This window comes from Methylobacterium sp. J-078 (genome assembly GCF_022829285.1).
GTDB lineage: Bacteria > Pseudomonadota > Alphaproteobacteria > Rhizobiales > Beijerinckiaceae > Methylobacterium.
This window is the reverse complement of the sequence record NZ_JAKSYI010000137.1, coordinates 1-44103: the sequence shown is the minus strand read 5'-3', so window position 1 is coordinate 44103 and position 44103 is coordinate 1. Positions and strand designations below refer to the sequence as shown.

The 44103-nt window shown below is 69.4% G+C and carries 43 protein-coding genes and 1 tRNA gene; 15 read left to right on the top strand and 29 right to left on the bottom strand.

Going from position 1 to position 44103, the window contains the following annotated elements; all coding sequences use genetic code 11:
• Positions 1-379: 379 nt before the first annotated feature.
• From MKK58_RS24315 to MKK58_RS24275, 9 genes are all read right to left on the bottom strand, one after another.
• Entirely contained in the window at positions 380-1264 is an 885-nt protein-coding gene (locus MKK58_RS24315; protein ID WP_243915540.1) for an HpcH/HpaI aldolase/citrate lyase family protein, read from the bottom strand.
• Positions 1265-1419: 155 nt separating this feature from the next.
• Positions 1420-1758 (bottom strand): hypothetical protein, encoded by a 339-nt coding sequence (locus tag MKK58_RS24310; protein ID WP_243915539.1) that lies wholly within the window; start codon positions 1756-1758, stop codon positions 1420-1422.
• 63 nt (positions 1759-1821) lie between these two features.
• The gene (locus tag MKK58_RS24305; protein ID WP_243915538.1) at positions 1822-2193 is read right to left on the bottom strand and encodes a tRNA-binding protein; all 372 of its coding nucleotides are present in this window, start codon (positions 2191-2193) and stop codon (positions 1822-1824) included.
• Positions 2194-2196: 3 nt separating this feature from the next.
• Positions 2197-3021 carry an FTR1 family protein gene (locus MKK58_RS24300; protein ID WP_243915537.1) on the bottom strand — a complete coding sequence of 275 codons (825 nt, stop codon included), beginning with the start codon at positions 3019-3021 and terminating at the stop codon, positions 2197-2199.
• 53 nt (positions 3022-3074) lie between these two features.
• The gene (locus MKK58_RS24295) at positions 3075-4481 is read right to left on the bottom strand and encodes a 4Fe-4S binding protein (RefSeq protein WP_243915536.1); all 1407 of its coding nucleotides are present in this window, start codon (positions 4479-4481) and stop codon (positions 3075-3077) included.
• Positions 4482-4515: 34 nt separating this feature from the next.
• Positions 4516-4860: a cupredoxin domain-containing protein gene (locus MKK58_RS24290; protein WP_243915535.1), complete on the bottom strand. Its 345-nt coding sequence runs from the start codon at positions 4858-4860 to the stop codon at positions 4516-4518.
• 4 nt (positions 4861-4864) lie between these two features.
• Positions 4865-5428: an iron transporter gene (locus MKK58_RS24285; protein ID WP_238277016.1), complete on the bottom strand. Its 564-nt coding sequence runs from the start codon at positions 5426-5428 to the stop codon at positions 4865-4867.
• 197 nt (positions 5429-5625) lie between these two features.
• Positions 5626-6999: an MATE family efflux transporter gene (locus MKK58_RS24280; protein WP_243915534.1), complete on the bottom strand. Its 1374-nt coding sequence runs from the start codon at positions 6997-6999 to the stop codon at positions 5626-5628.
• 31 nt (positions 7000-7030) lie between these two features.
• A complete protein-coding gene (locus MKK58_RS24275) occupies positions 7031-7504 on the bottom strand; it encodes a gamma-butyrobetaine hydroxylase-like domain-containing protein (RefSeq protein WP_243915533.1) in 474 nt (157 codons plus the stop codon).
• A gap of 177 nt (positions 7505-7681) precedes the next feature.
• Here MKK58_RS24275 and moaA point away from each other — a divergent pair, with 177 nt between their 5' ends.
• Together moaA and MKK58_RS24265 are read left to right on the top strand one after the other, a co-directional pair.
• Positions 7682-8719 (top strand): GTP 3',8-cyclase MoaA, encoded by a 1038-nt coding sequence (moaA, locus tag MKK58_RS24270; protein WP_243915532.1) that lies wholly within the window; start codon positions 7682-7684, stop codon positions 8717-8719.
• Between the two features lie 73 nt (positions 8720-8792).
• A complete protein-coding gene (locus MKK58_RS24265; protein WP_409565313.1) occupies positions 8793-9662 on the top strand; it encodes an NAD(P)-dependent oxidoreductase in 870 nt (289 codons plus the stop codon).
• Here the strand turns inward: MKK58_RS24265 and miaA are convergent.
• The gene (gene miaA, locus MKK58_RS24260) at positions 9640-10602 is read right to left on the bottom strand and encodes a tRNA (adenosine(37)-N6)-dimethylallyltransferase MiaA (protein WP_243915530.1); all 963 of its coding nucleotides are present in this window, start codon (positions 10600-10602) and stop codon (positions 9640-9642) included. The genes MKK58_RS24265 and miaA overlap by 23 nt on opposite strands.
• A gap of 19 nt (positions 10603-10621) precedes the next feature.
• Here miaA and serB point away from each other — a divergent pair, with 19 nt between their 5' ends.
• Positions 10622-11518, top strand: a complete 897-nt coding sequence (serB, locus tag MKK58_RS24255) for a phosphoserine phosphatase SerB (RefSeq protein WP_243915529.1) — start codon at positions 10622-10624, stop codon at positions 11516-11518.
• A gap of 311 nt (positions 11519-11829) precedes the next feature.
• Here serB and MKK58_RS24250 read toward each other — a convergent pair whose 3' ends face one another.
• From MKK58_RS24250 to MKK58_RS24225, 6 genes are all read right to left on the bottom strand, one after another.
• A complete protein-coding gene (locus MKK58_RS24250) occupies positions 11830-13368 on the bottom strand; it encodes a DegQ family serine endoprotease (protein ID WP_243915528.1) in 1539 nt (512 codons plus the stop codon).
• Positions 13369-13493: 125 nt separating this feature from the next.
• Complete coding sequence (gene hflC, locus MKK58_RS24245; RefSeq protein ID WP_243915527.1) at positions 13494-14462, bottom strand: protease modulator HflC; 969 nt, start codon at positions 14460-14462, stop codon at positions 13494-13496.
• On the bottom strand, positions 14459-15625 hold the full coding sequence (gene hflK, locus MKK58_RS24240; RefSeq protein ID WP_243915526.1) for an FtsH protease activity modulator HflK: 1167 nt from the start codon (positions 15623-15625) through the stop codon (positions 14459-14461). Before hflK ends, hflC begins: the two co-directional genes overlap by 4 nt.
• A 255-nt stretch (positions 15626-15880) precedes the next feature.
• Positions 15881-16378, bottom strand: coding sequence for a dihydrofolate reductase (locus MKK58_RS24235; protein WP_243915525.1), 498 nt, complete (start codon positions 16376-16378; stop codon positions 15881-15883).
• Positions 16378-17172 (bottom strand): thymidylate synthase, encoded by a 795-nt coding sequence (locus tag MKK58_RS24230; RefSeq protein ID WP_243915524.1) that lies wholly within the window; start codon positions 17170-17172, stop codon positions 16378-16380. The genes MKK58_RS24235 and MKK58_RS24230 overlap by 1 nt, the downstream gene beginning before the upstream one ends.
• Positions 17173-17262: 90 nt before the next feature.
• Positions 17263-18054, bottom strand: coding sequence for a CPBP family intramembrane glutamic endopeptidase (locus MKK58_RS24225; protein WP_243915523.1), 792 nt, complete (start codon positions 18052-18054; stop codon positions 17263-17265).
• Positions 18055-18516: 462 nt separating this feature from the next.
• On the opposite strand from MKK58_RS24225, the gene MKK58_RS24220 reads away from it, so the two are divergent.
• Positions 18517-19191 carry an SspB family protein gene (locus MKK58_RS24220; protein ID WP_243915522.1) on the top strand — a complete coding sequence of 225 codons (675 nt, stop codon included), beginning with the start codon at positions 18517-18519 and terminating at the stop codon, positions 19189-19191.
• Between the two features lie 40 nt (positions 19192-19231).
• On the opposite strand, the gene MKK58_RS24215 is transcribed toward MKK58_RS24220, so the two are convergent.
• A complete protein-coding gene (locus MKK58_RS24215; RefSeq protein ID WP_243915521.1) occupies positions 19232-20647 on the bottom strand; it encodes a cytochrome P450 in 1416 nt (471 codons plus the stop codon).
• A gap of 141 nt (positions 20648-20788) precedes the next feature.
• Between MKK58_RS24215 and fumC the strand changes: the two genes are divergently transcribed.
• The 3 genes from fumC to MKK58_RS24200 all read left to right on the top strand — a co-directional run bounded on the left by fumC (position 20789) and on the right by MKK58_RS24200 (position 22912).
• Positions 20789-22201 (top strand): class II fumarate hydratase, encoded by a 1413-nt coding sequence (fumC, locus tag MKK58_RS24210; RefSeq protein ID WP_243915520.1) that lies wholly within the window; start codon positions 20789-20791, stop codon positions 22199-22201.
• Positions 22202-22215: 14 nt separating this feature from the next.
• On the top strand, positions 22216-22407 hold the full coding sequence (locus MKK58_RS24205; protein WP_243915519.1) for a DUF4169 family protein: 192 nt from the start codon (positions 22216-22218) through the stop codon (positions 22405-22407).
• 286 nt (positions 22408-22693) lie between these two features.
• A complete protein-coding gene (locus tag MKK58_RS24200; protein ID WP_243915518.1) occupies positions 22694-22912 on the top strand; it encodes a ribbon-helix-helix domain-containing protein in 219 nt (72 codons plus the stop codon).
• Here MKK58_RS24200 and MKK58_RS24195 read toward each other — a convergent pair.
• Positions 22862-23701, bottom strand: a complete 840-nt coding sequence (locus MKK58_RS24195; protein ID WP_243915517.1) for a helix-turn-helix domain-containing protein — start codon at positions 23699-23701, stop codon at positions 22862-22864. The two genes, MKK58_RS24200 and MKK58_RS24195, sit on opposite strands and share 51 nt — an antisense overlap.
• 88 nt (positions 23702-23789) lie before the next feature.
• Here MKK58_RS24195 and MKK58_RS24190 point away from each other — a divergent pair, with 88 nt between their 5' ends.
• Positions 23790-24761, top strand: coding sequence for an MBL fold metallo-hydrolase (locus MKK58_RS24190; protein WP_409565312.1), 972 nt, complete (start codon positions 23790-23792; stop codon positions 24759-24761).
• An 8-nt stretch (positions 24762-24769) separates the two neighbouring features.
• Here MKK58_RS24190 and MKK58_RS24185 read toward each other — a convergent pair whose 3' ends face one another.
• The 4 genes from MKK58_RS24185 to MKK58_RS24170 all read right to left on the bottom strand — a co-directional run bounded on the left by MKK58_RS24185 (position 24770) and on the right by MKK58_RS24170 (position 30201).
• A complete protein-coding gene (locus MKK58_RS24185; protein ID WP_243915516.1) occupies positions 24770-26152 on the bottom strand; it encodes a heterodisulfide reductase-related iron-sulfur binding cluster in 1383 nt (460 codons plus the stop codon).
• Positions 26153-26334: 182 nt separating this feature from the next.
• Positions 26335-27522: a glycolate oxidase subunit GlcE gene (glcE, locus tag MKK58_RS24180; protein ID WP_243915515.1), complete on the bottom strand. Its 1188-nt coding sequence runs from the start codon at positions 27520-27522 to the stop codon at positions 26335-26337.
• Positions 27523-27624: 102 nt separating this feature from the next.
• Entirely contained in the window at positions 27625-29088 is a 1464-nt protein-coding gene (locus MKK58_RS24175) for a polysaccharide biosynthesis C-terminal domain-containing protein (protein WP_243915514.1), read from the bottom strand.
• A gap of 90 nt (positions 29089-29178) precedes the next feature.
• Entirely contained in the window at positions 29179-30201 is a 1023-nt protein-coding gene (locus MKK58_RS24170; RefSeq protein WP_243915513.1) for a magnesium transporter CorA family protein, read from the bottom strand.
• A gap of 213 nt (positions 30202-30414) precedes the next feature.
• Between MKK58_RS24170 and groES the strand changes: the two genes are divergently transcribed.
• On the top strand, positions 30415-30702 hold the full coding sequence (groES, locus tag MKK58_RS24165) for a co-chaperone GroES (protein ID WP_018042554.1): 288 nt from the start codon (positions 30415-30417) through the stop codon (positions 30700-30702).
• Positions 30703-30800: 98 nt separating this feature from the next.
• Positions 30801-32456 carry a chaperonin GroEL gene (groL, locus tag MKK58_RS24160; protein WP_238276965.1) on the top strand — a complete coding sequence of 552 codons (1656 nt, stop codon included), beginning with the start codon at positions 30801-30803 and terminating at the stop codon, positions 32454-32456.
• A 67-nt stretch (positions 32457-32523) separates the two neighbouring features.
• On the opposite strand, the gene MKK58_RS24155 is transcribed toward groL, so the two are convergent.
• The 3 genes from MKK58_RS24155 to MKK58_RS24145 form a co-directional block, all read right to left on the bottom strand.
• Positions 32524-33711, bottom strand: a complete 1188-nt coding sequence (locus MKK58_RS24155; RefSeq protein WP_243915512.1) for a DUF1501 domain-containing protein — start codon at positions 33709-33711, stop codon at positions 32524-32526.
• 11 nt (positions 33712-33722) lie between these two features.
• Complete coding sequence (locus MKK58_RS24150; protein WP_243915511.1) at positions 33723-35249, bottom strand: DUF1800 domain-containing protein; 1527 nt, start codon at positions 35247-35249, stop codon at positions 33723-33725.
• A 133-nt stretch (positions 35250-35382) separates the two neighbouring features.
• Positions 35383-36015: a 2OG-Fe(II) oxygenase gene (locus MKK58_RS24145; protein ID WP_238276960.1), complete on the bottom strand. Its 633-nt coding sequence runs from the start codon at positions 36013-36015 to the stop codon at positions 35383-35385.
• A 189-nt stretch (positions 36016-36204) separates the two neighbouring features.
• On the opposite strand from MKK58_RS24145, the gene MKK58_RS24140 reads away from it, so the two are divergent.
• Together MKK58_RS24140 and MKK58_RS24135 are read left to right on the top strand one after the other, a co-directional pair.
• Positions 36205-36501, top strand: a complete 297-nt coding sequence (locus tag MKK58_RS24140; RefSeq protein ID WP_409565311.1) for a hypothetical protein — start codon at positions 36205-36207, stop codon at positions 36499-36501.
• Positions 36502-36625: 124 nt separating this feature from the next.
• Positions 36626-38740, top strand: a complete 2115-nt coding sequence (locus MKK58_RS24135) for an ABC transporter ATP-binding protein/permease (protein ID WP_243915510.1) — start codon at positions 36626-36628, stop codon at positions 38738-38740.
• 34 nt (positions 38741-38774) lie between these two features.
• On the opposite strand, the gene MKK58_RS24130 is transcribed toward MKK58_RS24135, so the two are convergent.
• The 3 genes from MKK58_RS24130 to MKK58_RS24120 are packed head-to-tail and all read right to left on the bottom strand — an operon-like array spanning position 38775 to position 40391.
• Positions 38775-39491, bottom strand: a complete 717-nt coding sequence (locus MKK58_RS24130; protein ID WP_243915509.1) for an LrgB family protein — start codon at positions 39489-39491, stop codon at positions 38775-38777.
• On the bottom strand, positions 39488-39904 hold the full coding sequence (locus tag MKK58_RS24125) for a CidA/LrgA family protein (RefSeq protein WP_243915508.1): 417 nt from the start codon (positions 39902-39904) through the stop codon (positions 39488-39490). The genes MKK58_RS24130 and MKK58_RS24125 overlap by 4 nt, the downstream gene beginning before the upstream one ends.
• A gap of 13 nt (positions 39905-39917) precedes the next feature.
• The gene (locus MKK58_RS24120) at positions 39918-40391 is read right to left on the bottom strand and encodes a TerB family tellurite resistance protein (protein ID WP_243915507.1); all 474 of its coding nucleotides are present in this window, start codon (positions 40389-40391) and stop codon (positions 39918-39920) included.
• A gap of 226 nt (positions 40392-40617) precedes the next feature.
• Here MKK58_RS24120 and MKK58_RS24115 point away from each other — a divergent pair.
• From MKK58_RS24115 to MKK58_RS24105, 3 genes are all read left to right on the top strand, one after another.
• Positions 40618-40693, top strand: a tRNA-Thr gene (locus MKK58_RS24115).
• Between the two features lie 708 nt (positions 40694-41401).
• A complete protein-coding gene (locus MKK58_RS24110; RefSeq protein ID WP_243915506.1) occupies positions 41402-42196 on the top strand; it encodes an ABC transporter ATP-binding protein in 795 nt (264 codons plus the stop codon).
• A gap of 28 nt (positions 42197-42224) precedes the next feature.
• Positions 42225-43088 (top strand): ABC transporter permease, encoded by an 864-nt coding sequence (locus MKK58_RS24105; RefSeq protein ID WP_243915541.1) that lies wholly within the window; start codon positions 42225-42227, stop codon positions 43086-43088.
• Between the two features lie 12 nt (positions 43089-43100).
• Here the strand turns inward: MKK58_RS24105 and MKK58_RS24100 are convergent, their stop codons facing one another.
• Positions 43101-43877, bottom strand: coding sequence for a GntR family transcriptional regulator (locus MKK58_RS24100; protein WP_243915505.1), 777 nt, complete (start codon positions 43875-43877; stop codon positions 43101-43103).
• Positions 43878-44103: the final 226 nt, after the last annotated feature.

Sequence of the window (44103 nt, the reverse complement as noted above, 5' to 3'; positions counted from 1 at the left end):
GCAAGCGGCCTCGGCCACCTGCATCCCCTCGACAACGACCGTTACGGGGCGCGGCCCTGGACGAGCGCCCGACAGGTGCTCAGCAGCGAAGGCTGATGCGAGGTGTCATACGGTTTTCAGTTGATTGCTTCGGTCAGTCTGTGCGCGACGCGTTCCCTCTCCTGAAAGGAGAGGGTTGGGGTGAGGTGTGTGACCTTTCCGGAGAGGTCACACACCTCACCCTGTCCCTCTCCCGAAGGAGAGGGGACCCGCGGCAGAGCCCGAACGATTCAGCCGGAAACCGTATCATTCCGGGGCGCAGCAAAGTCGGATTGCCCGAGCTTCCCGGAGCAGGAGCAGGGCCGCCTCGGGTATCTGCGTGCGATCGACGGCTTTGGCGTCAATACCCCTTGGCGGCGATCGCCTCGCGCCAGTTCACCGCCCGGCGGGCCATGCCGATGTGCTGGCGCTCGTACATCCGGCCCTCGATCTTGATCGCGCCGCGCTTGGCGTTCTCCTCCCGGTCGAAGGCCTCGATGACGAGGCGCGCGCGACGGACTTCCTCGTCGGAGGGGGCAAAACAGGTGTTGGCCGGCTCGAGCTGGTTGGGGTGGATCAGCGTCTTTCCGTCGAAGCCGAGGTCGCGGGCCTGCTGGCACTCGGCCCGGCACCCGGCCACGTCCTCGATGTCGTTCCAGACGCCGTCGAGGATGGTGAGGCCCTCGGCGCGGGCGGCCGCGAGGGTGAACATCATCCAGGGCAGCATCGGCACGCGGCCGGGGACGAGCTGCGCCCAGGTGTCCTTGGCCAGATCGTTGGTGCCCAGCACGAAGCAGGTCAGGCGGGTGCGCCGGTCGCGCCGCGCCTTGGCGATCTCCTGGATGTTCAGGATCGCGGCCGGGGTCTCGATCATCGCCCAGACGGCGATGCTCTCGGGGGCGTCGAGGGCTTCGAGGTGGTTGGCGATGCTCTCCAGCACGGCCGGCGAGGACACCTTCGGCATCAGGATCGCGTCGGGCCGCGCCTCGATCGCAGCCTTCAGGTCGGCCTCGCCCCAGGGCGTCTGGGGGGCGTTGACGCGGATGATGATCTCGCGCTCGCCGTAGCCGCCGCCCTTCACGGCGGCGCAGACCTGCTCGCGGGCGATCTCCTTGGCGTCGGGCGCCACCGCATCCTCAAGGTCGAGGATCAGGGAATCCGCCGCCAGGGTCTTGGCCTTGTCGAGCGCCCTCTGGTTCGAACCGGGCATATAGAGCACGCTGCGGCGCAGGCGGAGGTCGGACATCGGATCTTCCCGTGATTTGCGCTGAAGCTTAGTGCAACATGCCGGGAGAGGCACCCCGACGCCGCCGGATTGGCGTGGCATTCCAGCGATTTTGTTGCACCGCACTGTCGCGGGCGGCACGATGACCGCACGAGACCTTCGCGGACCGCTCCGCCTCAGTGGCGCAGCGGTGCGGTGACGCTGAAGGTCACGGTGTAGTCCGGGTCCTCGATCACAGCATCCGTCTCGGTGAGCTGGTAATGGCCGGGCGAGGCGGGCTCGATCGCCTCGAGGACGGGGGCCACGATATAGGGCTCGCCGGTATCGCTGCGCAGGATCGTGATGCCGATCTCGGCGTCGACGGCGGCCACGGGGCCGAACACCTGCTCGCGCCGTACCAGGGTGCCGTCGTGCTGCAGGTAGGTGATGCCGACGAGGAGCGTGGCGCCGATCAGCTGGTCGGCGAAGTCCTGGTCCCAGGCGAGGCCGGGCTCTTCGTTCTCGGGCGCAGTCATGGGATCTCGGACGGCATTACGGCCGCAGACATGGCGAAGTTTCGCTGCGCCCGCAACCGTACCTCAGAACAGGCGGCTGCCGTCCGGCACCGCCTGGTCGGGGCGGAACAGCACCACGGCGCCGTTCGCGTCGGCGAAGCCGAGGGTCAGCACCTCGGACAGGAACTTGCCGATCTGGCGCGGCGGGAAATTCACGACGGCGGCCACCTGCCTGCCGGGCAGGTCTTCGGCCCGGTAGTGTTCGGTGATCTGCGCGCTGGAGCGCTTGGTGCCGATGGACGGCCCGAAATCGATGACGAGCTTCAGGGCGGGCTTGCGCGCCTCCGGGAAAGGCTCCGCCGACACGACCGTGCCGATCCGGATGTCCACGGCCAGGAAGGCGTCGAAGTCGATGGCCGGAGCGGCCGGCGCGTCGGGGACGTGGCTGACGTGCATGGCTCAGGCCGTGCGGAGCTGGCGGCGCTTGGCCGAGGACGAGACCTGCATCAGCGCGACCATGACCAGGATGGTGCCGAGATAGACCAGCACCTGCATGCCGCTCGGCCGGTCGGTGTAGCCGACGAGGGCGTGGAGGACGCGGCCGACGAGGCTGTCCTCGCGCAGGATCGCGGAGGTGTTCCAGAGCGGCCGGTCGAGCACGGTGATCAGGCCCGCATTGGTCAGGAACTGCGCGGCCTGGGCGGCGAGCCCCGCCGCCAGCAGGACGATGAGCCCGCTCGTCACCGAGAAGACGTAGCGGGTCGGGATCGCCGCGAGGCCGAAATAGCTCACCGAGGAGGTGGCCGCGCCAACGGCGACGCCCGCGAGCGCGCCGAACTGGATGTCCGGCCCGGAGGTGCCGGAGGCGACGAGTCCGTAGAGGAACAGCACGAGTTCGGCGCCCTCGCGCAGGATCGCGGCGCCCACGACGAGGGCGAGGCCGGCGGCCGTGCTCTGGCCGGTGCGCACCGCCTCGCCGGCGGCCCGCAATTCGCCCGCGAGCTCGCGCCCGTGCTTGGCCATCCAGGTGTTGTGCCAGATCAGCATCAGCACGGCGACGATCAGCACGCCGGCGTTGAGGATCTCCTGGCCCGCCCCCTCGAAGGCGTCGGAGATCCTCTCCGCGAACAGTGCCACCAGGGCGGCGCCCGCGAGGCCGCCGAGGACGCCGAGGCCGATCCAGCGGCCGCGCCCGGCGATGCCGCGGGTGGCGGCGAGCACGATGCCGATGATGAGGCCCGCCTCGATGACCTCGCGGAAGGCGATGACGAAGGCTCCGATCATGCGGAGGATTCCTTTTTCACGTTCGCGGGCGCGGCCGGGGTTCGCGGCGCGCCCTACCAGATCCAGAACAGCAGCACCCAGCCGGAGACCGAGAGGGCGCAGGCGGCGGCGATGCCCAGCGTCGCGCCGGCGCGGCGCAGGCCCCCGGCCGAGAGCCCGGCCACCGACCAGGCGAGCCAGACGCTCCACAGGCTTGTGCCGAGGAGCAGCGCGGCCCGCATCTCCGAGACGTAGGGGATGAGGATGCCGTCGCCGCGCAGGAAGGTGACGGTCAACGCCGAGAGGCCGAGGAAGACGCCACAGCCCGCCACCGGGATCAGTGTCTGGGTGAGGTGGTGGAAGCGCGCCCGCGACCAGCCGAGGGACAGGGTCGCCAGGGCCACGAGCCCCGAGAGCGAGAGACCGAGGACGATCGCGGCGGTCGCGATGTAGCCCAGCAGCAGCCCGCCATCGAGGAGACTGAGCACGTCGTTGTGCTCGGGGTAGTTCGTCAGGATGTACCAGGGCAGCGTGGTCTCGAGGGGCCAGGTCGTGCCGCGCTCGATCAACCAAGTCGCCAGCGCCTGCTTCACGTCGATGAACCAGGGGCTCGACGACCACTGGAAGGCGCCGACGGCCAGACCCATCATGCCGAACAGGATCAGCATGGTCTGGTCGAGGCTGGGCTCGCCGCCGGCGACGTGGACGATCTCGTGGGTGGGCGAGCGCCGGGCGAGGCGCACGGCGCCGCGATAGCCCGAGCAGCGCCCGCACATGTGGCAGGCGCCCGCGCCGTTCATCGTCTTGACCGGAACCAGCGGGGCGCAGTTGAAGCTGTCTCCGCGAGGTTTGGGCGAAGCCGCCCAGGCGGCGTGATCGACCTGGAAGCTCACCGGCGCGAGCTTGGCGAGCACCGCGAAGACGCCGTTGACGGGGCAGAGGTAGCGGCACCAGACCCGCTTGTTGCGGCCGTAGAGCAGCCCAACCAGGATCGCCGCCACGGTGGAGCCGCCGAGCACCGCGAGCACCGGCTTCGGGTAGCCGTAGACGCTGACCATCTGGCCGTAGACCGTGGTGCCGGCGAAGGCCACGAAGGGCCAGCCGCCCCAGGTGATCCAGCGCGGCACGGCGCGGCCGAGGCTCCAGCGGCTGGCGAACTCGGTGAGCGCGCCCTCGGGGCAGAGGATGCCGCACCAGGCCCGGCCCACCACCACCATGCTGACCAGCACGAAGGGCCACCAGATCCCCCAGAAGGCGAACTGGGCGAAGACGGTCAGGTTGTTCCACAGGTGCGCGCTGCGGTCGGGCAGCGGCAGGAAGGCCGGGACCGCGACCAGCACGAGGTAGACGGCGACCACGCCCCACTGGATGGAGCGGATCGTGCCGCCATGGCGCTGCATCCACTGCCCCAGACCCGCGAGCTTCGCGTCGATCCAGGCATCGCGGGCATCACGCGGTGTGACGGACGTCGAGACTGCCATTCCGGTTGGGTTCGCCAGAGTTATCGAGGCCGCTTCACTTCGCCACCAGGGTGGCCTTGGAATTGGGGTGGAAGTCGTCGAACACGTCGTAGGTGCCCGGATCGACGGTGCGGAAGACGATGGAGGAGGTCGCCCCCGCGGCAAGCGCCTTCTCGCGCTTCAGCTCCACGCTCTCGAACTCCACCGGGCTGGTGCCCGTATTGGTGATCTCGAGCTTGAAGCGGGTGTTGGCCGGCACTTCAATGACGTTCGGGGTGATGGTCCCGTCCTTCATCTCGACCTTGATGACCGGCAGTTCCTGGGCGCGGGCGGGCGCCCCGATGGCGGCGAGGCCGGCTGCCAGGGCGGCGGCGGGCAGGAGGCGGCGGAGAACGGCCATGGGCTCAGTAGGCCCCCTTCTTGCCGATGCCCGCGAAAGTGAAGTCCTGGATCACGTCGAAGGGCTTGAACCACTCGGCGACGCCGGTCTCCTTGTCGACGTGGCGGCCGAAATGCCCGTGCGCCCCGGGGGGCGCGACCGTGATCTTCAGGCGGTAGCGCCCGGGGCCGGAGAGCTTGACGTTGTCGCCGTAATGCGGCCCGTCATTGGCGACCATCGGCATCAGCCCGCCGCTGACCTTCGGCCCGGTGGCGGCTTCGCCCTCGAGCTTGGTGATCTCGAAGCTCACCGAGAGAGCCGGCACCCAGTCGCCCTCGGCGAAGCCGTTGCGGTTCTCCTTGGTGGCCCGGATGTCGGCCTCCAGGTGGATGTCGGACGCGGCTGCCGCGCGCATCATGTCCGGCGGGTCCATCTCGATCGGCTGCAGGTAGACCGCGGCGATCTCCAGCCCGTTCTGGATGGTCGGCGGCCCGATCGGCGTCTCCTTGGCCTGGGCCGCGCTCCCGAGGGAGACGGCGCCGGTCAGCAGGAGGGCCAGGGCGAGGGAGGAGCGGAGATTCTTGCGCATCGTGGCTAGCGCGTAGACCAGACGATTACACAAGCAAAGAGGCTTTTTCGTCACGTTTCTGAATAAGAACAATTCCAAACTGGGGATCTACCTGCGCTGACAAGTAGATCCGCGCTATTGTCCGGGGCTTTGCCTTGGCGGCTGCGGGAAAACGCCCGGCCGCGTGGTGCCGATACGCTTCGAGGTCTGGTTACCGCTTAAGCCGGCGTGTACGCGCCGGTCCGCTTATCCAGAGGGATTTCGCCCGCCGGGGTGAAGGTTCGGCGCGTCAGCCCGGGATAGGCCAGGGCCTGACTGATCCCGCGGCCGGCCAGCAAAATCAGGAACGAGAGCCACAGGCCCCCGTTGCCGAGGCCCGCCGCGTGGGCGGCCAGGAGGGCGACGCCGTAGAGCGCGGTCGCGACGAGCATCAGGTTGCGCATCGCCCGCGTCCAGGTCGCACCGATGTAGATGCCGTCGAAGGCGAACGGCACGGCCGCCATCAGCGGCGCGAGCGCCGCCGGCAGCAGGTAGAGCCGGGCCATGGCGCGCACCTCCGGGCTCGTCGTCACCGCGTCGATGAAGGCGTTGCCGGCGAGGAGGAACCCGCCCGCGATGGCACCGCCGAAGGCGAGGCACCAGAGCAGGCTCAAGCGCGCCGCGCGCCGGAAGCGGGCCTCGTCCCGGGCGCCCACCGCCTGCCCGCACAGGGTCTCGGCGGCGGTGGCGAAGCCGTCGAGGAAGAACCCGCCGATCATGAAGAGATTCCACAGGACGGCGTTGGCCGCCAGCACCACATCGCCGGAGCGGGCGCCGAGCGCCGAGAACAGGGTGATGCAGCCGACCAGCAGCAGGGTCCGGATCATGACGTCGGCGTTCACGCTGAGCATCCGGGCGAGCGCCAGGGGATCGCGCACCACCCGGAAGGGCACCGCGAAGGGCCGCGAGCCGAGCCGCGCCAGGAGCGCGAGCCCGAGCACCGCGCCGGCCGCCTCGGCGATCAGGGTCGCGAGCCCGGCGCCGGCGACGCTCATGTCCGCCCAGAGGACGAACATCAGGGTGAGGACGATGTTGGTGAGGTTGATGGCGACCTGCAGGATCAGCCCGAGGTCGGTCCGCCCGCGCCCCAGCACGGAGCCGAGGATGGCGTAGTTCGCCAGGGTAAAGGGCGCGGCGAAGATGCGGATGTGGAAGTAAGCCGCCAGCGCGGCGATCACGGCGGGGCTCGCGCCGCTGAGCGTGAAGGCGGCCCGGCCGATCGGGCCCTGCAGCACCACGATCACCAGCCCCACGAGGAGCGCCGCCGCCAGGGCGCGGGCCAGCGTCCGGTCGACTTCCGCCGCGTCGCGCGCACCCACCGCCTGCGCGGTGAGCCCGGCGGTGGCCATGCGCAGCGACCCGAACGACCAGAAGATCGCGTCGAAGATCACGGCGCCCAGGGCCATCGCCCCGAGGAGCGCGGCATCGCCGAGCCGGCCGATCACGGTGGCGCCGACGAAGCCGAGGAGCGGCGTGGTCACGTTGGCGAGCGTCATCGGCAGGGCGAGCGCAAGGACGCGCCGGCTCGTAGCCGGGCTGGTCGAAGGCATCATGCGGCGGCCTTTCGGGCGGCGGTCGATTCGGTCAGTGGCAGCCGCAGCCGCTGCCACAGCTGCCGCCGCCCTCGCTCGGCGCAGGAGCCGGCTTCGCGGCCCGGCGTACGGGATCGCGGCTCAGGCCCCGCTCCTCCAATTCGGACAGGTAGGTTGCCCAGCGGTTCCGGTACTCGCGCCCGAGGTCGTAGAGGTAGCCCCAGCCGTATAGGCCGGTATCGTGCATGTCGTCGAAGGTCAGCTTCACCGCGTAGTTGCCGATGGGCTCGACCTTGAGAATCGCGACATCGCGCTTCGCCCCGATCACCTTGCGCTCGGAGGGCGAGTGGCCCTGCACCTCGGCGGAGGGGCTCGACACCCGGAGATATTCCGCCGGCAGGGCGAAGCGGCCGCCATCCTCGAAGGCGACGTTGAGCGTGCGCTTGTCGCCCGAGAGACGGATCTCGGTCGGCCAGCGCTCGGGGGCGGCCGGAGCGGCGTGCGGATCGACAGCCTGTTGCGTCATGGTGACTTCCTTCCGGCCGCGTCGGCCGTGTGGATCGCATGAGACCTGCCTTGCATGGCCCATGCGACCGACGCAAACTTGCCCGCGACCGCCCAAGACCTCATATGACGTGTCATGTTAGGTTCGTCACGCGACCGCGCCAACGTTTCCGCACCCCAACAGAGCACAGAAATCCGCATGTGGGGTCCCCGCGCCACCGACGATGCCGCTCCGGTGGCTCCCGCGCCGCTGATCGACCCATTCCAGCGGGCGATCACGTACCTACGCATCTCCGTGACCGATCGCTGCGACCTGCGTTGCGTCTACTGCATGTCCGACGACATGCAGTTCCTGCCCAAGCGCGACCTGCTGTCCTTGGAAGAGTTCGACCGGCTCTGCGCCGTCTTCATCCAGCGCGGCGTGAAGAAGCTGCGCATCACCGGCGGCGAGCCGCTGGTGCGCCGCGACATCATGCACCTTTTCCGGCGCCTGTCCCGGCACCTCGACACGGGGGCGCTGGAAGAGCTGACGATGACGACCAACGGCACGCAGCTCGGCCGCTTCGCGCCCGAGCTCGCCGAACTCGGCGTGCGCCGCGTCAACGTCTCCCTCGACACCCTCGACCCGGACAAGTTCCGCGCCGTGACCCGCCGGGGCGACCTTAAGGTGGTGCTCGACGGCATCGAGACTGCGCGCAGGGCCGGAATCAAGGTCAAGATCAACGCCGTGGCGCTCAAGGGCGTCAACGAGGACGAGATCGCCGACATGATCGCCTGGGCCCACGGCGACGGCATGGACATGACGCTGATCGAGGTCATGCCGCTCGGCGAGATCGAGGGCGACCGCACCGACCAGTTCCTGCCCCTCTCGGTCGCCCGCGCCCGGCTCGAGCAGCGCTACACCATGACCCCCCTGCCCGACCGCACGGGTGGCCCGGCGCGCTACGTGCGCATCGCCGAGACCGGCGGGCGCCTCGGCTTCATCACGCCGCTGACGCATAATTTCTGCGAGAGCTGCAACCGGGTCCGTCTCACCTGCACCGGCAAGCTCTACATGTGTCTCGGCCAGGAGGACGCCGCGGATCTCCGCGCCGCCCTGCGCGCCTCTCCCGACGACGCCCTCGTGACCCAGGCGGTGATCGACGCCATCGCGCGCAAGCCCAAGGGCCACGACTTCGTCATCGAGCGCGCCCGCCCCGCCGCCGTGCCGCGCCACATGAGCGTCACCGGCGGATAAAACTCCGCGAACGTTTGACCCTCGCCAGTATCGCTCCTAGACCCCGCTCGTATTCAAGATACGAGCGGAGATGATGATGGCGAAGGTCGCGTTTCTGGGCCTCGGCGTAATGGGCGGCCCGATGGCCCGCCACCTCGCCGCCAAGGGCCACGAGGTCACGGTCTACAACCGCACCGCCGCCAAGGCGGAGGCCTGGGTCGCCGCGCATGGCGGCGCCTCCGCCGCGACCCCGCGCGAGGCCGCGAAGGGTCAGGCCATCGTCTTCGCTTGCGTCGGCAACGACGAGGATCTCCGCAGCGTCACCCTGGGCGCGGACGGCGCCTTCGCGGGCATGGAGCCCGGCGCGATCTTCGTCGACCACACCACCGCCTCGGCCGAGGTTGCCCGCGAACTCGCCGACGCCGCCCGGGCCGCCGGCCTCGGCTTCATCGACGCCCCCGTCTCGGGTGGACAGGCCGGCGCCGAGAACGCAGCGCTCACCGTGATGTGCGGCGGCGAGGCCGAGACCTACGCGAAGGTCGAGCCCGCCATCCTGTGCTTTGCCCGCGCCAGCCGCCTGATGGGCCCGGCCGGCTCCGGCCAGCTCACCAAGATGGTCAACCAGATCGCCATCGCGGGCCTCGTCCAGGGCCTCGCCGAGGCGGTGCACTTCGCCAAGCGCGCGAACCTCGACGTCGAGGCCGTGCTGGAGGTGATCTCCAAGGGGGCCGCCGGTTCCTGGCAGATGGAGAACCGCGGCAAGACCATGAACGCGGCCAAGTTCGACTTCGGCTTCGCGGTGGACTGGATGCGCAAGGACCTCGGCATCCTGCTGGCCGAGGCCCGGCGCAACGGCGCCCAGTTGCCCGTCACCGCCCTCGTCGACCAGTTCTACGCCGACGTGCAGGGCATGGGCGGCAGCCGCTGGGATACTTCGTCCCTCATCGCCCGACTGGAGAAGTAAGCGCCGCCTGAGCCCGCCCGAGGGCCTCCTCGGGCGGCGTCCAGAGCCAGTCCGGCCCCATCTGGTGCCGGAACCAGGTGAACTGGCGCTTGGCGTAGCGCCGGGTGTCGCCCTGCCCGCGCCGGATCGCTTCCGCCCGGGAGAGCGTTCCGTCGAGGTGGGCGATCAGGCCCGGCACGCCGTGGGCGCGCATGATCGGCAGCAGCGGGTCGAGGCGCCGGTCGCGCAGGGCCTCGACCTCGCCGAGCGCCCCTTGCGCGATCATCGCCTCGAAGCGCGCGTCGATGGCCCGGCGCAGGGTCTCGCGCTCGGGCGCCAGGAACAGCTTGAGGAGCGGCAGGCCCGCGAGCGGCCCCGGCAAGCGCGCGCCGTGGAAATCCGCGATCGGCCGGCCGGTCGCCGCGAACACCTCGAGGGCGCGCATCACCCGCGCCCGGTCGCTGGGGCGTAGGGTCTCCGCTCCGACCGGGTCGATCGCGCGCAGTTCGGCGTAGAGATCCTCCGTCGCCCGTCCTTCGGCCCGCGCCCGCAGGGCCGAGCGGACCTCGTCCGGCACCGGCGGCAGTTCGGACAGGCCCTCCTCCAGCGCCCGGAAGTACAGGCCGGTGCCGCCGACGAAGATCGGCAGTTGCCCCGCATCGCGCAAGCGCGCGATCAGCGGCGCGGCCTCGCGGGCGAAGTGCCCGGCCGAGTAGTTCACCGCGCCGTCGACATGGCCGTAGAGGCGGTGGGGCGCCTGGCCCTCCTCCGCCACGCTCGGCCGGGCGGAGAGCCGGCGCAGATCGGCATAGACCTGCATGGAGTCGGTGTTGATCACCACCCCGCCGAGGTCGCGCGCCAGCGCGAGCGCAAGCCCCGACTTGCCCGAGGCGGTCGGCCCTGCGATGAGGATCGCCGCCGGCAGGGTGGGCGCTTGGGTGCGTTGCGTGACCGGCGGCACTGGCGTGGAAAGCTCCCGGATGACCCTCGTCGCGATCCTGATAGCAAACGAGAGCCGCCCCGCCATCACCGATGCGGTCCTGGCCGAGACCCGCGCGGTGATGCGCACGGAGCACCAGCCCCGCATCCTGCACGGGGAGGTGGCTGCAGAGGTGCTGGTGCCGGGCGCCGAGGCGGATGCGCCAGCCCTCGCCCGCCGCCTGCGCGCGGCTTTGGCGTCCGAGCCGATCGACGTCGCGGTGCTGAGCGCCGGTCCGCACCGGCGCAAGCGTCTGTTCCTGGCCGATATGGACTCGACCATGATCGAGCAGGAATGCATCGACGAACTCGCCGACACGATCGGCCTGAAGGACCACGTCGCCGCCATCACCGAGCGGGCCATGCGGGGCGAGATCGCCTTCGGCCCGGCCCTGCGCGAGCGGGTCGCCCTCCTGCGCGACGTGCCCGTGGACAAGATCGACGCGCTCATCGCCGAGCGCATCACCCTGACGCCGGGCGGGCGCACCCTGGTGCAGACCATGAAGGCGCACGGCACCCATACCTGCCTGATCTCGGGGGGCTTCACCCTGTTCACCGGGCCGGTCTCGGCCCTGATCGGCTTCGACGAGGCCCATGCCACCACGCTCGGGGTCCGTGACGGCCACCTCACCGGGGAGGTCATCGATCCGATCGTCGACCGGGAGACCAAGCGCGCGACCCTGATCGCCCTGCGCAGCCGCTTCGGTCTCGACGCCACTGACACCCTGGCGGTGGGCGACGGTGCCAACGACCTCGACATGCTCGGCGAAGCCGGCCTCGGCGTCGCCTTTCGGGCCAAGCCGAAGGTGGCGGCGGCCGCACAGGTTCGGATCGACCACGGCGACCTGACGGCCCTGCTCTACCTGCAGGGCTATGCCTCGGCCGAATTCGTGGGCTGAGCGGCGCTTCGCCACCCGAGTAGGACGGTCGCGCCGGATCGCATCTGCATTCCCTCGCCCCGCTTGCGGGGAGAGGACCGCGACGACCACGTCGTCGGCGCGGCAAGGCGGCAGCCGGGGGTGAGGGGGCGACGCCGGAGGAGGCTTGTCCGTGGAAGCCCCCTCACCCTCGCTTCGCTTGTTCCAGGCACGACAAGGTGCCTGGAACCCTCTCCCCGCAAGCGGGGAGAGGGGAATGTGCCCCCACCAGCCAAAACAAAACCGCCGCCCTCTAGGGCGGCGGGTTGGTATTCACACGAACATATCGAAGATCAGTCGATCCCGAGGGCCACGAAACGGACATCGCCCGAGGCGCTGGCGACCAACAGCAACACCGATTTACGCCCGTCCTTCTTGAGCTGGTCGATGCGCTTGCTGACGTCGGCCGGGGCGCTCACCGCCTCCTGCCCGACCTCGACGATGACCTCGCCGGGCTTGATCTGCTTGTCGGCCGCCGTGGAGTTGGGGTCGACGCGGGTGACCAGGACGCCCTTGAGGCCGTCCTTGAGGCTGTAGCGCTTGCGCGCCTCGTCTGTGATCCCCGAGAGGTTGAGGCCCAAAACCTGGCGCACCGCGCTCTCCGGCTCGGGCTGCTTGACGCTGGCCAGCGTCGGCTTCTCGGTGTCCTCCAGCCGGCCGAGGGTGACGGACTTCGTGGTCTCGGCGCCCTTGCGGATCACCAGCACGTCCACGGTCTTGCCGACCGGAGTCGAGGCGACGATGCGCGGCAGGTCGCTGGACGACTTCACCGCCGTGCCGTTGAACTTGACGATGACGTCGCCGATCTCGAGGCCAGCGGCCTTGGCCGGGCCCTTCTCGTCGACGCCGGCGACGAGCGCGCCCTTGACCCCGTCCTTCATGTCGAGGGCTTCGGCCGTGGTCTCGTCGACGTTCTGGATGCGCACGCCGAGCCAGCCGCGGCGGACCTCGCCGAACTCGCGCAGCTGGTCGATGACCTGGGACGCGTTGTTCGACGGGACCGCGAAGCCGATGCCGACCGAGCCGCCGGTGGGCGACAGGATCGCCGTGTTGATGCCGATGACCTCGCCGTTCATGTTGAAGAGCGGGCCGCCGGAATTGCCCTTGTTGATGGCCGCATCCGTCTGGATGTAGTTGTCGTAGGGGCCGGACTCGATATTGCGGCCCCGCGCCGAGACGATGCCGGCCGAGACCGAGCCGCCGAGGCCGAAGGGATTGCCGATGGCGATGACCCAGTCGCCCGGCCGCATCTTCTCGGAATCACCGAACGGGACGGCCTTCAGCGGCTTGCCCGCCTCGGGCTTTACCCGCAGCACTGCGAGGTCGATCTTGGCATCCTTGCCGATGATCTCGGCTTTCAGCTTGGTGCCGTTGTGCAGGATGACCTGGATGTCGTTGGCGTCGCCGATGACGTGGTTGTTCGTCACCACGATGCCGGAGGCGTCGATGATGAAGCCGGAGCCGAGGGAGTTGGATTTCCGCGGCGAACGCGGACGCTCGGCTTCGCTGCGGTCACCACCGCCACCGCGCTGGCCGCGTTTGTTGAAGAACTCCTCGAAGAGGTCCTCGAACGGCGTGCCGGGCGGCAATTGCGGTCCCGAGCGCGTGTTGGGGCGGGCCTCGACGGTGGTCGAAGCCGAGATGTTCACCACCGCGTCCGTGACCTGATCGGCGAGATCGGCGAGCGATTCCGGTCCCTTGGCGTAGGCTGCCGACGGCAGGCCGGTCACGGCGACGGAGGTGGCCAGGGTGACGGCCGCGAGGGCGGAGCACAGGCTGTGACGGAGCGCTCGGGAACGTGGCGCCCGGACGGCGCTCGCAACGGGAACCATGTTCGACCTCTCCTGGTGCAACGATGCCCTTAGATCGTCCGCATGCCGCGCCGATCAAGAGTCCGGCGGCGAACCAGGGTCCGCCGCCGGTGCGTCATGGGGCCCGTTCCGGCGGGCGCCGATCGTCAGCGGGCGCTGTCGGTCGATCCGGTAGTGCCGGGCTCGGCCGGGCTGCGTGCAGGGGCACGGGCGGCCGGGGTACCGGGCTGGCGGCCCTGAGGATCGCTGAAGTACCGGAAGAAGTCCGACGAGGGGCTGATCACGAGCCGCGTATCGGAGCCCTTCAGGCCGGTCTCGTAGGCCTGCATAGAGCGGTAGAAGCTGAAGAAATCCGCGTCCTTGCCGTAGGCTTCCGCCAGGATGCGGTTCTTGTCGGCGTCGCCTTGGCCGCGCAGGGTCTCGGCGGTCTGGGTCGCTTCCGAAATCAGCACCGTCACGTCGCGATCGGCCTTCGCCCGGATCGTCACCGCGGCCTGCTCGCCGTTGGCACGGATATCGGCCGCCTCGCGCTGACGCTCAGTCTTCATGCGGTTGTAGACCGCCGTGCTGTTCTGCGCCGGCAGGTCGACGCGGGTCATGCGCAGGTCGACGATCTCGACGCCGAGCTCCTTCGCCTGCCGGTTCACGTCGGCCTGGATCTGGTTCATCAGCTCGGCGCGCTGGGTCCGCACGATGGCGTCGCGGGTCGAACGGGCGAGCAGGTTGCGCAGGGCCGAGTTGGTGAAGCTCGCCAGCAGGGTGTTGGCGCGGGCGACGTTGTTGGCCGACTGGTAGAAGCGCAGCGGATCGGTGATCCGGTAGCGCGCGAAGGCGTCGACCTCGAGGTTCTGGCGGTCGGTCGTCAGCAGGGTCTGAACCGGCAGGTCGAGGTCGAGCACCCGCTTGTCGAACAGCACGACGTTCTCGAAGAACGGGATCTTGAAGTACAGGCCGGGTTTGTCGGTGCCGGTCTGGTTCAGCACGGCGCGGACGCCGCCGAAGCGGAGCACCAGGGCCTGCTGCATCTGCCCGACGGTGAAGACCGAGGCGTAGAGGCCGACGACCACGGCGGCGGCCGCGATCATGAGGCCGGTGCGGAGGGTTTGGTTGTTCATCGGGCGGCTCCACCGGCTGCGTTGCGGGCGCCGAATTCGGCCAGCGGCAGCACCGGCAGCACGCCGGCGGCGCTTGCGCCTGCACCCGTGCCGGACCCGTTCTGATCGATGATCACCTTGTTGACCGAGCCCAGGACCCGCTCCATCGTTTCGAGGAAGATGCGCTCGCGGCTGATGACCGGCGCGATCTTGTAGGAATCGTAGACCTGGGTGAAGCGGGCGGCCTGACCGGTCGCCTCGGCGGTGGCCTGCGTCTTGAAGGCCTCGGCGGACTGAACGATCTGCTGCGCCCGGCCGCGGGCCTGCGGAACCACGCTGCTCTCATAGGTGCGGGCGTCGTTCTTGGCGCGCTCGGCATCCTGCTGAGCGGCGTTCACGTCGAAGAAGGACGGACGTACCTCCGGCGGCGGCTGCACGCTGACGAGCTGCACGAGCTCGATGCGCACGCCGGCCCCGTACTCGTCGAGCGCCTTCTGGGTGATCTCGCGGACCTCCTGGGCGACGCTCGACTGCTCGTTGGTCAGGATCGGCTGGATGTTGCGGCGTCCCACGACCTCGCGCATCGCGCTCTCGGCGATGGCCTTGATGGTCCCTTCGGGGTTCTCGAGGTTGAAGACGAAGTCGGACGCCTTCAGGGGATTGATGCGCCACTGCACCTCGAAGTCGAGGTCGACGATGTTCTCGTCGCCCGTGAGCATCAGGCTCTCCTCGGGCTTGTCGGCGTTGCGGTTCTGGGAGCCGAGACCCGCGCGATAGCCGATCTGGACGCTGTTGACCTGGCCGACATTGGGCTTCGTCACGGCGCCGATGGGCGCGGGGAAGTTGTAGTTCAGGCCCTGGCCGGTGGTGCTGGTGTAGCGCCCGAAGATCGTCTCGATGCCGACCTGCTGCGGTGCCACGGTGTAGAAACCGGTGAGAAGCCATCCGGCGACCACGAGGCCGCCCGCGATGAGGATGCCGCGACCGCCGCCCATCGAGCCGCCCGGGATCACGCCACGGAGACGGTCCTGGCTGCGCCGGAGCAGATCCTCCAGATCGGGCGGCGTCTTGCCGCCGCCACCACCGCCGCCGCCCCAGGGGCCACCGCCATTGCCGCCGCCGCCTCGGCCCCAGGGCCCTCCCCCGTTGCCGCTACCGCCGCCGCTCTGATTGCTCCAAGGCATGCTCGCCGATCTCTCCTGTTCCCGCAGCGTCTTCGCCGCACACGAAGCCCACCCGCGCCGCCCGGTCCCACCCCTCGAGGGGGCGAGCCGGATCTCTCATGCGCGGACAAGAGTCTCGATCCCGTCGCGACCGGACCCTCGCACCTGTGTGGGCGCGCGCAATCCTGTCAAGATTGCCACTTGGGCATCGGCAGACTGAAAGACAACCGTACGGGAACCCATTGCGCAATGGGTCGCGCCCGATGGTTTACGGCTTCAGTCCCGCCGTTCGAGGTCGACAAAGCTGAAGGCGCAGGCATCGTGCTCGCCGGGCGGATGCGCTTCGCGATGCGTCTCGCGGTAGCGGGCCCGGTCAAACGGCGGGAACGCCGTGTCCCCCTCCGGCGCGAGGTCGACCTCGGTGAGGTGCAGGCGCTCGGCCTGCGGCAGGGCCAGCGCATAGATCTCGCCCCCGCCGGCCACCATGAGTTCCTCGGCGCCCTCGGCGGCGGCGAGCGCCCCCGCCCAGTCATGCACCACGGCGACGCCGGACACCGCGAAGGCGGGGTCGCGGGTCAGCACGATGGTGCGCCGCCCCGGCAGGGGCCGCCCGATCGACTGGAAGGTCTTGCGCCCCATCAGCAGGGGCTTGCCCATGGTCAGGGCCTTGAACCGGCGCAGATCGCTGCGCAGGCGCCAGATCAGATCGTTGTCGCGGCCGATGACGCCATTGCGGGCGATCGCTGCGATGATCGTAATGCGGGGGGCCGGCATCAGACGGCCACCGGGGCGCGGATCGCCGGATGGGGGGCGTAGCCTTCCACCGCGATGTCCGCGAAGCGGAAGTCGAACAACGAGGTCACACCGGGGTCGAGCAGTAGGCGCGGCAGCGGCCGCTGCTCGCGTGTCAACTGAAGCCGAGCCTGGTCGAGATGGTTCACGTAGAGGTGGGCGTCGCCCAGGGTGTGGACGAAGTCGCCGGGCTTCAGCCCGGTCACCTGCGCCATCATCGCGGTGAGGAGGGCGTAGCTCGCGATGTTGAAGGGGACGCCGAGGAAGACGTCCGCCGAGCGCTGGTAGAGTTGGCAGGAGAGCCGCCCCTCGGCCACGTAGAACTGGAACAGGCAGTGGCAGGGGGCCAGGGCCATCCGGTCGAGGTCGGCCGGGTTCCAGGCCGAGACGATCAGGCGCCGGGAATCCGGGTTGCGGCGAATCTCGTCCAGCACCCATGCGATCTGGTCGACGCTGCCGCCGTCCGGCTTGGCCCAGGAGCGCCACTGCTGTCCGTAGACGGGACCGAGATCGCCGTTCACATCGGCCCACTCGTCCCAGATGGTGACGCCGTTCGCCTGGAGCGCGCGCACGTTGGTGTCGCCGGTGAGGAACCACAGCAGTTCGTGAATGATCGAGCGCAGGTGCAGCTGCTTCGTGGTGACGAGGGGAAAGCCCTCCGCCAGGTCGAAGCGCATCTGGTGCCCGAAGACCGAGAGCGTGCCGGTGCCGGTGCGGTCGTCCTTGCGGATTCCCTCCCGCAGAATGCGTTCGAGAAGCTGGTGATAGGCGTGCATCGCGGCTCCCGGGCGGAAGCCCTGGCATAGCGCGGCGGGCGCGAGGTGGCGAGGCCACGCGCAATGGGCTTCAACACGTTCGTACGGTCCTCAGCCGTCTGCGGGCCAGAGCACGTAGGCGATCATCGCGAGGTTGCTCCAGGCATGAAGCAGGATTCCGGGCCAGAGCCGTCCGCTGCGCCAGCGCACCCAGCCGAGCACCAGGGCGAGCGGGATCAGCGAGAGCGGCCGGGCGATCCCGGCCGGCGTCAGGTGCGCGGCCGCGAAGAGCAGGCCGGTGGCCGCGATCGCCGCGCCGGGCGGCAGGAAGCGGCGCGCCCGGTCGTAGAGGGCGCCGCGCACGAGCAGCTCCTCCGCGATGGGCGCCAGGATCAGCACGTAGGCGAGCCAGAGGGCGGCCGCTCCCGTGGTGAGCCCCGGTGCCAGGGCGGTGTGCCGCCGGATCGGCATCTGCAGGAGCTCGGCGGTGCCGGTCACCCAGGTGATGTGGATGAGGGGCCAGACCAGCAGGAGGAGCGCGAGGCGGTGCGGCGCGAGCCCGGGCGCAGGCGCCGCTCCGGGGGCGGGGCGCGCCAGCGCGAGGGCGCGACGCCAGTCCGGCCCCGCGCGCCAGCGAACCGCCGCGACAACCAGGATCGCCAGCAGGGCCTGGCGGATCACGTCGATGGCGAGTTCCCGCATGGCGAGCTGGCGCGGTTGCAGGCGCGGCCGGGCCGTCGTCCAGCTTCCCAAGCCGTCGAGCCAATCGGCGCCGACGCGAACGATGACGAGGGCGAGGAGGCTCGCGAGGGCCAGAGCCAGGAAGCCCCAGAAGGCGAGGCCCGCCAGACCGGCCGCCAGCCGAAAGGCAGACCGCAGTGCCGCGCCTCGCGGTGACGGCACGGGCCGAGGCGCATCGCGCGAAGGCGCCACCTCGGCAGGCACCGCCGCACTATCATCGGGCTTCAAATAAGCGGCCCCTCCCTGTATGTTCGCACCGTTGGCCGGTGACCCCGGTAAGGGTCCGGGCTCGGGTCGCGCTCCCGTGCCGTGGCCCCGCCCCGAGACCAGGACGGTATCCGGCGGCGGCGCTCCGAACCACGGGCTTTTGGACGCAAGGCCCCGAGGCTCGACAGGCTCGGCGTTTTGACGGAAGCTCCGGACGTGCCATCGGGTGGCGGGCCAGCGATTCCGGCTTGAATCCGGGACGATGGGCGCGCAAGGCAAGTCCTGCGGGCTCGGGGCCTGCGCACGGCATAGTTCTGGGAGCGCCGGATCACGGTCGCCTCCAGTGGATTTTCATCCGACCCGGGGCGCCATCACGGCGCGCGACGGCGGGCAGGGACCGGGCATAAGCGACCGCAGATGGCAGACGATCTGATCCGCTACGATCTCTTGGTGCAGGATGCTCTGCGCGGCGTCGTGCGCAAGGTGCTGACCGACGCGGCCCGGGAGGGCTTGGCGGGCGAGCATCACTTCTACGTCTCGTTCCGCACGGAGGCGCCGGGCGTGCGCATGTCGCAGCGCCTGCGCGAAAAGTACCCGCAGGACATGACGATCGTCCTCCAGCATCAGTTCTGGGATCTCGGCGTCACCGAGCACACCTTCGAGGTCGGGCTGTCCTTCTCCGGCGTGCCGGAGCGCCTGCTGGTGCCGTTCGACGCGCTCACCGGCTTCTTCGACCCCTCGGTCCAGTTCGGCCTGAAATTCGACCTGAGCGAGGGCACGGAGGACGCCTCTACCGATGAGGCGGAGGAGGACGGCGCGACGGCGGGTAAGACCGCACCGCGGGGTGCCGCGTCCGAGCCGACCGAGATGAAGCCGAAGGGAACGGGTCTCGCGACCATCGGAACTCCGTCGGTGCCAAAGCTGATCCCCGGCACGTCCGCCACGGCCCCGGCCGCGAAGTCCGAGACCAAGTCCGAGGCGAAGGCCGGGGACGGCATGGAATCCAAGCCGCCGCCAACGAAGAAGCCGGAGGACGGTCAGGAGAGCGGCGCCGAGGTCGTCAGCCTGGACGCGTTCCGCAAGAAGAGCTGACGCGGCACGATCTGACCGCTTCCATCCTCAGCGTTGCTCGTCAGCGGTCGAGGCCGTTGGCTTCGCCGCGCGGCCTCACCGTCATGCGAAGCCCGTGCTCGGGCCGCAGCGTCACCCGGTGCAGCGGCATGACCGGGGCGTGGTCCTCGGCCAGGGTGAAGCGGGCGGCGCGGGTGATGTGCGCGAGCACCACCACCGCCTCCTGAAGCGAGAAGCTCTGGCCGATGCAGACGCGGGGGCCGGCTCCGAACGGCAGGTAGGCGAAGCGCGGGATATCGGCCCTGGCCTCGGGCAGGAAGCGCTCGGGCATGAAAGCCTCGGGCTCCCGCCAGAGCGTCTTGTGGCGGTGCAGCACGTAGGGCGCCACCATCACCAGCGAACCCTTCGGGATCTTGATGCGGCCGATTCGGTCGTCCGCGTTGGCCTGCCGGCTCATGAAGGGCACCGGCGGGAAGAGCCGCATGGTCTCTTCCATCACGGCCTTCGTGAAGGGCAGCGCGTCGGCGTCGAAATCCACGCCCGGCGGAACGGCATCGACCTCCGCCTCCACTCGGGCACGGGCTGCCGGGTCCTGCGACAGGCAGTAGAGCGCCCAGGTGAGCGCGTTGGCGGTGGTCTCGTGGCCGGCGGCGATGAAGGTGACGATGTTGGCCTTCACCTCGAGATCGGTGAGGCCCTGTCCCGTTTCCGGGTCCTGTGCCTTCAGGAGCAGGGTAAGGAGGTCGCTCGGGGCGGCGTCGCGTTCGATCAGGGTGCGGCGGCGCGCAATGAGTTCGTCCACCACTTCGGCGAAGAACCGGAGCGCGGGGCGCGCCCGCAGGCGGCCGATGCGCGGGATGAAGCCCGGCAGGCCGAACACGTCGAGGGGGTCGATCGGCCCGACCGATTCGAGGAAGCGCGTGATGGCGCGCCCCAGCGCGTCGGGATCGCTGGCGAGCCCTTGCGTGAAGATCGTCCGTTCCAACACGTCGAGGGTGACGCGGGTCATCTCCAGGGCGACGTCGATGCTGGCCCCCTCGCGGCGTGCCAGCCGGCGCGCCATGCGGCTCCCGGCGGCGTTCATGGCTACGTTGAAGCCGAGCACGTGCCGGGCCGAGAAGATCGGCGCGAGCGTCCGGCGCTGCAGCTTCCACTCGTCGCCCTCGGCGGTGAGCAGGCCGTTCCCGAGTCCCGGGGCGAGGACGCGCCGCTGCAGGTCGTCCTTGCGGTAGTTGGCGGCATTCTCGACGTAGAGGTAGCGGATCAGGGTGGGGTCGCTGACCACGGTGACGCGGCCGAGGGCCCCCTCGGCGGCGACCACCGGCTTCTCGAAATGCACGTCGAGCCAGGTCGTGAGCGGATTGGCGCGCGCCGCCCTCAGGAACCCGAACAGCCCCGGCTGCTCGCGCAGGGGCTTCGGGACCTCCGGCCGGAAGCGCACGGGCGCGGCGGGTTCGACGAGGGCGGCACGCGACATCAAGGACAACTCCGGGCCCGGTGAGGGCTGATAAGTCATGACAATTCAGCGCCGGGCACACGGCCCGCTGAGGATGCGCCATCGCGGTTTGACTGCGTGCGGTTTAAGTAGGGTCCGCTTTAGCCAGACGAAGAGGCCACGATGTCGCCCACCGAGACGCCCGCCACCCGCACCGAGTCCGACACCTTCGGCCCGATCGAGGTTCCGGCGCATCGCTACTGGGGCGCGCAGACGCAGCGCTCGATCCAGAACTTCAAGATCGGCACGGAGCGGATGCCGGCGCCCCTCGTCCACGCCCTCGGCATGGTCAAGCAGGCCGCCGCCCTGGTGAACCAGGACCTCGGCGCCCTCGACCCGAAGGTGGCCCAGGCCGTCGCGGCTTCCGCCGCCGAGGTGGTCTCCGGCGAGCACGACCAGGAATTCCCCCTGGTGGTCTGGCAGACCGGCTCCGGCACCCAGTCGAACATGAATGCCAACGAGGTGATCGCGAGTCTGGCCAACGAACTGCTGGGGGGCAAGCGCGGCGGCAAGTCGCCGGTCCACCCCAACGACCACGTCAACCGCGGCCAGTCCTCCAACGACGTGTTCCCGACCGCGATGCACATCGCGGTCTCGCGCGAGATCAACGATCGGCTGCTGCCGGCCCTGAAGCACCTGCACGACGCGCTTCAGGCCAAGTCCGAGTCCTTCGCCTCCATCGTCAAGATCGGTCGTACCCACCTGCAGGACGCGACCCCGGTCTCGCTCGGCCAGGAATTCTCCGGCTACGTGGCGCAGGTGGCGCTCGGCACCGAGCGCGTGAAGGCGACGCTGCCGGGCGTGCTGGCGCTCGCCCAGGGCGGCACGGCGGTCGGCACCGGCCTCAACGCCCATCCAGAGTTTGCCGAGAAATTCGCCGCCAAGGTCGCGGAGCTGACGGGCCTGCCCTTCACCTCGGCCGCCAACAAGTTCGAGGCGCTGGCGACCCACGACGCCCTGGTGTTCACGCAAGGCGCGCTGACTGCCCTCGCCTCGGGCCTGTTCAAGATCGCCCAGGACATCCGCTTCCTCGGCTCGGGCCCGCGCTCGGGCCTCGGCGAGCTCTCCCTGCCGGAGAACGAGCCCGGCTCTTCGATCATGCCCGGTAAGGTCAACCCGACCCAGTGCGAGGCCCTCACGATGGTCTGCGCCCAGGTGATCGGCAACGGCACCACCGTGAGCCTCGCCGGCAGCCAGGGCAATTTCGAGCTGAACGTGTTCAAGCCCGTCATCGCCAACGCGGTGCTGCAGTCGATCCGCCTGATCGCAGATTCGGCCGTGAGCTTCACCGACAACTGCGTCGTCGGCATCAAGGCCAACGAGGACAAGATCGCCGACCTGATGAGCCGCTCGCTCATGCTGGTGACCGCCCTCGCCCCCTCGATCGGCTACGACAAGGCCGCCGAGATCGCCAAGACCGCGCACAAGAACGGCACTACTCTCAAGGAGGAGGCCCTGCGCCTCGGCTACGTCACGGCCGAGGAGTTCGAGCGCGTGGTGCGTCCCGAGACGATGCTGGCGCCCAGCGCCGAGTGATGGAGGCGACCGGCATGGCGGAGATCATTAACCTGCGCCAGGCCCGCAAGGACCGGGCGCGGGTGGAGAAGGAGCGACAGGCCGCGGACAACCGCATCGCCTTCGGCCGCCCGAAGAAGGCCAAGACCCTGGCCGAGGCCAAGAAGGCGATCGAGGTTTCGCGCCACGAGGGCCACAAGCTGGTGGGGCCGGATTCGGAGGGGTGATAGGGGACGGCACTTCGCGCGTGGCCCGGTAGCCCGACGCCGTTTCGAGATTAGGCTTGCCCGCTCCCCGAAGGGATCACCCAAGCGTCGCGTCGACGAGAAGCCCGCGCGCAGCACTACGTCATCCCGGGGCCGCGCAGCGGAACCCGGGATCCAGACCCGCCGGTGGTGCCGAAGGTGACGCCGTCAGCGGCTCTGGTTTCCGGGCTCGCCTGCGGCGCCCCGGAATGACGGCGGGGTGCCATCTGCGATCACCCTGCCCGCAGAGGGAGGAGAGGCTGTCGAAATGACCACCGGCGTCACCAAGCGCTCCGTGATGATCGCCGGGCACCGGACCAGCGTGTCCCTGGAGGACCCGTTCTGGGAGGCTCTGCGGGAGATCGCGGCGGCGCGCGGCCAGTCCGTCCAGGCGCTGATCGGCGGCATCGATGCGGAACGGGAGGGCCAGAACCTCTCATCCGCCATCCGGGTGTTCGTGCTGGCGAACGTGCGCGCTGGAGCCTGACAGCCGCGCGGAGGTCGGGCGGCGGATGTCCAGCAGGCTGTAGGAGGCCGGCGCGCCGAAGGTTCGCCGGAAGGCGTTGGCGAAGTGCGCTTGATCTGCGAACGCCGCCTCGTGCGCGGCCCGGGTAAAGTTGGCGCCCTGCACGACGGCCTCGATGGCGCGGCGCATGCGCAGCCAGCCGCGATAGCGCCGGAACGGGACGCCCATGGTCGCGCTGAACAGATGCTGCATCCGCGAGGAGGACAGGGACGCCGCGTCGGCAAGCCGTCCCGCGCTCATCGAAGCCTCCGGCCGGGCGCGCAGTTGGACGAGGATTCGCGCGATCCGGGGATCGACCGGTGGATCGGTCCGCCGGCCTGCGAAAGCGGAGAGGTCGGCGATGGCCTCGCCTACCCAGTCGCAGGCGTCGCGCCGCTCGAACAGTGCCCGCAACGCACTCACCTCTCCGCTCCTGCCCACGAGGGCGGGTCCGATGAGATCGGCGGGGCCCATCAGTCCGGCGAGGGCGCGTGCTCCGGCATCGGGCTCGCGATAGAGGACGCCGAGGGGATCGCCGCCGCAATCGAGTTCGTGCGGCATTCCGGCCGGGATGAAGGCGGTGCGGCAGGTGATCCAGTCCCCCGGCTGGAAGCGGATGCGGAAGGCCCCGTAGAGCCCCGCGAGGTAGACCGGGGCGCCGTGCTGGTGGCTCGCGTTGTAGGCGAGCGGCCCGGCAAAGAGCGTGTGCGCCCCTTCCACATGCCAGATCGGGCCGGGCGACCGGTCGGCCGGCGCAGCACGTTCGTTCAAGTCGGGCGTCCTCCCGCCGCGATAGACCGCTGGTAACCGGTCCCGCGACCATCCTGACGGAACCGGGCTCCTCGGGAAACATCCAGCGATGACCGAACTCACCCGCCGTCATCTCGCCGCGACCCTGGCCGCCGGTTTCGCCATGCCGAGAGCGGCGCTTGCGGCCCTGCCCACACCGGCCCTGCCCGCCGGTCTGCACCAGGTCCGACTCGGCGCCTTCACCGTCACCACGCTGCGCGACGCCGACGTCGCCATTGACGGCCCCTGGCCGATCGTGGGCGAGGACCGCCCGAAGGCGGAGGTCGAGGCCCTGATGCGGGAGAACGGTCTTCCGCCGGACCGTTTCACGCCTGGCTTCACCCCGATCCTCGTCCGGACCGGCCACGAGACCGTCCTGTTCGACACCGGCAACGGCGAAGTCGGCTTCGTCCCGCGCCCGGCTGGCGGCCAACTGGCGCGGCTCGTCCGTCAGGCCGGCCTGTCACCGGACGCGATCGACCTCGTGGTGATCACGCATTGCCACACCGACCATATCGGTGGGCTCCTGGAGGACGGGCGGCCGCTCTTCCCCAGGGCCGGGTACGTGCTGGGGGAACGGGAATTCGCCTTCTGGAAGAACGACGATCGCCTCGCGGGCTCGCCGGACGGCAACGAGTACAAGTCGGCCCGGATCTTCCGCAGCCACCTGCTTCCCCTCGCCGAGCGCATCCGCTTCGTCGCGCCCGGCCAGGCTCTGGTCCCGGGCATCGATGCGGTGGCGGCCTTCGGCCACACGCCGGGACACCTCGCCTTCCACGTGGAGAGCGAAGGGCAGCGCATGCTGGTCTGGGGTGACTGCGCCCATCACGAGGTCGCCTCCCTGGCGCGGCCCGACTGGCACGCTCTGTTCGACATGGACAAGGCGGCCGGCGCCGCGACCCGCCGGACGATCTACGACATGGCCGCCACCGACCGCGTCCTCGTCGCCGGGTATCACACCGCCTTCCCGTCCCTCGGCCACGTCGTCCGCGACGGCGCCGGATACCGCTGGATTCCGATGGCGGACCCGCTGCAGCGCTGAGGCGCCGCCTATTCCGCCGCCAGCAGCGTCCGCTCGGGCAGCCCCTCCAGGGCCACTGGCTTCGGGCCGCCGGTCGCCCAGTCGAGCAATTCCGCGGTGTGTACGATCGGGATCACCGTCCCCTTCCCGATCTGGGTGGCGCAGCCGATATTGCCGGTGGCGATGACGTCGGGGCGCATCCGCTCGATGTTGGCCACCTTGCGGTCGCGCAGGCGGTTGGCGATCTCGGGCTGGAGGATGTTGTAGGTGCCGGCCGAGCCGCAGCAGATGTGCCCCTCGGGCACGTCCTTCACGGTGAAGCCCGCCGTCTTCAGGAGGTTCTTCGGTTCGGTGCGGATGCCCTGGCCGTGCTGCATCGAGCACGCGGAGTGGTAGGCGACCACGAGGTCGGTCTCGACAATCGGCGGCATCAGGCCGATGGTGGCCACGTACTCGGTGACGTCCTTGGCGATGGCCGAGACGCGCTTCGCCTTCTCCGCATAGACCGGGTCTTCGCGGAACATGAAGCCATAATCCTTGATCGTCGTGCCGCAGCCCGAGGCGGTCACGAGAATCGCGTCGAGGCCGGCGCCGTCCATCTCGGCGATCCAGGCGTCGATGGTCCGCTGCGCCTGGGCGTGCGACGCGTCCGCCTTGCCCATGTGATGGGTGAGCGCGCCGCAGCAACCCTCCCCCTTCGCGTGGACCACCTCGACCCCGTGCCGGGTGAGGAGACGGATCGCCGCCTCGTTGAAGTCCGGGCGCAGGACGCTCTGGGCGCAGCCCCGCAGGAGCGCGACCCGGCCGGTCCGGGCGGGCGCGGTTTCGCCATGCAAGGCCGCGCTTGCCTCGAGGGCCCGCGTCTCGGGCGGGAAGGTGCCGGGCCGGTCGGTCGGGTTGCGGTTCGGGAGCTGGGCCGGGGCGAGGTCGAGCATGGCCGCGAGGCGGTTGCCGACCCGCGGCAGGCGCGCCACCAGGGGCCGAAACGGAGCGCCGAGCTTCGCCCCCAGGAGGGCCAGGCGGAAGCGGTTCGGGTAGGGCAGCACGAAGGCCAGCACGCTGCGGAGCAGCCGGTCGCTCAAGGGACGCCGATAGGTTTCCTCGATATGCGCCCGGGCATGGTCGACGAGGTGCATGTAATGCACCCCCGACGGACAGGTCGTCATGCAGGACAGGCACGAGAGGCAGCGGTCGACATGCTTGACCACCTCCGGCACCGCTGGCTTTCCGCCCTCCAGCATGTCCTTGATCAGGTAGATGCGTCCGCGCGGTGAATCGAGCTCATCGCCGAGGAGCAGGTAGGTCGGGCAGGTCGCGGTGCAGAAGCCGCAATGGACACAGGTCCGCAGAATCTTCTCGGACGCCGCCATGGCCGGATCGGCGAGCTGCGTCAGGCTGAAATTGGTCTGCACGGCGTGTCCTCGGGTCCACCCTCGCGCCGTCTATCGGGCCCGGCTCGCGGCGGGCCCGTGGCGGCATCGTCGTTCTTGAACCCTCAGTCTAGAGTGTCTTGCATCCGTTGCCGAGCCTTGGAATCGCTCCGAACAGCGCCGCCGGCGCGGCCTTGTCCCGCAGCGCCCGGCCGGGTTTGGTCTCAGATGCCGGCATACATCCGGCCGGGGTTGAACAGACCCTTCGGATCATGCGCCGCCTTGATGCCGGTGGTGATCCGCATCAGCGGTTCGGAGAGCGGTTCGAACACCGGCACGGCGGCGCGGACGGCGTCGGGCGCGCGCACCAGCGTGGCGTGACCGCCCTCCGCCCGCACGGCCGTCCGGATGATCTCCGCGCCGGCATCGCCGGACGCATCCGTCGCGAGCCAGATCAGGCCGCCGCCCCAGTCATAGAACCAGCGGGCGTCGCGCCGGGCGCCGATCGCGGCGGTCACGGCGGGGCCTCGGGTCGGCGCGGTGGAGATGCGCCAGATCGCGGGATCCCGGGGCTCGGCGAAGGCGATCGCGTCGCGGATGCGCGCCCAGAGCACGGTCCCGGCCTCGCCCTCGACGATCTCGGGCTCGCCGAAGCGCTTGAGCAGGCGGCGCAGCTCCCCGAGGCGGTAGTCGATCGACTCCGAAAAGCCTTCGATCCGCATCAGCGTACGCGGGCCGGCCCCCTCGATCCCGGCGGGCAGGTGAGCGGCGCCGGTGAGTTCGAAGGGCGAGCCCAGGGCCGCGCTCAGGGCCGCGATGGCGCGGGCATCGTTCAAGTCCGAGAACCCTAGGGTCGCGATCCGCTCCTGGACGGGCAGCACCTTGAACGTCACCTCGGTGAGGAGGCCGAGGGTGCCCCAGGAGCCCGCCATCAGCTTCACGAGGTCGAGGCCGGTGACGTTCTTCATCACGCGGCCTCCCGACTTGATCGCCTCGCCGCGTCCGTTGACGAAGCGCACGCCGATCAGGCTGTCGCGCGCGGCGCCCGCGTTGATGCGGCGCGGCCCGGAATTGTTGGCGGCCGCCACTGCGCCGAAGGTCGGCTCGCCGGTGGTGCCCATCAGGGGGCGGTGGTCCATGGGCTCGAAGGGCAGCATCTGTCCGCGCGCGGCCAGCAGCGCCTGGACCTCGGCGAGCGGCGTCCCGGCCCGGGCGGCGACGACCATCTCGGCGGGCTCGTAGAGGGTGATGCCGGTGAGATTCGCGCCGGAGAGCGTGGCTTCGTCCTGGGCCGGCCGGCCGATCCCGCTCTTGGTCCCGCCGCCGACAAGGCGAAGCCGCTCGGATGTGGCGGCCGCCGCGCGGACGATCTCGGCCGCCGCACCCTCGTCGTGAGGCTCGTACGAATGCATGGTTTCCTGCCCGATCCGGGATGCTCTGCGGCATCCGCGACCCTGTCCCTGAGGGCGACACCTTAGAACAGGATCAGGGCGATGACATCTGCCGATGCAGGCCTAATCGGCGCCCGCCGGCTTCGCCGCCCCGGAGACGCCGCGCCCGAAGCGCGCCTCGGCATGGGCGCGCAGGCCGGCGATGTCGAAGATCCAGACCAGGGCGGCGTAGATGAGCATGCCGAGGGGGATGCTTAAGGCGAGGCACCGGGCCGGCTCGATGTGGCGCAGGGGTTGGAGGCAGAGCGCCATCGCCAGGGATGCGATTCCGGCCGCCAGGATGTCCCACCACGGCAGGGCCAGCCGGTCCCGGCCCGTGAGCGCGCGCAGGGCGAGGAGCAGCGTCGCGGCAGCGAGGCCCAGCGTCTGCGCGATCGCGACGCCCTCGGAACCGAGATGCTGCGGCAGGACCCAGAGCCCGGCGGCGTTGACGAGGAGCCCGACCAGGGCGGCGGCGATGACCGGCCGGGTGCGCCGCCGGATCTGGAAGATCGGGTTCAGTGCGAAGTTCATCATCGCGAGGCAGAAGAAGCCGGGGATCATCAGGCCCGCATAGGCCGCGAAGGGACCCCGGAAGGCCTCCGGCACCACCAGGGCCTGGAGCGCCGGCAGGACGACCCAGAACCCGACTGCGCAGGGCAGCAGCAGGGCCACCACCACGCCGGTGTTCCGGGCGACCTGACGCTCGGCGGCCTCCCGGCCCTCGTGCTCCTCTACCCGGACGGCGAGTTGGAACAGCAGCAGATCGAGGGCGGTGCCGAGGGTGCCGATGCTGCGGGTGGTGACGTCGGCGGCCAGCGCGAAGTACCCGGCCTCGGCGAGCCCGCCATGCGCCGCGATGCTGCCCCGATTGATGAAGGGCAGGAGTTGGTAGATCGCGTTCGCAGCGATCAGCGGCAGGCCATAGGCCACGAACAGTCGCCAGGTCTCGCGCAGGCGCACCCGCTGGCGGGGCGCGACGGGGTCGCGCAGCGGTCGGTGCAGGAACGCGATCGCGAGGGCCTGGCTGATCCCGGCGGCGGCGAGCACCCAGACCGGCTGCGGGAAGAACCAGGCCGCACCCGCCATCATGGCGAAGGAGAGGACGTTCTTGACGGCGACCAGCCGGAAGTAGAGGCCGCCGTCGAAGCGGGCGCGGGCGAGCGCCGCATGATAATCGAAGATGCCGATGCCGATGGCCGCGAGGGCCGCGCCGGCCGCGATCGCGAGATGGCCCTCGGGCCCCGGCTCCACGACGATGCCGAGGGCGGCCGAGAGCAGTGCCGCCCCGAGCAGGCCCAGCGTCAGCACCGCGTAGGCCCGGTCGAGCCCCTGCCGGATCCAGGGTTCGTCGTGGCGGACCCGGGCCGAGTAGAACCGGGTCGCCGAGAGGCGCAGCCATTCGAACAGAACGGTGTTGGCCACGATGGCGCCGGCCGTTGCCAGGGCGAACAGGCCGAAATCCGCCGGTCCGAGCAACTGGGCGATGAGCAGGCCGAGGACGAAGTTCAGTCCGGCATTGAGGATGAAGGCAGCGATCACGGCCATGGCGCGGACGAATCATCCTCGGGCGCCGGCTCGGGGATGCCGCCGCGATGCGCGGGTCTAGCGCGGGCGGGCAAACATTCCGTCAACCGGTCACAACCAGCCCCGAATCCGAAAGAAAACGATCGGAATGATGGCGCTGATTAGGATCAGCGCGAGGCCATAGGGGTACCCGTAGGCCCATTCGAGCTCGGGCATGTGCTTGAAGTTCATGCCGTACATCGAGGCGATCAGGGTCGGGGGAATGCCGACGACGGAGGCCACGGTGAGCACCCGGAACGTGTTGTTCTGTTCGATGCTGATCAGGCCCAGCGTCGCGTCGAGGAGGAACTGCACGTTCTCGGAAAGCCGGATCTCGAACTCGTCGAGGGAGGCGATGTCGCGGCGCACCGCCTCGAAACGCGGCACCTGTTCCTCGCCCAGCATCTGCTCGCACTCGTTGGCGACGAAGGGCACGATCCGCTCGAGGCCGAGGAGGCTGGAGCGGATCTTGCCCAGCGCCTTGCCGCGCCGCCCGATGCCGCGCAGGATCCGGCGTAGCGCCAGGTCGCGGCGGCGCGGCGTCTGATTGGGCGGGCGGACGTCGCCCGCTGCGGTGCTGCGCACGTCGAAATCGAAGATCCGCGTCGAGAGGGAGTCCAGATCGGCGCCCATCTCCTCCAGGGCATCCGCGAGGCTGTCGACCAGTTCCTCCATGAGCAGGAGGAAGATCTCGGTGCTGGTGGTGCCGGGTCCGTCCCCCTCGTCGATCCGCTTCCGCACCTCCGCGAAGGCGCGCAGGTCGTGGAAGCGCACGGTGACGAGGCGATCCTTCGTCAGCACGAAGCCCAAGGGTTTGAGCTGCGAATCGAGCTTGTCGAAGGTGATCATCGGTGTGGACAGCGAGAAGCCGTGCTTCAGGCGCCGCAGCCGGCTCGAGTTCTCGACCTCGCTCAGGGCCTTTCGCGAGGGAACGCGGATCCCGGTGGCGGCCTCGACCCGTTGCGCCTCCTCGGCGCTCGGATCGTCGAGATCGATCCAGACCGCGTGGGGCGGATAGGCGGTCCCGGGCGCGTCGGCGCCTGTCGAAGAAGCCTCTGTTTCGACCGCGCCCTGCGGACCGTGGAGCTTGATCATCCGCGAAGGACTTTCCGTCGGGCTGGAAAAAACGAGAACGAACCCGTCGTCGAACCGTCGCCAGACCCTGCGACAGTCTTGACTCGACGGCCCCTTACGCCTAATTCGGCGCCAGCGTTAGCACTCACCCAAAGAGAGTGCTAACGGCTCGGGTTGAGCGCGCTGCCGCGCCGCATCAACGCCATCCACGAATTTGAAGCAAGAGGGCAGCTCATGAAGTTCCGTCCGCTGCACGACCGTGTCGTCGTCCGCCGCATCGAAGGCGAAGAGAAGACGAAGGGTGGCATCATCATCCCGGATACCGCCAAGGAGAAGCCGCAAGAGGGCGAGATCGTCGCCGTCGGCCCCGGCGCCCGTGACGAGGCCGGCCGCGTGAACCCGCTCGACGTCAAGGCCGGTGACCGCGTCCTGTTCGGCAAGTGGTCCGGCACCGAGGTGAAGATCGATGGTCAGGACCTCCTGATCATGAAGGAATCCGACATCATGGGCGTCGTCGCTTAAACAGCGGCCTGCCCTCTTCCTTCGTCCCCCATCCAAGCCCTTTGAGCGCGCTCTCCCCTTGAGCGCCTCGGGGCTTCCCACAGCATGAGGAATTAAACATGGCAGCGAAAGAAGTACGCTTCGGCTCCGATGCCCGCGAGAAGATGCTGCGCGGCGTCGACATCCTGGCGGACGCCGTCAAGGTGACGCTCGGCCCCAAGGGCCGCAACGTCGTCATCGAGAAGAGCTTCGGCGCCCCCCGCATCACCAAGGACGGCGTCACTGTCGCCAAGGAGATCGAGCTCGCCGACAAGTTCGAGAACATGGGCGCCCAGATGGTGCGCGAAGTGGCCTCGAAGACCAACGACATCGCGGGCGACGGCACCACCACCGCCACCGTCCTGGCCCAGGCCATCGTCCGTGAAGGCGCCAAGTACGTCGCCGCCGGCATGAACCCGATGGACCTGAAGCGCGGCATCGACCTCGCCACCACCGCCGCCGTGAAGGACATCACGAGCCGCGCCAAGAAGGTCGCCTCGTCCGAGGAAGTCGCCCAGGTCGGCACCATCTCGGCCAACGGCGACAAGGAAATCGGCGAGATGATCGCCCACGCCATGCAGAAGGTCGGCAACGAGGGTGTCATCACCGTCGAGGAGGCCAAGACGGCCGAGACCGAGCTCGACGTCGTCGAGGGCATGCAGTTCGACCGCGGTTACCTCTCCCCGTACTTCATCACGAACGCGGAGAAGATGGTCGCCGAGCTCGAGGACCCCTACATCCTCATCCACGAGAAGAAGCTCTCGTCGCTCCAGGCGATGCTGCCGGTTCTCGAGGCCGTGGTGCAGACCGGCAAGCCCCTCGTCATCATCGCCGAGGACATCGAAGGTGAGGCGCTCGCCACGCTCGTCGTGAACAAGCTGCGCGGCGGCCTCAAGGTCGCGGCCGTCAAGGCGCCTGGCTTCGGCGATCGCCGCAAGGCCATGCTCGAGGACATCGCGATCCTGACCCAGGGTCAGATGATCGCCGAAGACCTCGGCATTAAGCTCGAGAACGTCACCCTCCCGATGCTCGGCCGCGCCAAGCGCATCCGCATCGAGAAGGAGACCACCACGATCATCGACGGTCTCGGCGAGAAGGCGGACATCGAGGCTCGCGTGGGCCAGATCAAGGCGCAGATCGAGGAGACCACCTCGGACTACGACCGTGAGAAGCTCCAGGAGCGCCTGGCCAAGCTCGCCGGCGGCGTCGCGGTCATCCGCGTCGGCGGCGCGACCGAGGTCGAGGTCAAGGAGAAGAAGGACCGCGTCGACGACGCGCTCAACGCCACCCGCGCTGCGGTGGAAGAGGGCATCGTCCCCGGCGGCGGCACCGCCCTGCTCCGCGCCCGCGAGGCCGTCCGCGCCCTCACGAGCGACAACCCGGACGTCCAGGCCGGCATCAAGATCGTGCTGAAGGCCCTCGAGGCTCCGATCCGCCAGATCGCTGCCAATTCCGGCGTGGAGGGCTCGATCGTCGTCGGCAAGATCACCGACAACACCTCTTCGATCACCTACGGCTTCAACGCCCAGACCGAAGAGTATGTCGACATGATCCAGGCCGGCATCGTCGACCCGGCCAAGGTCGTGCGCACCGCCCTGCAGGACGCCTCCTCGATCGCCGGCCTCCTCGTCACCACCGAAGCCATGATCGCGGATGCTCCGAAGAAGGACAGCGCCGGCGGCGGCATGCCGGGCGGCGGCGGCATGGGCGGCGGCATGGGCGGCATGGACTTCTAAGTCCCAGCACCCAGCACGAAAACCGAGAGGGGGTCGCCGAAAGGCGGCCCCTTTTTCGTGGACGGCCTCAGATCAGCGCGAGGTCGCTCGGCGGCACATCGGGGAAGATGCGGCCGACACTGGCGGTGTCGAGTCCGTAGAGGCGCCGCAGCAGGCCGCTCAGCATGGCGCGGTAATCGGTGAGTACCGGGTAATCCCGGTTCTGGAAGAGATGCGCCTCGTCGGCCCGGACCTGCGGCCCGGCGATGCGGCCGCCCCGCACGCCGCCGCCGAGCACCCAGTAGACGCTGCCGTGCCCGTGATCGGTGCCGCGATTGCCGTTCTCGCGGAAGGTGCGGCCGAACTCCGAGACCACCACCACGACGGTGTCGTTCCAGCCCGTGCCGATCTCCTGCACGAAGCCGGCGATGCCGCGCCCGAGTTCGCCGAGGCGGTCGGCGAGGTATCCGGTGGCACCCCCCTGGTTCACGTGTGTGTCCCAGCCGCCGACATCGACGAAGCCGAGGTTGAACTGGTCGCGCATCAGCCGCCCGATCCGGCGGGCGGCCAGCTCGAAGCCTTTCGGCGAAACGGCGCCCCGATCGGCCTGGGCTTGATGGTCCGAGATCGTCCGGTAGACCTCGTCGCGGACCCGGAACCCCTCGTTCACCGCACCCGCCAGGAGCCCGCCCGCGTACATCGCACGGATGAGATTGGCCTGACGCTCGTCGATTCCGGGCTTGCCCAGCCCGTTGATGGCGACGTTGGGCACGGGCTCCGGCCCGCGGAAGACCAGGGGCGACTGCTCCGTGAAGGCGACGGGGCGCACGCGAGTCAATTCGGCGGCGAGGCGCGCCATGAAGCCGGACTGGTAGTTGCGCGATTCGCCGACGGTCTGCCCGAGTTCGATGGTATCCTGCGTCTCGAAATGGCTGCGGGTGAGGTCGTTCGTCCCGGCGAAGGGCACGAAGGCGGCCTCGCCCTTGGCAAAGAGCGGCAGGATGGTGTCGCGCAGGGCCGGATGCAGGCTCCAATCGGCGTCGAGGGCGAGGGCGGCGGCCGGATTGGCCAGGTCCGGCCGAGCGACCGCGAGGGTCGGGCGGGCGCGGTAGTAGAAGTCGCTGCCGGTGGGGATCACCACGTTGGCCGCGTCGTACGCCCCGCGCAGGAACACCACGAGGAGCCGGGCATCCGCCTTCGGCGCGGCCCAGACCCGGCCGGCGACGGTGCTGGCGCCGAGGGTGGCGGCGGCACGGAGGAGATCGCGTCTGTTCATCGCGCCATGCCTCACTGCATGAATTCGGGAGACGACAGGAACAGGGTGTTCCAATCCTGGGGCGAGACCGCCCGGCTCAAGGCCATTTTCGTCTGCGCCGTCAGGGTGGCGGCGAGCGGTCCGAAGTAGAGGGCGTTCTGCAGGAGCGGAAAGGCGGGCTCCTCGACCGCGTCGGGCAAGGCCGGCTTAAACAGACCGGACGGCCCCGAGCCGATCTGCCGGGCGATCTCGAAGCGCGTCGTGAGTTGGCCGGGGCCGTTCCAGGCCGCCGCGTCGAGGGGGTAGCCGTCCGGTGTCGAGCGGTTGAACAGGCCCTCGCCGAGGCGGTTCAGCCAGCCCTGCACAGGCGCCGTGTTGCGGATGACGCGGTCGTCATAGGCGAGGCGCAGCGCCGAGAAGACGTAACGCACGGGGTCCTTGAAGCCCTTTCCGGCGGCATCCGCGAATTCGGGTGCATGGATCAGGGCGTCGAGGATCGCCGCGATGTCGCCGTCCCGGCGCTGGTAGATCTCGGCCAGACGCTCGACCAGGGCGTCGGAAGGCGGCCGCCCCATCAGGTAGCCGGCCATCGCCCGGGTGACGTTGCGGGCGGTGGCGGGATGACGGCTCAGGATGTCCAAGGCCTCGCCAATCTCGTCGAAGCCCCGCCCCCGGATGGTGTGCCCGAGCAGAACCTTGTCGCCGTCGTCGTGCCGGGCCGGATTGAACAGGAAGAGCCCCCGGCGGACGATCCTGTCCTGAAGCTCGGGCTTGACCTTCGGGTTCTCGGGCCGCGCGTCGATGCATGCCCCCGTGAGGATTCGGGCGAGTTCCTCGACGTCGTGCTGGCTGTACCCGCCCCCGACGCCGAGCGTGTGCAGTTCCATGAGTTCGCGGGCGTAGTTCTCGTTGATCCGGCCGACGGCGTTCTCGGCGTTGTCGAGGTAGCGCAGCATCGCCGGATGTTCGAGGGTCGCGCCGAGAAGGTCGCGGAACCGCCCGAGGGCGTGGGGTCGGATGGCGGTGTCGAGGTAGTCGCCCACGAGGGCACGCAGATTGGCTTTGCCCTGGTGGACGTTGAAGCGGTTGAACCAGAACCAGGTCATCCGCTCGCGAACCTGATCCGGCGCGTAGAGCGCCCGCAGGATCGTGGCTGCCACCGACTGCCGCAAGGCGTCGTTCAGGGCGCCCTGATAGGTGGCCAGCGCGGCTTTCTTCGCATCCGGGTCGGTGAGCGCGTTCGCGGCCTTGGCCTGCGCATCCAGGGCGGCGATCCGCTCGATCAGCGGGCCCTTCGGTTGCGCGTCTTCGATCTGGGATTGCGCGCCGTGCGGCAGCGTCATCGTCGCGGCTGGGTGGAGCTGCGCCGACAGCCACGCCTCACGTCCCTGTGCCCGCAGCGCGGAAAAGCTCGTCGGCGAAGCGCCCCAGGTGAGTGCGTCGAGGAGCGCCAGGTCCGAGGGGCCCGGCGGCGCGGGCGCGGCGGTCAAAGGCGCCGTCGCCAGCACGATCCAGATCGACGCGGAGCCGAAAACCGCCCGGCGGCCGGACTTCACCATGGACCACCCTCGAGGCTCTCCAGGCGGACGTTTCGGCCACGGAATCGTGGCGGAGGCATGGTGAAGCCGAGCCGGGAAACCTGCCGGAAACCAGATCTCCGAGGCGGCGGGAGCCGCCTCGCGCGCCACGCCCCTACCGGCCGAAGATGCCCTTCAGGAACTGGGCGGTGCGGTTGCGCTTCTTCTTGCGCTCCAGTTCGTTGGCGTCCTTCACCCAGGCCACCTGCACCACCCGGCGCTCGCCCTCGAACGGCTCGTGGCCGTGCCAGGAATTGTCGGCCCTCAGGAAGGCGAACATCGTGCCCATGGTGGGCGGCACCTCGACGGCGAAGGGCTCGTAGTTCTTGCCGTCGTAGAGCACCCGCAGGCGCCCGGCGGCCGGCGCGTCCCAGGCATCGTTCATGTAGATCAGCATCGTCATCACCTTGGACGGGCCGTCGGTGTGGATCGAGCCGTATTTCGGCTGGCTCTTCTTCATGATGGTGGTGAGGCGCGGGCAGGAGACGAGATCGATCCCGAACTTCTCGCCCATGATGCGCGAGAACTCGTCGCTCTCCAGCTCGTCGATCAGCGCCTTGAAGCGGCCCTTCAGCGCCACCTCGTCGACGGTGAGGTAGCCGGGCTTGGCGATGGCGGGGAAATCTTGACGGATCTCGTCGACGGCCTCGGGCTTGAGAACGTCGTTGCCGAGAAAGAAGCTGTAGGGCTCGCGCGACACGGGGGCGGCGCGCACGGCATCAAGGTTGAGGATCGACAGTCCCGTCATGGCTCGACGTTCGTCCGTTCGGGCGGACCGGGCCCTCAGCCTGCGGTCGCGCCGGGTGGAGCGCCCCGGGGGACGCAATCCCGGTGGATAGACCGCGCGATTGCGGCGAGCGGACGGCAACCCCTTTCCGCGCCACACGGAAACTGCCATGCTTGAGCGTATCGAAACCCAGGGGCAGCGCCGAGCATCGTGACGAGACGCCTCGCACTCGCCCTCTGCGCCGTCCTGGCGACGCCGGCCGGTGCCCAGAGCCCCCTGACCTCGATCCAGCGGATGACCTGCGCCGACGCCATGGCCCTGGTGAAGGCGAAGGGGTCGATCCTGTTCGGCCCCGGCGGCGGCCCGGCCGAGCGCCTCGTGCGCGACCGCGGCCAGTGCAATCTCACCGAGATCGCGGATCTGCGCTTCGTGCCGACACGCGACAATCCGGAATGCCCGATCGGCTATCGTTGCCGCGAGCCCGAATTCGGCGATTGGGACTGGTAGCGCGCGCTCGCGGATCGGCCGCAGCCGGGCGCCACGTTCTCGCCACGACCCGCCTGCAATGCCGGTTCGACGCGTGCCCCTCGGCACGCCGACAGAACGATCGACGAGACAGAGGGAGACGCGCGTGGCCGCTTTGAGGACGGGCCTCGGCCTGCAGGCCGTGGTGACGGCGCTCTTCGCGCTGGTGCTGCTGATCGCGCCCGGCGATCCCTCGCCGCCCCTCTACGTCTCCCTGAGCGGCCTCGCCATGGCGGGCATCCTCCTCGCCTCGGGCAAGCTCTCGTCCTACCTCAAGGTCTTCGTTTCGGTCTACGGCATCGGTTACCTGTTCCTCGCCGGGGCCAAGCAGGCGGCGGCCATGGGCCTGCTGCCGCCGACGCTCGCCGCCCTGCTGCCGCCGAGCTTCGCCGCCACCGGCGCGGTGGTCTTCGCCGGCATCGTCCTGGCGGTCTCCCACCTGGAACCGATCCGGGCGATCACGCTCATCGCCGACCCGTACTTCGCCACCGACGACAAGCCGACCCGGGAGATCGGGCCGTTCCGGTTGTTCGGCAGCACCGAGGGCAAGGTCGGCCAGCGCCTCGTCGCGCTGTCGATCTTCATCACCTTCGCGCAGGTCGCCCTGCAATTGCGCCTGAACTTCTGGTTCCGCGACCTCTTCAACGCGCTCCAGGAATATAACGCCGACGCGTTCTGGTATCAGCTCGTCTGGGTCTTCGTGCCGCTGGCCACGGTTTGGGTCGTGGTCGGCATGTTCGACACCTTCGTGGACGCCTCCCTGCACATCCGCTGGCGGACATGGCTCACCCGCAGCTTCTACGGCCGCTGGCTCGACGCCGGCACCCACTACCGGGTGCCCTTCACCGACGAGCACGCGGACAACCCGGATCAGCGCATCCAGAGCGACGTGAACCTGTTCATCTCGCAGACGACGACACTCTCGATCCGCCTGCTGTCCCAGGCCGCGACCCTGGTCTCCTTCATGGTCATCCTCTGGGGCCTGTCGCGGGACTTCGTGCTGCCCTTCACCGACACGGTGGTGCCGGGCTTCCTGGTCTGGCTGGTGGTCGGCTACGCCGTCGTCGGCACCTGGCTGACCCACATCATCGGTCGCCCCTTGATCGGGCTCGACTTCCGGCAGGAGAAGGTGGAGGCGGATTTCCGCTTCTCGCTCGCCCGCACCCGCATCTACGGCGAGCAGATCGCGCTGCTGCGCGGCGAGCGCGCCGAGACGGTGCGGCTGGGCACCCTGTTCCACGCGATCATCGACAACTACCTCGGCATCATCGTCCGGCGGATCAAGCTCGGCAGCTTCACCCTGTCCTACAGCCAGATCAGCGTGGTGTTCCCCTACATCCTGGCCGCGCCCTCCTACTTCCTGAAGAAGATCACCCTGGGGCAATTCCAGCAGACGGGCGACGCCTTCGGCAGCGTGCAATCCTCCCTCTCGTTCTTCATCAATTCCTACGTCACCATCGCGGCTTATCGCGCCAACACCAACCGTCTCTCCTCCTTCAAGCGGGCGATGACCAAGGCTGAGGCGATCGGCGGCACCGGCGAGGGCCTGTTCCAGGGTAACGAAACGCGGGGCGACGTCACCGCCTCCAAGCTCAGCCTCGGCCTGCCCGACGGGCGGGAGATCGTGACCGCCGACACGCTCACGATTCCCAAGGGCGGCGCGACCCTGCTCACCGGTCCGTCGGGCTCTGGCAAGTCGACGCTCTTCCGCGCGATCGCGGGCATCTGGCCCTTCGGTAAGGGCCGCATCGATCTGCCCAAGGGCCAGTCGGCCCTGGTGCTGCCGCAGCGGCCCTACATCCCCCTCGGCACTCTGCGCGGCGCGGTGGTCTATCCCGCCACCACCGACATGTTCCCCGACGAGGCGATCCGCGACGCCCTGGTGGCCGCGCAGCTGCCGGCCCTGGTCGACCGCCTCGACGAGGTCGATGCCTGGGACCAGCGCCTCTCGGGAGGCGAGCAGCAGCGCCTCGCGGTCGCCCGCGCGGTGCTGGCCAAGCCTGACTGGCTCTTCCTCGACGAATCCACCGCCGCCCTGGACGAGCCGAGCGAGGCCGCGATCTACCGGATGCTGCGCGAGCGCCTGCCCGGCACCACCATCGTGTCGATCGGCCACCGCTCGACCCTGCACGGCCTGCACGACCGGCGCCTCGACATGCAGCCGGCCAATGACGGCCGCTTCGTGCCCCGCGAGGTGCCCTCCCCCGTCGCGGCGGAGTAGTCGGCCGGCATCGGGTCCGGCCCCTCAGGGCCCTTCAGCGCAGGAAAGTCACGGCGATCGGTGCCAGGATCGCCGTGAGGAAGGCGTTGAAGCCGAGGGCGATTCCCGCGAAGGCACCCGCGACTTCGTTGACCTGGAAGGCGCGTGCAGTTCCGACGCCGTGCGCGGCGAGGCCCGCCGCGAAGCCCCGCGCCCGCATGTCGCGAATGCGCAGCGCGTTCATCAGGGGCGTCACCAGGATGCCGCCGGTCATGCCCGTCAGCATGACGATCACCGCCGCCAGCGTCGGGTCTCCCCCGAGGGACTGGGCGATGCCCATGGCGACGCCGGTGGTCACGGATTTCGGGGCGAGCGATACGATGACGTCCCGAGGAATCCCGAAGGTTCGGCCGAGCAGCAGCGCCGAGGACAGGGCCACCACGGACCCGACCACGAGGGCGGCCAGCATCGGCACCAGCGCACGCAGCACCGTGGCGCGGTACTCGTAGAGCGGGATCGCCAGGGCCACGGTGGCTGGCCCGAGCAGGAAATGCACGAACTGGGCGCCCTCGAAATAGGTCGCGTAGGGCGTCCCCGTGGTCTCCAGCACGGCGGCCGTCAGCGCGATGGCGATCAGCACCGGGTTGGCGAGGGGATGGCGTCCCGTGGCCTGCGCGATCCGATCCGCGATCACGTAGGCCAGCAGGGTCACGGTCAGCCACAGCAGCGGCGTCCGCGAGAGATAGACCCAGACGGCGAAGTCTCCCGTCACGATGCTGCTCCGGGCTTGGTCCCGGGCTTCGCTTTCGCGAGCCAGCGCGACACCGCCACGAAGGTGAGCGCGGTGGCGGCCAGGGTCGACAGGGTCGACACCAGCACGATGACCGCCAGGGCGACGCCGTGCGCTTCCAGCACGTCGAGGCGACCGATGATGCCCGCACCCGCCGGCACGAACATCAGCGAGAGGTTGGCGAGCAGGCCCTTGCCGGTGCCCTCCAGGCGACCGTCCACCAGGGCCGGCGGCAGGACGCGCGGGGCGAGGCGCGGCGCCCGGTCCCGCAGCACGAGGAAGAGGAGCAACAGGGCAAGGCCGATGAGGGGGCCGGGCACCGGCAGGTCGATCGCCCGTGCGAGGGCCTCGCCGATGAGTTGCGCGAGGAGGATCAGGGTGAGGCAGAGGATCATCGCGCCAACGCGGTCAGTTCAGCGTCACCCGCCCCTCGGCGGCGTTGCGGCGCGCCTCCGCGATGGCCGCCTCGTCGAGGCCGAGCAGGCCGCCGAGGCGCCAGACCAGGGCTTCCTCGAATTCGTGGACGCTGCCGTCGGCGCCCGCCACGGACCAGGCCATGGCGAGGAGACGGGCACGGCGGTCCGGCCCGACTTCGTGGCCGATCATCTCGACCAATTGCGCCATGTCGCGGGTCTGCGCGTCGAACGCGGCGGCCCGCGCGATCAGGGCCTCCGCCTCGGCACGGGTCTCGGTGAAGCGTCCGACCACCAGCCGCCCGAGCCGTTCCGTCTCCTCGGGCGCCAGCACGCCATCGGCGCGGGCCACGTGCACGAGGAGCGCGATCGCCGCGAGGCGCTCGTCCGCCTCGACGGCGACGGTGTCGGTCCCGCCGAGCCCGAAGGCATCGGCAGCATAGGCACGAAGGCGGGCGAGCAGCGACATGGCGATCCTCGGGAGACCGGGCAAGCCTTCGGGGTGGGGCGCCATGCCGTCAAGGAACGCGATCACCCTGTCGGACCGATCCGTCGCCACCGTGACCGGGATGCATCGATCTGGACGGCCACGCGACTAACCATGTCGCGTGATCCAGCTTGCCATTCCCCGCGCCGCCCGATATGACCCTCCCCCGAACGGGACCGCCGGAACTCGGCGTCCGGGCCCGGTTCGTGCCGCAATAGCTCAGCTGGTAGAGCACCTCATTCGTAATGAGGGGGTCGGGGGTTCGAATCCCTCTTGCGGCACCATCAATCCTCCCAACACACACTGACGCGCCCGTTCGGCACCGACGACTTGTTGATCGAGTTGGACGGCCGCGCCCGAAGCGCGACCGCGAATCCTTGCCGGGGCCGCCCGGAGACACCGTCACGGTCTCGACACGGGCGCGGAATACAGCGACGCCATTCTTGCGCGTCTGCGGGAGCGAAGTCTCTGGGCCGGCGACCGATGGCACATTCTCCGGCTGCGGCCTGCACGGCATCTCAGCGCCGCTGATGGACGATGCGGGACGTCGGACGTCTCTCGCTCGACGGCCGGCTCGCACGCGAGGGCTTCGGCGCCTCGTATCGGCTCGCTTGCATTCGAATGCCCGTTCCAGCCGATCGTGCCGATGCTGTTCGTGTCGTCCCAGCATGCATGTGCCGCGCGACGAAGACTCGTGAGTTGAGAGCGCACGACGTCGGCGGAACTCGGCGACGAAAGGGGCGTGGGCCCGCTGCGGCAGAGGGGATCGCGACTGAAGTCCACTACGATATCCAGAATATAATCCTGTCTTATAATAGATAGCTATTATATTTACAGGAAGGATCGTGCTTGGTATCCAAGGGACGCGACCGACGCTTCCGCCCGCTCCGACGCTTCGGATCCGGCGGAGTCAGGTGTCCGTATGAAAAGCGGCTTCAGACCGCTCGCAAAATCAACATTGCCGCCGCACGCGTGGCTTAAGGGAGGATGTTATGAGCTTGGTGACAGGCTTGCCAACGGACTTTACTGAGCCGCTGCTGGAAGTCGACGGCGTCACGCTGCAGTACAAGACTCCCCATCACCTCGTTACGGCGACCTACCGGGTCAGCTTCCGGGTCTTCCCGAGCGACCGATTCGTCCTGCTCGGCCCCTCGGGCTGCGGGAAATCCACCCTGCTTAAGTCGGTCGGCGGCTACATGGCGCCGACGGAGGGGCAGATTCGCCTGAAGAACCAGGTCGTCACCGAGCCGGGACCGGACCGGATGATGGTCTTTCAGGAATTCGACCAGCTTCTGCCGTGGAAGACCGTGCGCCAGAACGTGGCTTTCGCGCTGGAAGCCTCGGGGCGCCTGTCGGGCCGGGCCGCCGACGAGCGGGCCATGCATTATATCGACAAGGTCAACCTCTCGGCCTTCGCAGACAGCTATCCGCACATGCTCTCGGGCGGCATGAAACAGCGTGTCGCCATCGCGCGCGGCATGGCGATGGAGCCCGACATCCTGCTCATGGACGAGCCCTTCGCGGCTTTGGACGCCCTGACGCGGCGACGGATGCAGGACGAACTCCTGGCGCTGTGGGAGGAGACGCGCTTCACGGTGCTGTTCGTCACCCACTCCATCCCAGAGGCGATCAAGATCGGCTCGCGCATCCTGCTGCTCTCGCCTCATCCCGGCGAGGTCAAGGCCGAGCTCAACACGGCCGGCTCACCGCAGGAAACCCTGCTGCTCGAACAGCGCATCCACCAGATGCTGTTTTCCGAAGAGATCAAGGAGGCGGAGAATGTCTAGGACCGCGAAGGCGCTGGTGTCCCCCATCATGCTCCGCCCCGCCCGCCCCGAAATCGTCCGCGAGACTGGCGGCGCCTATGGCGGCGCCATCGTGGAAAAGCCCCTCTCGACCCTCGAGCGCCTCTACAATCACGGCTGGCTGCGCAAGCTCGTGATCCTGGCCGTGCTGGCCCTGATCTGGGAGGCCTACGGGCGCTTCCTCGACAACGACCTTCTGTTCCCGACCTTCTCCGCCACCGTGGCGGCTTTCGGGCGCGGCGTTGCCGACGGCACGCTGCCGATGCGGGCCTGGGGCTCGATCAAGGTCCTGCTGATCGGCTACGGCCTCGGCATCCTGCTGGCGACGCTGCTCACTGGCATCGCGATCAGCTCGCGCATCGGCACCGATTTCCTCGAGACGATGACCTCGATGTTCAATCCCCTGCCGGCGATTGCGCTTCTGCCCCTGGCGCTGATCTGGTTCGGACTGGGTAACGGCAGCCTCATCTTCGTGCTCGTCCATTCGGTGACCTGGGCCATCGCCCTGAACACCCATTCGGGCTTCCTCTCGGTCTCCCGGACCCTCAAGATGGTCGGCCGCAACTACGGCCTGCGCGGCAGCCGGCTCATCACCAAGATCCTGATCCCGGCGGCCTTCCCCAGCATCCTCACCGGCCTCAAGGTCGGCTGGGCCTTCGCCTGGCGCACGCTGATCGCGGCGGAGCTCGTCTTCGGCGTGAGTTCCGGCTCGGGCGGCCTCGGCTGGTTCATCTTCGAGAACAAGAACATGCTCGACATCCCCAACGTCTTCGCGGGGCTGCTGACCGTGATCCTCATCGGCCTTTGCGTCGAGAACCTGATCTTCCAGACCATCGAGCGCCACACCCTGCAGCGCTGGGGCATGCAGGCCTAGGCAGGTCAGGCGTCAATCGAGGTCGGATCGGTAGTGCAGCGCCGCCGTCCAGCTCTGGCGGTACTCGATGGGGTCGCCGGTAAGGGCGACGGCGACCCGGCGCACGAGGAGCAGCGGCGTCCCCGGCGGGCAGCCGAGGGCGTCCGCGACGGGCGGGCCCGCCCGATCGGTGGCGATCGTGTCCCGCGCCCGCGCTACGGTCTGGCCGCAGCGCGCCTGGTAGAGCACGTAGATCTCCTCCAGCATCTCGGCGCCCGGCTCCGGCTTCAGTGCCGCGAAGGAGTCCGCCGGCAGGGCGATCCGCTCATAGATCAGCGGCACGCCATCCTCGCTCCGGGTCCGCAACAGGACCAGCACTTTCGCCCCCACCCCCTGGCCGAGGGCGGCCCGGTCCTGCGCGTCGGCCCGAACGGTCCCGGCCGAGAGAACGTGGGCCACGGGGCGGAACGGCCGCCCGTCGCCGTGGACGAAGCGCAGGAAGCGGAAGCGCGAGCGGTCGCTCGAATGGGGCACCACCTGCGTGCCGCGCCCGTGCTGGCGCTCCAGCAGACCCTGACCGACGAGGTCCTCCATGGCCTTGCGGATCGTCCCGATCGAGACGCCGAGATCGAGGGCGAGTTGCGGCTCGCTCGGTAGGTATCCGCCCGGCTTCCAGGTCCCGTCCACGATCCGGCGCAGCAGCAGGTCGCGCGCCTGCAGATAGAGTGGGCGGCTCGCCAGGGGTTCGGCCGGCCCCGTCCTCTCGGGGTGTGCCGGGGGGCCACGGAAGGTGCTGGTACGGTTCGCCATCGGCACATCATGTATATGACATATGCCCGTTGACAGCGGTCGGGACGAGGCTATCGTGGACCTCGGCCACGGACCAGAGAATTCGGGCCTACGCGGGAGGAACACATGGCGCTCGGGCGTCTAATCCCGCTCTGCGGAGCCGCGGCCCTGGTCTCGGCGACCCTACTGACTGCCTCGGGCGCCGCCCAGGCGGAGGCCTCGATGGTGCGCCTCGCCAAGCAGTTCG

Excerpts from the sequence above, each read along its gene's own strand:
- MKK58_RS24295 (WP_243915536.1), bottom strand. The coding sequence starts at position 4,481 with ATGGCAGTCTCGACGTCCGTCACACCGCGTGATGCCCGCGATGCCTGG.
- groES (WP_018042554.1), top strand. The coding sequence starts at position 30,415 with ATGAAGTTCCGTCCGCTGCACGACCGTGTCGTCGTCCGCCGCATCGAA.
- fumC (WP_243915520.1), top strand. The coding sequence starts at position 20,789 with ATGTCGCCCACCGAGACGCCCGCCACCCGCACCGAGTCCGACACCTTC.
- MKK58_RS24250 (WP_243915528.1), bottom strand. The coding sequence starts at position 13,368 with ATGGTTCCCGTTGCGAGCGCCGTCCGGGCGCCACGTTCCCGAGCGCTC.
- MKK58_RS24235 (WP_243915525.1), bottom strand. The coding sequence starts at position 16,378 with ATGCCGGCCCCCCGCATTACGATCATCGCAGCGATCGCCCGCAATGGC.
- MKK58_RS24220 (WP_243915522.1), top strand. The coding sequence starts at position 18,517 with ATGGCAGACGATCTGATCCGCTACGATCTCTTGGTGCAGGATGCTCTG.
- MKK58_RS24200 (WP_243915518.1), top strand. The coding sequence starts at position 22,694 with ATGACCACCGGCGTCACCAAGCGCTCCGTGATGATCGCCGGGCACCGG.
- groL (WP_238276965.1), top strand. The coding sequence starts at position 30,801 with ATGGCAGCGAAAGAAGTACGCTTCGGCTCCGATGCCCGCGAGAAGATG.
- MKK58_RS24145 (WP_238276960.1), bottom strand. The coding sequence starts at position 36,015 with ATGACGGGACTGTCGATCCTCAACCTTGATGCCGTGCGCGCCGCCCCC.
- MKK58_RS24230 (WP_243915524.1), bottom strand. The coding sequence starts at position 17,172 with ATGCACGCCTATCACCAGCTTCTCGAACGCATTCTGCGGGAGGGAATC.
- MKK58_RS24175 (WP_243915514.1), bottom strand. The coding sequence starts at position 29,088 with ATGGCCGTGATCGCTGCCTTCATCCTCAATGCCGGACTGAACTTCGTC.
- MKK58_RS24205 (WP_243915519.1), top strand. The coding sequence starts at position 22,216 with ATGGCGGAGATCATTAACCTGCGCCAGGCCCGCAAGGACCGGGCGCGG.
- MKK58_RS24155 (WP_243915512.1), bottom strand. The coding sequence starts at position 33,711 with ATGAACAGACGCGATCTCCTCCGTGCCGCCGCCACCCTCGGCGCCAGC.
- MKK58_RS24125 (WP_243915508.1), bottom strand. The coding sequence starts at position 39,904 with ATGATCCTCTGCCTCACCCTGATCCTCCTCGCGCAACTCATCGGCGAG.
- MKK58_RS24280 (WP_243915534.1), bottom strand. The coding sequence starts at position 6,999 with ATGATGCCTTCGACCAGCCCGGCTACGAGCCGGCGCGTCCTTGCGCTC.
- serB (WP_243915529.1), top strand. The coding sequence starts at position 10,622 with ATGACCCTCGTCGCGATCCTGATAGCAAACGAGAGCCGCCCCGCCATC.
- MKK58_RS24100 (WP_243915505.1), bottom strand. The coding sequence starts at position 43,877 with ATGGCGAACCGTACCAGCACCTTCCGTGGCCCCCCGGCACACCCCGAG.
- MKK58_RS24170 (WP_243915513.1), bottom strand. The coding sequence starts at position 30,201 with ATGATCAAGCTCCACGGTCCGCAGGGCGCGGTCGAAACAGAGGCTTCT.
- MKK58_RS24275 (WP_243915533.1), bottom strand. The coding sequence starts at position 7,504 with ATGACGCAACAGGCTGTCGATCCGCACGCCGCTCCGGCCGCCCCCGAG.
- MKK58_RS24265 (WP_409565313.1), top strand. The coding sequence starts at position 8,793 with ATGATGGCGAAGGTCGCGTTTCTGGGCCTCGGCGTAATGGGCGGCCCG.
- MKK58_RS24215 (WP_243915521.1), bottom strand. The coding sequence starts at position 20,647 with ATGTCGCGTGCCGCCCTCGTCGAACCCGCCGCGCCCGTGCGCTTCCGG.
- glcE (WP_243915515.1), bottom strand. The coding sequence starts at position 27,522 with ATGCATTCGTACGAGCCTCACGACGAGGGTGCGGCGGCCGAGATCGTC.
- hflK (WP_243915526.1), bottom strand. The coding sequence starts at position 15,625 with ATGCCTTGGAGCAATCAGAGCGGCGGCGGTAGCGGCAACGGGGGAGGG.
- moaA (WP_243915532.1), top strand. The coding sequence starts at position 7,682 with ATGTGGGGTCCCCGCGCCACCGACGATGCCGCTCCGGTGGCTCCCGCG.
- MKK58_RS24310 (WP_243915539.1), bottom strand. The coding sequence starts at position 1,758 with ATGACTGCGCCCGAGAACGAAGAGCCCGGCCTCGCCTGGGACCAGGAC.
- MKK58_RS24105 (WP_243915541.1), top strand. The coding sequence starts at position 42,225 with ATGCTCCGCCCCGCCCGCCCCGAAATCGTCCGCGAGACTGGCGGCGCC.
- MKK58_RS24315 (WP_243915540.1), bottom strand. The coding sequence starts at position 1,264 with ATGTCCGACCTCCGCCTGCGCCGCAGCGTGCTCTATATGCCCGGTTCG.
- hflC (WP_243915527.1), bottom strand. The coding sequence starts at position 14,462 with ATGAACAACCAAACCCTCCGCACCGGCCTCATGATCGCGGCCGCCGCC.
- MKK58_RS24150 (WP_243915511.1), bottom strand. The coding sequence starts at position 35,249 with ATGGTGAAGTCCGGCCGCCGGGCGGTTTTCGGCTCCGCGTCGATCTGG.
- MKK58_RS24190 (WP_409565312.1), top strand. The coding sequence starts at position 23,790 with ATGACCGAACTCACCCGCCGTCATCTCGCCGCGACCCTGGCCGCCGGT.
- MKK58_RS24285 (WP_238277016.1), bottom strand. The coding sequence starts at position 5,428 with ATGCGCAAGAATCTCCGCTCCTCCCTCGCCCTGGCCCTCCTGCTGACC.
- MKK58_RS24290 (WP_243915535.1), bottom strand. The coding sequence starts at position 4,860 with ATGGCCGTTCTCCGCCGCCTCCTGCCCGCCGCCGCCCTGGCAGCCGGC.
- MKK58_RS24120 (WP_243915507.1), bottom strand. The coding sequence starts at position 40,391 with ATGTCGCTGCTCGCCCGCCTTCGTGCCTATGCTGCCGATGCCTTCGGG.
- MKK58_RS24300 (WP_243915537.1), bottom strand. The coding sequence starts at position 3,021 with ATGATCGGAGCCTTCGTCATCGCCTTCCGCGAGGTCATCGAGGCGGGC.
- MKK58_RS24305 (WP_243915538.1), bottom strand. The coding sequence starts at position 2,193 with ATGCACGTCAGCCACGTCCCCGACGCGCCGGCCGCTCCGGCCATCGAC.
- MKK58_RS24110 (WP_243915506.1), top strand. The coding sequence starts at position 41,402 with ATGAGCTTGGTGACAGGCTTGCCAACGGACTTTACTGAGCCGCTGCTG.